Annotated in this window: 47 protein-coding genes (1 of these 47 running past the window's edge); 17 read left to right on the forward strand and 30 right to left on the reverse strand. The window is 67.3% G+C overall.

What is annotated here, in order from left to right:
* On the reverse strand, nucleotides 1–9176 hold a 9176-nt coding region (locus ACFWUR_RS22945), incomplete at its 3' end, for an SDR family NAD(P)-dependent oxidoreductase (protein ID WP_378909450.1).
* Between the two features lie 124 nt (nucleotides 9177–9300).
* On the opposite strand from ACFWUR_RS22945, the gene ACFWUR_RS22950 reads away from it, so the two are divergent.
* Entirely contained in the window at nucleotides 9301–9459 is a 159-nt protein-coding gene (locus ACFWUR_RS22950) for a hypothetical protein (RefSeq protein ID WP_378909451.1), read from the forward strand.
* Between the two features lie 205 nt (nucleotides 9460–9664).
* On the opposite strand, the gene ACFWUR_RS22955 is transcribed toward ACFWUR_RS22950, so the two are convergent.
* The 8 genes from ACFWUR_RS22955 to ACFWUR_RS22990 all read right to left on the reverse strand — a co-directional run bounded on the left by ACFWUR_RS22955 (nucleotide 9665) and on the right by ACFWUR_RS22990 (nucleotide 19658).
* A complete protein-coding gene (locus ACFWUR_RS22955) occupies nucleotides 9665–11065 on the reverse strand; it encodes an NAD(P)/FAD-dependent oxidoreductase (protein WP_378909452.1) in 1401 nt (466 codons plus the stop codon).
* A gap of 75 nt (nucleotides 11066–11140) precedes the next feature.
* Complete coding sequence (locus ACFWUR_RS22960) at nucleotides 11141–12331, reverse strand: DUF993 family protein (RefSeq protein WP_378909453.1); 1191 nt, start codon at nucleotides 12329–12331, stop codon at nucleotides 11141–11143.
* A 36-nt stretch (nucleotides 12332–12367) separates the two neighbouring features.
* A complete protein-coding gene (locus ACFWUR_RS22965) occupies nucleotides 12368–13594 on the reverse strand; it encodes a cytochrome P450 (RefSeq protein WP_378909454.1) in 1227 nt (408 codons plus the stop codon).
* A gap of 144 nt (nucleotides 13595–13738) precedes the next feature.
* Complete coding sequence (locus ACFWUR_RS22970) at nucleotides 13739–16279, reverse strand: ABC transporter permease (protein ID WP_378909455.1); 2541 nt, start codon at nucleotides 16277–16279, stop codon at nucleotides 13739–13741.
* Nucleotides 16279–17064: an ABC transporter ATP-binding protein gene (locus ACFWUR_RS22975; RefSeq protein WP_378909456.1), complete on the reverse strand. Its 786-nt coding sequence runs from the start codon at nucleotides 17062–17064 to the stop codon at nucleotides 16279–16281. The genes ACFWUR_RS22970 and ACFWUR_RS22975 overlap by 1 nt, the downstream gene beginning before the upstream one ends.
* A 114-nt stretch (nucleotides 17065–17178) precedes the next feature.
* Nucleotides 17179–18834 (reverse strand): MFS transporter, encoded by a 1656-nt coding sequence (locus tag ACFWUR_RS22980; protein WP_378909457.1) that lies wholly within the window; start codon nucleotides 18832–18834, stop codon nucleotides 17179–17181.
* Complete coding sequence (locus ACFWUR_RS22985) at nucleotides 18831–19118, reverse strand: thioesterase II family protein (RefSeq protein WP_378909458.1); 288 nt, start codon at nucleotides 19116–19118, stop codon at nucleotides 18831–18833. The genes ACFWUR_RS22980 and ACFWUR_RS22985 overlap by 4 nt, the downstream gene beginning before the upstream one ends.
* 342 nt (nucleotides 19119–19460) lie before the next feature.
* Entirely contained in the window at nucleotides 19461–19658 is a 198-nt protein-coding gene (locus ACFWUR_RS22990) for a Scr1 family TA system antitoxin-like transcriptional regulator (RefSeq protein ID WP_378909646.1), read from the reverse strand.
* Nucleotides 19659–19784: 126 nt separating this feature from the next.
* Here ACFWUR_RS22990 and ACFWUR_RS22995 point away from each other — a divergent pair, with 126 nt between their 5' ends.
* Entirely contained in the window at nucleotides 19785–20438 is a 654-nt protein-coding gene (locus ACFWUR_RS22995; protein ID WP_378909648.1) for a DUF5753 domain-containing protein, read from the forward strand.
* A gap of 205 nt (nucleotides 20439–20643) precedes the next feature.
* Here the strand turns inward: ACFWUR_RS22995 and ACFWUR_RS23000 are convergent, their stop codons facing one another.
* Nucleotides 20644–21690: an AraC family transcriptional regulator gene (locus ACFWUR_RS23000; RefSeq protein WP_378909459.1), complete on the reverse strand. Its 1047-nt coding sequence runs from the start codon at nucleotides 21688–21690 to the stop codon at nucleotides 20644–20646.
* 124 nt (nucleotides 21691–21814) lie between these two features.
* Here ACFWUR_RS23000 and ACFWUR_RS23005 point away from each other — a divergent pair, with 124 nt between their 5' ends.
* The 4 genes from ACFWUR_RS23005 to ACFWUR_RS23020 all read left to right on the forward strand — a co-directional run bounded on the left by ACFWUR_RS23005 (nucleotide 21815) and on the right by ACFWUR_RS23020 (nucleotide 26071).
* A complete protein-coding gene (locus ACFWUR_RS23005; RefSeq protein WP_378909460.1) occupies nucleotides 21815–23566 on the forward strand; it encodes an FAD-dependent oxidoreductase in 1752 nt (583 codons plus the stop codon).
* A complete protein-coding gene (locus ACFWUR_RS23010) occupies nucleotides 23566–24057 on the forward strand; it encodes a hypothetical protein (protein ID WP_378909461.1) in 492 nt (163 codons plus the stop codon). Before ACFWUR_RS23005 ends, ACFWUR_RS23010 begins: the two co-directional genes overlap by 1 nt.
* A 186-nt stretch (nucleotides 24058–24243) precedes the next feature.
* The gene (locus tag ACFWUR_RS23015; RefSeq protein ID WP_378909463.1) at nucleotides 24244–24702 is read left to right on the forward strand and encodes a MarR family winged helix-turn-helix transcriptional regulator; all 459 of its coding nucleotides are present in this window, start codon (nucleotides 24244–24246) and stop codon (nucleotides 24700–24702) included.
* A gap of 76 nt (nucleotides 24703–24778) precedes the next feature.
* Nucleotides 24779–26071 carry a PucR family transcriptional regulator gene (locus tag ACFWUR_RS23020; RefSeq protein WP_378909465.1) on the forward strand — a complete coding sequence of 431 codons (1293 nt, stop codon included), beginning with the start codon at nucleotides 24779–24781 and terminating at the stop codon, nucleotides 26069–26071.
* Nucleotides 26072–26263: 192 nt separating this feature from the next.
* On the opposite strand, the gene ACFWUR_RS23025 is transcribed toward ACFWUR_RS23020, so the two are convergent.
* Nucleotides 26264–28216: an N-acetylmuramoyl-L-alanine amidase gene (locus ACFWUR_RS23025; RefSeq protein WP_378909466.1), complete on the reverse strand. Its 1953-nt coding sequence runs from the start codon at nucleotides 28214–28216 to the stop codon at nucleotides 26264–26266.
* A 461-nt stretch (nucleotides 28217–28677) separates the two neighbouring features.
* Between ACFWUR_RS23025 and ACFWUR_RS23030 the strand changes: the two genes are divergently transcribed.
* Entirely contained in the window at nucleotides 28678–29928 is a 1251-nt protein-coding gene (locus tag ACFWUR_RS23030) for an MFS transporter (RefSeq protein WP_378909467.1), read from the forward strand.
* Nucleotides 29891–31099: an alpha/beta fold hydrolase gene (locus tag ACFWUR_RS23035; RefSeq protein ID WP_378909469.1), complete on the forward strand. Its 1209-nt coding sequence runs from the start codon at nucleotides 29891–29893 to the stop codon at nucleotides 31097–31099. The genes ACFWUR_RS23030 and ACFWUR_RS23035 overlap by 38 nt, the downstream gene beginning before the upstream one ends.
* Nucleotides 31100–31149: 50 nt before the next feature.
* Here the strand turns inward: ACFWUR_RS23035 and ACFWUR_RS23040 are convergent, their stop codons facing one another.
* Entirely contained in the window at nucleotides 31150–31815 is a 666-nt protein-coding gene (locus tag ACFWUR_RS23040) for a winged helix-turn-helix transcriptional regulator (protein ID WP_378909470.1), read from the reverse strand.
* A gap of 94 nt (nucleotides 31816–31909) precedes the next feature.
* On the opposite strand from ACFWUR_RS23040, the gene ACFWUR_RS23045 reads away from it, so the two are divergent.
* The gene (locus tag ACFWUR_RS23045; RefSeq protein ID WP_378909472.1) at nucleotides 31910–32674 is read left to right on the forward strand and encodes a class I SAM-dependent methyltransferase; all 765 of its coding nucleotides are present in this window, start codon (nucleotides 31910–31912) and stop codon (nucleotides 32672–32674) included.
* 110 nt (nucleotides 32675–32784) lie between these two features.
* On the forward strand, nucleotides 32785–33369 hold the full coding sequence (locus ACFWUR_RS23050; protein WP_378909473.1) for a hypothetical protein: 585 nt from the start codon (nucleotides 32785–32787) through the stop codon (nucleotides 33367–33369).
* A 108-nt stretch (nucleotides 33370–33477) separates the two neighbouring features.
* On the opposite strand, the gene ACFWUR_RS23055 is transcribed toward ACFWUR_RS23050, so the two are convergent.
* From ACFWUR_RS23055 to ACFWUR_RS23065, 3 genes are read right to left on the reverse strand one after another with little or no spacing between them, the layout of a single operon-like run.
* Nucleotides 33478–35280 (reverse strand): FAD-dependent monooxygenase, encoded by a 1803-nt coding sequence (locus ACFWUR_RS23055; protein WP_378909475.1) that lies wholly within the window; start codon nucleotides 35278–35280, stop codon nucleotides 33478–33480.
* A complete protein-coding gene (locus tag ACFWUR_RS23060) occupies nucleotides 35277–36203 on the reverse strand; it encodes a fumarylacetoacetate hydrolase family protein (protein WP_378909476.1) in 927 nt (308 codons plus the stop codon). Before ACFWUR_RS23060 ends, ACFWUR_RS23055 begins: the two co-directional genes overlap by 4 nt.
* 41 nt (nucleotides 36204–36244) lie before the next feature.
* Entirely contained in the window at nucleotides 36245–36871 is a 627-nt protein-coding gene (locus tag ACFWUR_RS23065) for a VOC family protein (RefSeq protein ID WP_378909478.1), read from the reverse strand.
* A gap of 202 nt (nucleotides 36872–37073) precedes the next feature.
* Between ACFWUR_RS23065 and ACFWUR_RS23070 the strand changes: the two genes are divergently transcribed.
* A complete protein-coding gene (locus ACFWUR_RS23070; RefSeq protein ID WP_378909480.1) occupies nucleotides 37074–37685 on the forward strand; it encodes a TetR/AcrR family transcriptional regulator in 612 nt (203 codons plus the stop codon).
* A gap of 108 nt (nucleotides 37686–37793) precedes the next feature.
* Here ACFWUR_RS23070 and ACFWUR_RS23075 read toward each other — a convergent pair whose 3' ends face one another.
* Entirely contained in the window at nucleotides 37794–39500 is a 1707-nt protein-coding gene (locus ACFWUR_RS23075) for an alkaline phosphatase D family protein (protein ID WP_378909482.1), read from the reverse strand.
* 103 nt (nucleotides 39501–39603) lie between these two features.
* Nucleotides 39604–40596, reverse strand: coding sequence for an alpha/beta hydrolase (locus ACFWUR_RS23080; RefSeq protein WP_378909483.1), 993 nt, complete (start codon nucleotides 40594–40596; stop codon nucleotides 39604–39606).
* 211 nt (nucleotides 40597–40807) lie between these two features.
* Here ACFWUR_RS23080 and ACFWUR_RS23085 point away from each other — a divergent pair, with 211 nt between their 5' ends.
* On the forward strand, nucleotides 40808–41626 hold the full coding sequence (locus tag ACFWUR_RS23085) for an HpcH/HpaI aldolase/citrate lyase family protein (RefSeq protein WP_378909485.1): 819 nt from the start codon (nucleotides 40808–40810) through the stop codon (nucleotides 41624–41626).
* A gap of 31 nt (nucleotides 41627–41657) precedes the next feature.
* Complete coding sequence (locus ACFWUR_RS23090) at nucleotides 41658–42350, forward strand: LPXTG cell wall anchor domain-containing protein (RefSeq protein WP_378909486.1); 693 nt, start codon at nucleotides 41658–41660, stop codon at nucleotides 42348–42350.
* Here the strand turns inward: ACFWUR_RS23090 and ACFWUR_RS23095 are convergent.
* From ACFWUR_RS23095 to ACFWUR_RS23135, 9 genes are read right to left on the reverse strand one after another with little or no spacing between them, the layout of a single operon-like run.
* Nucleotides 42304–43047: an arylmalonate decarboxylase gene (locus ACFWUR_RS23095; protein WP_378909488.1), complete on the reverse strand. Its 744-nt coding sequence runs from the start codon at nucleotides 43045–43047 to the stop codon at nucleotides 42304–42306. The genes ACFWUR_RS23090 and ACFWUR_RS23095 overlap by 47 nt on opposite strands.
* Entirely contained in the window at nucleotides 43047–43703 is a 657-nt protein-coding gene (locus ACFWUR_RS23100; protein ID WP_378909489.1) for a hypothetical protein, read from the reverse strand. Before ACFWUR_RS23100 ends, ACFWUR_RS23095 begins: the two co-directional genes overlap by 1 nt.
* Nucleotides 43700–44488 carry an SDR family oxidoreductase gene (locus ACFWUR_RS23105; protein ID WP_378909491.1) on the reverse strand — a complete coding sequence of 263 codons (789 nt, stop codon included), beginning with the start codon at nucleotides 44486–44488 and terminating at the stop codon, nucleotides 43700–43702. Before ACFWUR_RS23105 ends, ACFWUR_RS23100 begins: the two co-directional genes overlap by 4 nt.
* On the reverse strand, nucleotides 44485–45402 hold the full coding sequence (locus tag ACFWUR_RS23110; RefSeq protein ID WP_378909492.1) for a hypothetical protein: 918 nt from the start codon (nucleotides 45400–45402) through the stop codon (nucleotides 44485–44487). Before ACFWUR_RS23110 ends, ACFWUR_RS23105 begins: the two co-directional genes overlap by 4 nt.
* Nucleotides 45399–46088, reverse strand: coding sequence for a hypothetical protein (locus ACFWUR_RS23115; protein WP_378909494.1), 690 nt, complete (start codon nucleotides 46086–46088; stop codon nucleotides 45399–45401). The genes ACFWUR_RS23110 and ACFWUR_RS23115 overlap by 4 nt, the downstream gene beginning before the upstream one ends.
* On the reverse strand, nucleotides 46085–47206 hold the full coding sequence (locus ACFWUR_RS23120) for a Rieske 2Fe-2S domain-containing protein (protein WP_378909496.1): 1122 nt from the start codon (nucleotides 47204–47206) through the stop codon (nucleotides 46085–46087). The genes ACFWUR_RS23115 and ACFWUR_RS23120 overlap by 4 nt, the downstream gene beginning before the upstream one ends.
* The gene (locus tag ACFWUR_RS23125; RefSeq protein WP_378909498.1) at nucleotides 47200–48165 is read right to left on the reverse strand and encodes an alpha/beta hydrolase family protein; all 966 of its coding nucleotides are present in this window, start codon (nucleotides 48163–48165) and stop codon (nucleotides 47200–47202) included. Before ACFWUR_RS23125 ends, ACFWUR_RS23120 begins: the two co-directional genes overlap by 7 nt.
* Nucleotides 48166–48208: 43 nt before the next feature.
* On the reverse strand, nucleotides 48209–49018 hold the full coding sequence (locus ACFWUR_RS23130) for an oxidoreductase (protein ID WP_378909500.1): 810 nt from the start codon (nucleotides 49016–49018) through the stop codon (nucleotides 48209–48211).
* Nucleotides 49015–50643 (reverse strand): nitrilase-related carbon-nitrogen hydrolase, encoded by a 1629-nt coding sequence (locus ACFWUR_RS23135; RefSeq protein WP_378909501.1) that lies wholly within the window; start codon nucleotides 50641–50643, stop codon nucleotides 49015–49017. The genes ACFWUR_RS23130 and ACFWUR_RS23135 overlap by 4 nt, the downstream gene beginning before the upstream one ends.
* Nucleotides 50644–50879: 236 nt before the next feature.
* On the opposite strand from ACFWUR_RS23135, the gene ACFWUR_RS23140 reads away from it, so the two are divergent.
* The 4 genes from ACFWUR_RS23140 to ACFWUR_RS23155 all read left to right on the forward strand — a co-directional run bounded on the left by ACFWUR_RS23140 (nucleotide 50880) and on the right by ACFWUR_RS23155 (nucleotide 53551).
* The gene (locus ACFWUR_RS23140) at nucleotides 50880–51998 is read left to right on the forward strand and encodes a hypothetical protein (RefSeq protein WP_378909502.1); all 1119 of its coding nucleotides are present in this window, start codon (nucleotides 50880–50882) and stop codon (nucleotides 51996–51998) included.
* Nucleotides 51995–52585, forward strand: a complete 591-nt coding sequence (locus tag ACFWUR_RS23145; RefSeq protein WP_378909504.1) for a neocarzinostatin apoprotein domain-containing protein — start codon at nucleotides 51995–51997, stop codon at nucleotides 52583–52585. Before ACFWUR_RS23140 ends, ACFWUR_RS23145 begins: the two co-directional genes overlap by 4 nt.
* Nucleotides 52586–52604: 19 nt before the next feature.
* On the forward strand, nucleotides 52605–53183 hold the full coding sequence (locus ACFWUR_RS23150; protein WP_378909505.1) for a neocarzinostatin apoprotein domain-containing protein: 579 nt from the start codon (nucleotides 52605–52607) through the stop codon (nucleotides 53181–53183).
* A 68-nt stretch (nucleotides 53184–53251) separates the two neighbouring features.
* Nucleotides 53252–53551: a Dabb family protein gene (locus tag ACFWUR_RS23155; protein ID WP_378909506.1), complete on the forward strand. Its 300-nt coding sequence runs from the start codon at nucleotides 53252–53254 to the stop codon at nucleotides 53549–53551.
* 51 nt (nucleotides 53552–53602) lie between these two features.
* On the opposite strand, the gene ACFWUR_RS23160 is transcribed toward ACFWUR_RS23155, so the two are convergent.
* The 4 genes in view from ACFWUR_RS23160 to ACFWUR_RS23175 are tightly spaced (each overlapping or abutting the next) and all read right to left on the reverse strand, a layout consistent with a single transcriptional unit that may run on beyond the window.
* Nucleotides 53603–55024, reverse strand: a complete 1422-nt coding sequence (locus tag ACFWUR_RS23160) for an aldehyde dehydrogenase family protein (protein ID WP_378909508.1) — start codon at nucleotides 55022–55024, stop codon at nucleotides 53603–53605.
* The gene (locus ACFWUR_RS23165) at nucleotides 55021–56169 is read right to left on the reverse strand and encodes an FAD-dependent oxidoreductase (RefSeq protein ID WP_378909509.1); all 1149 of its coding nucleotides are present in this window, start codon (nucleotides 56167–56169) and stop codon (nucleotides 55021–55023) included. The genes ACFWUR_RS23160 and ACFWUR_RS23165 overlap by 4 nt, the downstream gene beginning before the upstream one ends.
* Nucleotides 56166–57554 (reverse strand): aldehyde dehydrogenase family protein, encoded by a 1389-nt coding sequence (locus ACFWUR_RS23170; RefSeq protein ID WP_378909511.1) that lies wholly within the window; start codon nucleotides 57552–57554, stop codon nucleotides 56166–56168. The genes ACFWUR_RS23165 and ACFWUR_RS23170 overlap by 4 nt, the downstream gene beginning before the upstream one ends.
* Nucleotides 57551–57671 carry the 3' portion of an acyl-CoA dehydrogenase family protein gene (locus tag ACFWUR_RS23175; protein WP_378909513.1) on the reverse strand. 1154 nt of this gene lie beyond the right edge of the window, so only the last 121 of its 1275 coding nucleotides appear in the window; its start codon lies beyond the right edge, outside the window — the gene reads right to left on this strand; its stop codon occupies nucleotides 57551–57553. The genes ACFWUR_RS23170 and ACFWUR_RS23175 overlap by 4 nt, the downstream gene beginning before the upstream one ends.

Raw genomic sequence — 57671 nt, forward strand, 5'->3', positions numbered from 1 at the left:
CTGGTCAGTAGGAGCTTGCGGACGTTGTGCCTGGTGATGAGGTGGCGGGCGAAGAGGCGGCCCAGGGTTCCGGTCGCACCAGTCACCAGGACCGTGCCCTCCCCGCTGAAAGCGGCGGATTCGGAAGGAGTTTCTTCGGCCGGTGTGCGGACCAGTCTGGCGCCGTAGGCCACACCTTGCCGTACCACCACCTGAGACTCGCCGGCGGCCAGGGCCAGGGAGAGATCGTCGGGGGTGTCGGTGTCGACCAGGACCACCCGGCCCGGTTCCTCGGACTCTGCCGAACGGGCCAGACCCCACACCGCCGCACCTGCCAGGTCGGTGATGTCCTCGTTGCCGATCGCTACCGCTCCTTGTGTAACGACGATCACCTTCGCTACACCGGACTGCAGTTCGGCCAGAGTCGCATGGACCGCAGCCCGTACCGAAACCGCATCCGCACCGGGTTTGCTGTGCAGCACCACCGCATCCCCGACCGGCATCCCGGCTGAGGCGGTGGGTAGCTTCGTCCACTCCAGTTGGAACAGCGAGTCGTGGAACGTGGCGCTGGCCGACGCGAGTTGTTCGGCGGACACGGTCCGTAGGACAAGCCCTTCCACTGTGGCGACCGGCCGGCCCTCGCTGTCGGCGACGGCGAGGGACACGCCGTCGGTTCCGGCGGCGGAGAGCCGTACACGTATCCGGGTGGAGCCCGTGGCGTGCAGGGTGACTCCGGTCCAGGCGAAGGGCAACCGTGCTGTCTCCGCACCGCCTTCGAGCAGGCCGGTGGCGTGCAGGCAGGCGTCGAGGAGGGCCGGGTGGAGGCCGTAGCCGTCGGTGTCCGTGCCCTCGGGCAGGGTGATCTCGGCGTGGATGTCGTCCCCGGACCGCCAGGCCGCTGTCAGGCCCTGGAACACCGGACCGTACTCGAGCCCTGTCTCGGCGAGCGTGTCGTACATGCCCGTGAGGTCGACGCTCTCGGCGCCGACCGGTGGCCACTGGGTGAGGTCGAAGGCCGCGTCGGGGGCTTCGGCACTGAGCACACCGGTGGCGTGCCGCGTCCACGTCCGTTCGTCGTCCTCGCCGCGCGCATACATGCCCACCGTGCGCGAGCCGCTGTCGTCGGCGGCGTCGACCACCACCTGAAGGGCGACTCCGCCGCGCTCCGGGAGGACCAGCGGTGCCTGGAGCGTCAACTCCTCCAAGGTGCCGCAGCCGACCTGATCGCCCGCGGCGATGGCGAGCTCCACCAGGCCGGTGCCGGGGAAGAGGACCACTCCGCCGACCGCGTGGTCGGCGAGCCAAGGCTGCGAGGCGATCGAGAGACGGCCGGTGAAGACGGCGCCGTCGGAGTCGGGGGAGGCCACGACGGCGCCGAGCAGGGGGTGTTCGGCCCGGTCGAGACCGGCGGATGCGACTGCGCCGGTGTCGGCTCCGGCCCAGGCGTCGGCCCAGTACTCCAGGGTGTCCAGCCAGTAGTGCCGACGCTGGAAGGCGTAGGTCGGCAGATCGGTGCGGCGGGCGCCGTGGCCCGCGTAGAAGGCCTGCCAGTCGACGCCCACACTGCGTACGGCGGCCCGCGCGAGGGCGGCGACGGTCTCGGGAACCTCGGCGCGGTCGCGGCGGAGTACGGGGATGAAGGCGCCGTCGGCGGAGGGCTGGCCCATGGCGCTCAGGACCGCGTCTGGGCCGATCTCGACGAAGGTGGTGACGCCTGCGGCGGCCAGGGTCCGGATGCCGTCGGCGAAGCGGACCGCGTCGCGGACGTGGCGTACCCAGTACTCGGGGTCGGTCAGCTCCGCTGCCAGCTCGCCGGTGACGTTGGAGACGACCGGGATGACCGGCTCCGCGTACGAAAGTGACTCGGCCACCCGTCGGAACTCGTCGAGCATCGGCTCCATCAACGGCGAGTGGAAGGCGTGGGAGACCTCGAGACGGCTGGTCTTGCGGCCCTTGTCCTCGAAGTGTTCCTTGACCGCAAGAACAGCGGCCTCAACACCCGAAACCACCACGGACTTCGGCCCGTTGATCGCCGCGATGGACACCCCGTCGCTCACGTACGGCAGGACCTCGTCCTCGGCGGCCTGGATCGCGACCATGGTGCCGCCGGCCGGTAGCGCCTGCATCAGTTGCCCGCGTGCCGCGACCAGCTCGGCCGCGTCGGTCAGGGACAGTACCCCGGACACGTGTGCGGCGGTGATCTCTCCGATGGAGTGCCCGGCGAGGTAGTCCGGCTTCACACCCCATGATTCGACCAGGCGGTAGAGCGCGACCTCGATGGCGAAGAGGGCGGGCTGGGTGTACTCGGTCCGGTTCAGAACCTCGGCGTGCTCGCCCCACATGATCTCCCGCAGCGGCATGTCCAGCTCTGTCAGGACCGCGTCGAAGGCTCGCGCGAACACGGGGAACGCGTTATACAGTTCTCGTCCCATGCCAAGGTGTTGGGCACCCTGTCCAGTGAACAGGAACGCCGTGCGGCCTTTGTCCCGCGCGCTTCCCCGCGCCACCGAGGCACCGGCCAGGCCCTGGGCCACGGCGGTCAGCCCGCGCAGCAGCTCCTCGCGGTCGGCGCCGGTGACGGCCGCCCGGTGGTCCATGACCGTGCGGTCGGTGGCCAGCGAGAAACCGACGTCCACGGGCCGCAGCCCGGCATCGGCTTCGACGTATGCCCGCAGCCGCTCGGCCTGGCCGCGCAGCGCGTCCTCGGTCTTGCCGGAGAGCAGCCACGGCACCACGGGGGCTCCGCAGTCGGCGGTCGGATCGGCGGCCGCCTCGGGGGTGGTGGCCGGGGCCTGTTCGATGATGACGTGGGCGTTGGTGCCGCTGATCCCGAAGGATGAGATACCGGCCCGGCGCGGTCGGCCGGTCTCGGGCCACGGTCGTGACTCGGTCAGCAGTTCGATGTTGCCCTCGGTCCAGTCGACTTGGTGGGTCGGCTCGTCTACGTGCAGGGTCTTGGGCAGGATGCCGTGGCGGATGGCCTCGACCATCTTGATGATTCCGGAGACACCGGCCGCGGCCTGAGTGTGACCCATGTTCGACTTGACGGAGCCCAGCCACAGCGGCTGGTCGGCGGGGCGGTCCTGACCGTAGGTCGCAAGCAATGCCTGCGCCTCGATCGGGTCACCCAGCGTCGTACCCGTACCATGCGCCTCGACCGCGTCCACATCGGCGGCGGTCAGACCTGCACCCGCGAGTGCCTGCCGGATGACCCGGCGCTGCGCGGGACCGTTCGGAGCCGTCAGACCGTTGCTCGCACCGTCCTGGTTCACCGCGGTGCCCCGGACGATCGCCAGCACCGGGTGGCCGTTGGCCTGCGCGTCGGAGAGTCGCTCGACGAGCAGCATGCCGACACCCTCGCCCCACGCCGTCCCGTCCGTCGAAGCGGCGAACGACTTGGCGCGGCCGTCGGGGGCCAGGCCGCGCTGGCGGCTGAACTCGACGAACGCCTCCGGCGTCGCCATGACCGCAACCCCACCGGCCAGCGCGAGGGAGCACTCTCCCGAGCGCAGCGCCTGCGCCGCCCAGTGCAGGGCGACCAGCGACGACGAGCAGGCGGTGTCGATGGTGACGGCGGGCCCTTCCAAGCCGAACACATAGGAGATCCGGCCCGATGCGATGGCGCCCGTGCCGCTGTTGGCGGCGTAGTCGTGGTACATCATTCCGGCGAAGACACCGGTCGCCGTACCCTTCAGCGACGTCGGGTCGATACCGGCCCGCTCGATCGCCTCCCAGGACGTCTCCAACAGCAACCGCTGCTGCGGATCCATGCCCAGCGCCTCATTGGGCGAGATGCCGAAGAAGGCCGGGTCGAACTCACCCGCGTTGTGCAGGAACCCGCCGTGCTTCACATAACTGGTGTTGGGGTGCTCGGAATCGGGGTCGTAGAGCTCGTCGACGTTCCAGCCCCGGTTCGCCGGGAATTCGGTGACCGCGTCCACTCCGCCCGCGACGAGACGCCACAGGTCGTCGGGGGTCTCGACGCCGCCCGGGTAGCGGCAGCTCATGCCGACTATCGCGATCGGGTCATCGTCCAGCGGGACGGCGCCCGGCACGATCACGGGGCCGCCGGCGTCGTGTCCCGAGAGCTCTTCCAGGAGGTACTGGGCGAGCTCGACCGGACTCGGGCGGTCGAAGACGAGCGTTGCGGGCAGTCGCAGACCGGTGTCGTCGTTGAGTCCGTTCCGCATCTCGACCGCGGCGAGAGAGTCGACACCCAGATCGCGGAAGGCGCGCTCGGGCTCGATGGCCTGGGCGTCGCCGAAGCCGAGGACCCGGGCGGCCCTGCTGAGCACCAAGTCGAGCAGGGTGGCCTGCCACTCCTCCGGCGGGAGCAGCGCCAACTGTCGTTGCAGCGCGCTCGTTTCGGTCTTCGCCGAGTCGGTGCTGCGGCGCCGCCGCGCGGCGTTCGGGACCAGGCCCCGGAAGAGCACCGGCATGCTGTCGCCCTGGGCGCGCAGCGCGGACAGGTCGAACTTCGCCGGCACGACGGTGGGTTCGGCGCAGGTCTGCGCTGCGTCGAAGAGGGCGAGCCCCTCCTCGGGGTCGAGCGCGACGATGCCGCCCTGCGAGATCCGGGTGCGTTCCGCCTCGTTCAGGGTGCCTGCCATACCTCCGGCCCACAGGCCCCAGGCCAGAGACTGGGCGGGCAAGCCCTGCGCCCTGCGGTGGGCGGCGAGGCCGTCGAGGAAGGCGTTGGCGGCGGCGTAGTTGCCCTGCCCCGGCGCACCGATGGTGCCGGATCCGGAGGAGAAGAGTAGGAAGGTGGAGAGGTTCATGTGTGCGGTGAGTTGGTGGAGGTTGAGGGCTGCGTCGACTTTGGGTCGCATGACGGTGTCGATGCGTTCCGGGGTGAGCGAACCGATGATTCCGTCGTCGAGGGTGCCGGCGATGTGGACGACTCCGGAGAGTTCGACATCTGTTAGTAGTGCGGTGAGTGCGTCGCGGTCGGCGACGTCGCAGGCGGCGATGGTGACTTCGGCACCCAGCTCGGTCAGTTCTGTGACCAGTTCGTTCGTGCCGGGGGCGTGTGTGCCTCGGCGGCTGGTCAGTAGGAGCTTGCGGACGCCGTGGCGGGTGATCAGGTGGCGGGCGAACAGGCGGCCCAGGGTTCCGGTCGCGCCAGTGAGGAGGACCGTTCCTCTGTCGCTGAAGCGGGATTCGGTGGTGTGCTCTTCGGTCGCGATACGGGCGAGTCTGGCGCCGTAGGCTAGCCCGTCGCGTACCACCACTTGGGGCTCGCCCGAGGCGAGTGCCAGGTCAACGGCAGCTTGGATGGTCGTGCTGTTGCCGGTGTCGCTGTCGGTGTCCACGAGGACGAAGCGGCCCGGGTTCTCGGACTGGGCGGAGCGCACCAGGCCCCATACGGCGGCGCCCGCCAGGTCGGTGACGTCTTCGCCGGGCAGCACCACCGCGCCCCGGGTGACGACGACGAGCGGCCCGACGGCGGACTGGAGTGCGGCCAGTGCCACCCCGGTCGCAGCCCGTACCGCCTCGGCCTCCGTGCCGGGGGCGCTGGTGAGCACCACGGTACCGGCGGGCCGGTCCGCGGCGTCGGCTGCCGGTGCTCGGACCGGTGTCCACTCCACGCGGAAGAGCGCGTCGTGGTATCGAGATCGGGCTGCCGCCAGTTGCTCGTCGGAGATGGGGCGCAGCACCAGCGAATCGACCGTCGCCACCGGGCGGCCGTTGCCGTCCGCCAGGTCGAGCGCGACGCCGGAGCCGGTGGGCGTCAGCCGCACCCTTACGGCGGCGGCTCCTGCGGCATGGAAGGTCACCCGCGACCAGGCGAAGGGCAGCGCGGCCTGCTCGCCGGTGACTCCGGTGAAGCTCACCGCATGCAGGGCGGCGTCCAGGACGGCGGGGTGCAGGCCGAGGCGTCCGGCGTCCTTGTGGGCCTGCTCGGGGAGTGCGATCTCGGCGTACACGGTGTCGCCGGTCCGCCAGGCGGCCTCTAGGCCTCGGAACACGGGCCCGTACTGCAGACCGACGCCGGCGAGGCCCTCGTACAGTCCGGCCACGTCGATGGTCTCGGCCCCGGCCGGCGGCCACTGGGCAAGGTCGAAGTCCCCGGCCACCGCCCCTTGGGCGAGCACACCGGCGGCATGCCTGGTCCACGGTTCGTCCTGCGAGGAGCGGGAGTGCACGGTCAGGGTGCGGGCGCCGGAGCCGTCGTCCGCGCCCACGGCGACCTGGACCTGGACGGCCCCGCGCGCGGGCAAGACGAGGGGCGCTTCGAGCGTGAGCTCCTCGAGTACGTCGCAACCCACCTGGTCACCTGCGCGGATCGCCAGTTCGACGAAGCCGGTGCCGGGGAAGAGGACGGTGCCGCCGACCACATGGTCGGCGAGCCAGGGGTGGGTGGAGGTGGAGAGCCGTCCGGTGAGGACTGCGCCCTCGGAGTCGGCGAGCATGACGGCGGCGCCGAGCAGCGGGTGGTCGGCGGCGTCGAGACCCGCGGACGTGACGTCGCCCGCACCGTTCTCGGGGGTGATCCAATACTGCTTGCGCTGGAAGGCATACGTCGGCAGATCGACGCGGCGTGCGCCGTGTCCTGCGAAGACGCTCTCCCAGTCGACCGGAACACCCCGGACGTAGAGCCGTCCGACCGCCTCGAGCAGCGAGGCAGGCTCGGGCCGGTCGCGGCGCTGCGCCGGGACGACGACCGCGGAATCCGATGTCAGGGACTGCTGGGCCATCGCGGCCAGTACGCCGTCGGGGCCGAGTTCCAGGAATCGGGTGACGCCCTCGGCTTCGAGGGCGCGCACCCCTTCGGCGAAGCGGACCGCGTCACGGACGTGCCGGACCCAGTACTCGGGGTCGGTGAGTCCGGTGGCCAGGGTGCCGGTGACGTTGGAGACGACCGGGATGACCGGCTGTGCGTACGAGAGGGAGCGGGCCACCTGTCGGAAGCGGTCGAGCATCGGCTCCATGAGCGGCGAGTGGAAGGCGTGCGAGACCTCGAGGCGGCTGGTCTTGCGGCCCGCGGCCTCGAAGTGCGCCTGAATCTCCAGGACAGCGCTCTCGACGCCCGAAACCACCACGGAGCCGGGCCCGTTGATCGCGGCGATCGACACGCCGTCGCTCACGTACGGGAGGATCTCGTCCTCGGTGGCCTGGACGGCGAGCATCGCGCCACCGGTCGGCAGCGCCTGCATCAGGCGCCCGCGTGCGGTGACGAGACCGGCCGCGTCGGACAGCGACAGCACCCCCGCGATATGTGCGGCGGCTATTTCGCCGATCGAGTGCCCGGCGACGAAGTCGGGCCGGATGCCCCAGGACTCGATCAGCCGGAACAGCGCCACCTCCATGGCGAACAGTGCGGGCTGGGCGAACTCGGTGCGGTTCAGCGCATCCGCGTCCGAATCCCACATCACGGTGCGCAGCGACGTGTCCAGCTCGGCAAGCGCCGCGTCGAACGCGGCCGCGAACACCGGAAAGGCGGCGTGCAGTTCGCGTCCCATTCCGGTCCGCTGCGCGCCCTGCCCGGTGAACAGGAAGGCCGTCTGACCGTCCTGGACGACACCGCGCAGCACCTCGGCGCGGGTCTCACCGGCCGAGAGGGCGGCGAGTCCCGCGACGGCGGCGTCCCGGTCGTCGGCCAGGATCACCGCACGGTGCTCCAGCGCAGCGCGGGATGTGGCGAGCGAGTAGCCGAGGTCGAGGGCGGTCAGGTCGGAGTGGGCTCCGGCGTGGGAGCCGATGCGTGCGGCCTGGGCCCGCAGGGCGTCGGCGCTACGGGCGGAGACGAGCCAGGGCAGCGGGGTTCCGGTGGGCCAGGCCGCCGGAACGGGAACGGGCACCGGCTCGGCTGGGGAGGCGTCGGTGGGCTCGGGCTCCGGTGCCTGCTCCAGGATCAGATGGGCGTTGGTGCCGCTGACGCCGAAGGCGGACACGGCGGCCCGGCGCGGGTGGCCGCCCGCCGTCCAGGGGCGGGCCTCGGTGAGGAGGCTGACCTTTCCGGCCGTCCAGTCGACATGGCTGGTCGGCCGGTCCACATGGAGGGTCTTCGGCATCCTCCGGTGCCGTATCGCCATGACCATCTTGATGATGCCGCCGACTCCGGCCGCCGCCTGGGCGTGGCCGATGTTCGACTTGAGGGAGCCCAGCCACAGCGGCCGGTCGTCCGGTCGTCCCTGGCCGTACGTGGCGAGGAGTGCTTGTGCCTCGATCGGGTCGCCGAGCGTGGTGCCCGTGCCGTGGCCCTCGACCAGATCGACCTGAGAGGCGGGGATCCGGGCGTTGCTCAGCGCTTCGCGAATGACGCGCTGCTGGGAAGGGCCGTTGGGGGCGGTGAGTCCGTTGCTCGCACCGTCCTGGTTGATGGCCGAGCCCTTGATGACCGCGAGGACCGGATGGCCCTTGGCGCGGGCGTCCGAGAGCCGTTCCAGTACGAGCATTCCGGCGCCCTCGGCCCAGCCGGTGCCGTCCGCGGCGTCGGCGTAGGCCTTGATGCGGCCGTTGCTCGCGAGGCCGCCCTGGCGGGCCATGCCGATGAAGGGGCCCGGGGTCGACATCACCATGACGCCGCCGGCCAGTGCCATCGAGCACTCCCGTTCGCGCAGCGCCTGGGTGGCCAGGTGCACCGCGACCAGGGAGGACGAGCAGGCGGTGTCGACCGTCACCGAAGGACCTTCGAGGCCGAGTGCGTACGACACCCGGCCCGCGATCACTGCCGCGACCGCGGCCGTGCCCATGAAGGGGCCCGCGGCCTCGGGTGCGGAGTTGAGCAGATCGCCGTAGTCCTGGAAGCCGGATCCCGCGAAGACGGCGACCTGTCCGCCGCGTACCTTCTCGGCGGGGATTCCGGCCCGCTCCAGCGCCTCCCAGGACACTTCGAGCATCAGCCGCTGCTGCGGGTCCATGGCCGTCGCCTCGCGCGGGCCGATCCCGAAGAAGGCGGGGTCGAACGCCCCCGCGCCTTCCATGAATCCGCCCACCCGTGCGAAGTCACCGGATTCGCCCTCGACGTCCCAGCCGCGGTCGGCGGGAAAGCCGGAGACGGCGTCGACCTCGTCGTCGACGAGCCGCCACAGGTCCTCGGGCGAGCTGACGCCGCCGGGGTAGCGGCAGCTCATGGCGACGATCGCGATCGGGTCCTGGTCCTTGGCCTCGTACTCCTGCAGCCGCTGACGCGTCTGAGCCAAATCCGCAGTGACCCGCTTGAGATAGTCAAGGAGCTTCTGATCGTCAGCCATTCCCCGCCTCGCAACGTCTTCTGGAATACGCGTGGTTCCGCGTGGTTTCTGCATGGAGTGGTGTGGGCCTGTTCAGGCCAGGCCGAGCTCTCGGTCGAGCCGGTCGAGTTCGGTCAGGACGGACATGGCCCGGCCGCCGCCCGTACCCGCTGTCGTCGGGGCAGAGTTCGTCGCGCAGATACGCGGCAAGCGCGACCGGGTTCGCATGGTCGACGACCATCCCGAGATCAGCCACGGCATCGCCGTAGGCATTTCCTCACCGCTCACCCAGGACACCCCTTGAATTGGTAAACGAACATCTCGCAGTTCGGACAGCTGGATTCGCATACAAATCCTGAGCGTGGCGGATCAGTACGCCAACCCCTTACTTGACCTGGCAACCCCTACGGCAAGGGCTGGTATTACGGGCTTTCGTCGGGCCGCCCGCTTTCTTGGAATTACCCCTGCCACCGGTGGCCGGAGGAGGGGCAGCTCCGAGGTGGGGCCGGCTATACGGCGTCGGCGGCGGAGCCGTGCCGGAGAATCGCGCCGATTTCCGGGAACTGGGCCATGGCCCGTTCCCGGTCGAGGGGGGTCTCGCGCAGTCCGCGGGCCACGGTCACCAGGGCAGGCAGCGTCATCATGCTGCTGGGCGGCGCATGGAGGGCGGCCACGTTGAACGACGCGTTGGAGAGTGCGGCATTCTCGGTGGTGACCCGGGCGAACCGCGCGGTGAAGCGGCGCAGCGCCTCGGGGGTCCGCTTGATGTTCAGCTCGACATCGGGGAACCACTGGTCGGTGCCGACGGCCATCTGCCACGGCCCCTCGGCGGACTTGGCGATGGCGGTCTGTGCCGCGCGGCCCAGACCGGGTGCGAAGCCGAGCCTGTTCACCTCGGTACGGAGCGCGAGGGCGCCCAGCGAGGCGAGCGACATCCCGGTGGCGTAGTTCGGGTTGAGGGTGGTGGCGGCGTCCCCGACCACGAGGAGGCCCTCGGGCAGCGCCAGCTTCTCGTAGCGGCGGCGCCAGTTGGGCAGGCCGCGGTAGGCACGGATGGGACCCGCGGGGGTGGCGGCCGCCATCAGGTCGGCGACGATCGGGTCCCGCAACGACCGGGCGAAATCCGTGAACCCGGCCTCGTCGGTCGGCGGGTGCCCGCCGCGGGTGCCGATGAGAGCGACGATCCAGCGGTTGCCCTCATTGGGCAGCAGGGCGGCGCCGCTGCCCGGGCGGCCGGTGCCCGACTGCGCCTGGATGAGAACGCCGGGGAAGTCGTCCGTCGCGAGCGCGGGCGCCTCGAAGAGCCGACTCGCGTAGGCGAACCCGGCGTCGACCTTCAGCTCCTCGGGGGCGGGCAGCCCCAGTTCCGTGAGCCACTCCGGGGTCTTCGACCGGCGCCCCAAGGCGTCCACGACGAGTTCCGCCGAGATGATCTCGGGCTCAACGGCCCCGGCCCGCTCGATGCGGGCTCCGGTGATTCGGTCGCGGCCGCCGACCAGGCCGGTCACCTTGGCCGACTCGATGACGGTGATGTTCTCGTGGGCAAGGGCCTGCCGCCGTACGACATGGTCGATCAGTTTCCTGCTGCACGCGATGACATAGGCGTCGCCCTGGTGCCTGCGGTACCAGCCCTCGGCGGACAGCGTCAGCAGGTCGGACGGCATGCCGCGGCGCTTGGCTCCGGCGGCGAACAGTTGGTCGGACGTGCCAGGCAGCAGGGCGTCCATGGCCTGCGCCCCACCACTCATGAGCATGTGGTTGTGGTGGCCTTGGGGCAGGCCCCGGCGCAACGAGGGCTCATCGGGGAACCGGTCCTCCTCGATGACGGTGACGTGATCGGCTCGGCCGGCGAGGGCCGCCGCCGTGAGTATCCCGGCCATGCCACCGCCGAGCACCACTGCACTGGTCATTGTCTGAATTCCTCCTGGAATCGCGGACTCACGGTCCGGTGGCTCGCTGGATGACTGGGATACCGGACGGGGGGACTACTGCTCGATGCCGGAGAGGCTGAGGTACTGGCCGATGCGGTGTGCGGCGAGCTCGGGGTCGGCGAAGAGCCCCAGCTCGTCGGCGAGCCGGTAGCCCTGGGCGAGATGCGGCACGGACCGGGCACCCTGCTCGGCCCAGACCATCCGGAAGTGGTCGGCGTGGCCGCCCAGCCAGGCCAGGAAGGCCAGGCCCGTCTTGAAGAAGAGTGTGCTGCGCCCCGGGCCCTCGAAAATGTGCCGGGCCAGGTCCAGAGTGGGGTCGAGATGGCTACGGAAGCCCTCGACGTCCCCTGCGTCCAGGGCGCGGAACGCATCGGCCGCGACGGGGGCGATCAGGTCGAAGACCGGCGAGAGGGCGTCGCTGTGGCCCTGCCCGTCACCGGCGATCAGCTCGGAGTATGTGTCGTAGTCACCCGTGTAGAACCGCATGCCTTCGGGGAGCCTGCGGCGCAGGGCGACCTCGTCCTCGGCGCTGAGCGGCGCCACCTTCACCCCGTCGATCTTGTCCCGGTGGGTGGCGAGGAGATCGATGAAGGCCTGGGTGGCCTCCTCCCGTCCCGTGTGGCCCCAATAGCCGGTGTGCCCGGGGACCCACTCCGGCAGCAGCCAGTGCAGGACGACCGGACGGCTGACCTGCTCCAGCAGCCCCGCGTACACCGCGGCGTACTCCTCGGGGCTGCCCGCGGCCTGCGCGAGCGCGGTGCTGGCCTGGATGATCGCGGTGGCACCCGCCTCCTCGGCCACCTCCAGTTGCTGCTCGTACGCCTTGACGACGTCGTCGACGCCGTGCGGGGAGAACGGGTCCAGCTGGTCGGTCCACACCCCGACGGCGAGCCTGCCGCCCACGGATCGGGCCTCGGCGCCGGAGCGGCGGACCAGCTCGGCGGCCGTAGGCCAGTCCAGGCCCGCACCGCGGTGCGCGGTGTCGAGGGCCTCTGCGACGGTGAAGCCGTGCGCCCACAGGTGACGGCGGAACGCCAGTGTCGCGTCCCAGTCGAGTGCCTGCGGCGGGGGCGGGCCGAGCGGTGGGCCGAAGGGCTCGTTGGCGGCGAGCGGATCGCCGACGACATGGGCGGCGGCCAGCACGGAACGGCTGGTGAACGGTGTGCTGTCAGCGGTGGACGCGCGGCCTGTACCAGAGGGCTGGTACGACGTCAGCGAGCCGTCTGGTGCTGGTATTCGAATCACTTGGGCGCTCCTACGGTCTGGTCGGGAAGAGGCGAGTCACCAGGTGATGGGCAGCGCGTGCATGCCGTAGATCATGGTGTGGCTCTTGAAGGGCAGCTCGTCCTGCGGGACGGCGAGGCGCAGCTCGGGAATCCGGCGGAACAGCGTGTCGAAGACGATCTCCAGCTCGACCCGGACCAGGCTCGCGCCCGGGCACTGGTGGCTGCCGTGGCCGAAGGCGGAGTGCACCTTGATCTCGCGGTGGATGTCGAACGTGTCGGGGTCGTCGAAGACGTTCCCGTCGCGGTTGGCGGAGCCGTTGAGCGCGATGATCCCCTCGCCCGCTCGGATGGTGACGCCGCTCAGCTCCATGTCCGCCAGGGCGACCCGGCCGGTCGCGGAGTCGGCGATGCTGAGGTAGCGCAGCAGCTCCTCGATGGCGTTCGGGGTGAGCGACGGGTCCGCCTTGATCTCAGCGAGCTGCTCCGGGTGCGCGAGCAGGGTCGTCACGCCCAGCGCGATCATGTTGGTGATGGTGTCGAAGCCGCCGAAGAGCAGCATCCGGCCGAGGGCCACGATGTCGCCCTGCTTCAGGGTGCCGCTCTTGCTGTTGCGCGCGATGATGCGACCGAGTAGGTCGTCGGTGTTGTTCTCGGCCTTCTCGGTCACCAGCTTGTCGAGGTAGACGTCCATCTGCTGGGTGGCGGCGCCGACTTCCTCGGGCGTGACGTCGCTCTTGACGGTCGTCTCGGCGAAGGCCCGGAAGGTGTCGGTCTCCTCCAGCGGAACACCCATCAGCTCGCAGAAGAGCAGCGAGGGAACGGGAATCGCCAGCGCCTCGACCAGGTCGAGGGGGCCGCCCTTGGCAAGCATCGCGTCGATGTGCTCGTCCACGACCTCCTGGATGCGGGGGCGCAGCGCTTGCATCCGCTTGAAGGACAGCTCGGGGATCAGCGCACGACGGCGTACGGCGTGCTCCTCACCATCCATGGCCACGAGCGGCAGCTCCATGGTCTGGAGAACCTCGTCGGGGACGGGGAACTGCAGGGGATACCCCGGGAGCTTGACGCTGGAGCTGGTCGAGGGCGACGAGAGGACCTCACGCACGTCCTCGTGCGTGGTGGCCACCCACACCTCACGCCCGGAAAGCGCCATCTTCACCTTGGAAACAGGCTCGTTGGCGCGCAGTTCCGCATAGGCGGGCGGCGGGCTGAAAGGACACGTCCGCTCCATCGGAAAGGACGGAAGTTCGGGGGTTGTTTCCGCTTCGGCTGTGTCACTCATGAATTCAGGCTAGGCGTCCATTTGCCGCCCGCCGCCCCCTATCCGACCCCTAAATCCAGTCCGGGAACCCGAACGGTTCAGCGCCCGTCCAGGGGAGGGACGGGCGCTGAACCGCTGTGCGCTCCTCAGGGTGCGCTGGCCCCCCTAGGCGGCCTGCGCCGCCTCGATGGGACGCACCTTGAGCGCCTGCCAGGTGGGGAGGAGAGTTGCCCCCAGGGTCAGCAGGCCGGCAAAGCCGATCGTGGCGACGTACATCCAGATCGGGCCGCTCGGGGTCAGTGAGTCGGCTCGGGCGAGGCTGAACGGGATCAGCGTCATCGGAGCGACCAAGGTGCCGAGGAGGATGCCGATCGTGGCGGTCATGCCGCCCTCATACGCCATCATCCGCATCACCTGACCGCGGGTGGCACCGATGAGCCGCTGGAGGGCGAACTCCTGGGTGCGGCCGCGCACCGCGAGCCAGAGGCTGTTCATCACCGAGATGGTGATGTAGCCGAGGAGGGTGCCGATCATCAGATAGCTGACCAGCGCCTGTGCGCCGAGGTGGTGGGCGAAGGCGTCGGTGAGCCGGTCGCGGTTGACGACCTCGGTACCCGGGAGGTCCTTGGTGACCGTGCCGAGTGCCGTGGCCACCGCGCTGTCGCTGGTGCCCGCAGTGGGGGCGACGACGATGTGGTCAGGCTTGCCGCTACGGGTGTGCTCGGCGAGCGTATCGACCGACATCATGATCGTCTCGAAGCTGCTCTTGGCGTCGACCAGGGCAACGATCGTCAGCTTCTCCGTGGCCCCGTCGCCGAAGCGCACGGTGATCGAGTCACCGATACCCGCCTTCAGCTCCTCGGCGTACTTCGCGGCGAGCGCGACCGAGTTGCCCTCGAGGTCCGCGAGTTTCCCCTCGACCTCCTTGGCGCCGCCGACCGCGGCGGCGGCATCCGGTGTGTAGCCGAGCAGCTGCCATCCCGCGAGGTCCTTGTTCCCCCACGGGTCCTCGGGCGCCTCGATGAAGCCGGTGCTGGCCACGAACTCCGATGCGGCGCCCACCTGGGGCAGCGCGCGCACCTTCTCCAGCACGTCCGGGGCGAGTCCGTCGGGGCCGCCACGGAGCACCGCGTCGCTGGCGAGGTCCTGGGTGTAGACGGACTTGACGCTGCTCTCGGTGGAGACCAGGTAGAGGTTCGCGGTGGCGATGCCGGTGAGCAGCATGATCGGGGTGATCACGGCCGCCATCCGGACCGCCCTGGCTCGGGTGTTCAGCGCGGCCAGATAGCCGGAGAGACCGGACACCGACCGCAGCAGCGGCGAGAGCACCGTGGTCAGGCCCTTGGCGATGCTCGGGCCGAGCAGCGCCAGGCCCACCGCGAAGAAGATCGACGCGAACGTGGCGGGGCTGGCGATCAGCGGCCCGGTGACCAGGTTCAGCGCGACGAACCACAGGTTGGCGCTGATCAGGAAGCAGATGATGGCGAACGTCGGACGGAGCTTGCCCAGCCGGTACTTCTCGTTGCTCTCGTCGGCCAGTGCCGCGGCCGGCTTGGTCAGCGTGGAGCGGCGGCCCGCGACGATCGCGGCGGTCGCCGAGGCGATCAGCGCCACGACCACCGCGATGGCGGTCGGCAGCCAGCCGCGGTAGAAGACGAACCCGTCGGGGACGATGCCCGTCGCGGTCAGCTGGTCGAACAACCATTTGCCCGCGAAGAGTCCGGGAAAAGCGGCCAGTGCGGTGGCGATGATGGAGAGGGTCACCGTCTCACCGACGATCATGCGGCGCAGCTGCTCGGGCGTGCCGCCGATGGCGCGGAGCAGTGCCATCTCCTTGTGCCGCTGCTGGAACGAGAGCGACAGCGTCGAGGCGACTCCGAGTATGCCGACCATGAGCGCCAGGGCGCCCAGCAGACCGGCGATGACGATGAGGTCGGTCATGTCGACGTCGCCGTACTCAGCCTTGCCCCGCTCGTCGCCGGTCAGGGTGACGGCGCCGCTGCCAGCGATCGCCCGGTCGACCTGCTCGACCAATGCGTCCACATCGGTGCCCGGCTCGGTGAGCAGGGCGATGGCGTCGGCCTTGTCGGGCGAGGTGGCGAACTGCTGCACATCGGCCGGGGAGAAGAAGAGGCTCGACTCGACGGCCTCAGCGGTCGGCTCGGCGACACCGGTGACGGTGAATTCCTGGGTACGTCCGTCCAGGGCGACCCGAACCGTGGAGCCGACCTCGGCTCCGGACTCCTTCGCCACGTCCGAGTCGAGGACGACGTCGCCCGCGGCGGTTGGGGCCTTGCCGGAGGACAGTATGTACGGCATCAGCTGGGCGGAGTCCCAGCCGTGGCCGTAGGACTTCTCGTACTTGCCCACCGGGTCGTCGCCGTCGAGCGCGGCGGCCGCGAACGAGTGGTCGACGACGACGTCCTTGACACCGGGCAGCGAGCGGACCTTGTCCGCCAGTGAGGCGTCAACCCGGACGCGTTCGCTGAGATGGGCGACGGGACTGCCCGCCTGCTCGTACTCGCCGTTGCCGGCCACCAGGATCGGAGCGGCATCCAGGCGCTGGGCCGGGAGCACGGCCCGCAGGCCGGTCTCCATCATGGCCCCGGCAGCGGTCATGATGGCCCCGGCGAGGAACATCGCGAGGAACGTCGCGGCGAAGCTTCTCCACCGGTAACGCACCGTACGCATCGAGAGTTTGAACATCACATTCTCCCGGCAACCGTGGCGCGCACGGCGTCGCCGTCGCCCAGGTGGGTCAACCTCTCGGCGACGGTGGAGGCCGTCGGGTTGTACAGCTCCGATGCGATCCGGCCGTCGGCGAGGAAGACCACGCGGTCCGCATAGGAGGCGGCCACCGGGTCGTGGGTGACCATCACGATGGTCTGGCCGCCCTGGTGCACGGAGTTGACGAGGAGCGTGAGCACCTCACGGGCGGTGCGGGTGTCCAGGGAACCGGTCGGCTCATCCGCGAAGATCACCGCGGGCCGGCTGATGATGGCGCGGGCGATGGCGACGCGCTGCTGCTGGCCGCCGGACAGTTCGGTGGGCCGGTGGTTGGCCCGGTCGCTGAGGCCGACGCTGTGGATGACCTGCTGCACCACGGTCTTGTCGACTCTCTTGCCCGCGAGCTGAAGCGGCAAGATGACGTTCTGGGCCACCGTCAGCGCGGGCAGCAGGTTGAACGCCTGGAAGATGAACCCGATCCGCTCACGGCGGAGCAGGGTCAGTTCCGTCTCGCTCTTGCCCTGAAGGTTGATCCCGTCGATGGTGACCGACCCCGAGGTCGGCTCGTCGAGCCCTGCCGCGCAGTGCAGCAGAGTGCTCTTGCCGGAGCCGGACGGCCCCATCACCGCGGTGAACGTTCCCTTGTGAAATCCGATGGACACACCAGCCAGGGCGGCGACAGACGTGCTCCCTCGCTTGTACACCTTCTCTACGGCATTCAGGCTGACAGTCTCGATGACTCGGCCCACTCCAGTTGTTCCCATTTCCCTCTCCTCAGTCTGTACGTGCTCATGCGACTGTCTTCCTGATCCCGGGATCGAGGCTACGAACCTTTCCGCGGTCCTGACATGGCCCTAGACCGCGTGGGAATGGTGTTGCTAGGCCCCCTGTTCGGCAGATGCCGTCGCCCCCAGCGTCGGTACCTCAGAGGAGGGCGCCCCCACGGTCTCTTCGGGCCCGGCGGGCCCGTCTGACGGGTCTGACTGCTCAGGTGTGTTGCGGACGTGGCGCAGTCGCCACACGGTGAACAGGGCGGTGGCGGCAGCGACCACGCAGCCGAAGACGGCAGCTGCGTTCATCGCGTCGGCGAATGCCCGGTCCGCTGCGGACATCAGGGCAATGGCCGGCTCCCCGGTCAGCCGTCCGGCCGCCTCGACGGCGCCGCCGAGGGTCTGCCGGGCGCTCTCCAGCACATCGGACGGAACACCGGCGGGGTGGCTGTCCTGCATGCTGCTGCGGTAGACGGCCGCGCCGATGCTGCCGAAGACGGCGATACCCAGCGCACCGCCCAGGTCCTGGAAGGTCTGGGTCAGCGCCGAGACGGATCCGGCGCGCTCGGGCGGCGCCGCGGCTACGACCAGGTCGGTGACGAGCGTGAGCACGATGGCCGCGCCGACGCCGATCGCGGTGGCACCGCCGATCACCAGTGGGAGGTTGCGTTCGACACCCACCTGTGTCATCAGTACGAAGCCCACGGAGACCAGGCCGAAGGCCGCGCCGATGACATAGGCGGGCGGCACCCGGTTGGACAGGACCACGGCGAACGGAGCGATGATCATCGTCAGCGCGGGCGGCGGCATCGTCCACAGCGCGGCCTCCAACGGGCGCATGTCGAGCACGTCCATGAGGTACTGCGTGGTGAAGACGCTGAAGCCGATCAGGCAGGCGAAGGAGAGCAGGCTCAGACTGATCGCCGGGCTGAAACCGCGGCGCTTGAACAGCTTGATGTCGATCATCGGGTGGCTCAGAACGGCCTGGCGGCGGAGGAACACTCCGAGCACACCGACCCCGAGGACCATGGCGGTCACCCGGTCCCACTTGAACCCGCTGACGGCAACCTCCTTCAGGCCCCAGATGAGCAGGAGCACGCCGGCCAGCGACAGCAGGGCGCTCAGGAAGTCGAAACGGCCGACCTCGGAGCGGGGCCTGCGGAACTCCGGCACCAGCTGCGGCACCAGGATCAGCATGACCGCCAGCACCGGAATGTTGATGAGGAAGATCGAGCCCCACCAGAAGTTGTTGAGCAGCGATCCGCTGATGACCGGTCCGATCGCGGCGCCCGCGGAGTTACCGATCGCCCAGATGGATATCGCGGTACGGCGCTGCTGCCGATTGCGGAACATGTTGCTGACCAACGACAACGTGGACGGCATCAAGGTGGCTCCGCCGAGCCCCTGGAGGGCGCGGGCCAGAATGAGCGTCTCGGCGCTGTTCGAGTATGCGGCCAGCACGGATGCGGCGCCGAAAACCACAGCACCGATCATCAGCAGGCGCCTGCGCCCCACGAGGTCGCCGATATTACCCATCGTGATGAGCAGGCCGGAGAGCACGAAGGCGTAGATGTCGATCATCCACAGCTGCTGGGTGCTGCTGGGCCCGAGTTCCGCGGCGATGGACGGAACCGCGAAGTACAGCACTGTCATGTCCATGGAGACGAGCAGCAGCGGCAGTACGAGGACCCCGAGCCCCAGCCACTCCTTGCGCCCGGCCTTCGGCCCGTCGACCTGGGTTTCGATAGGTTTTGTGTCGCTCATACCGTGGCCTTCCTGGTGCTCAACCGGTTTGCGTTCAGGGGGACATGGCCACGGGTGGTCTGTAGCACCTGCTCCGCCTGGGAATTGAGATAGACATGGCCGCCGGGAAAGACACCCAGTTCGAAGGCACCCTCGGTGTGCTCGCCCCGGGCGCCCGCTTCATCGAGGGTGATCTGGGGGCCGACGTCACCGGTCAGGGTGACGACGGGGCAGGAGAGCTTCGGCCCGCCCTGGAACCGGTAGGTCTCCGGGGCCCTGTAGTCGCTGCGTACCGCTGGATACACTCCTGCCATATCCCTCGACATCTCTTCGGTAGGGAACCGGCCGCGGACTGCGGGCGATTCGTCGATTCATTTTCTGGTGACCGGAACACACGGGGATCAATTCCGCATCGCGCGGACCAGCTGCGGTTGCCCGTTCCATTCAAGGGGGATCGGCTCAGCATTTCCACTGCGCTGACCCCTAATATGGACGGACAGCCCCCTACTCTGTCCCGGCCGGGATGCTTCACCACCCCTCAGGAGGTTGTGGGGTCGGAAGTCCTTTGCGGAATCCCCAGTTGCAGACGGTGCCTCGCTGGACTCGCATGTGGATGCGATGCTCGCATGGTTCGGTCCGCTGAGAAGTCACTGATACGTGAGCGAATACGTCACCTGCACGGTGATATTGGGACGCTGTGCCAACTCGGCGAGATGGTCCATCTGTCCCTGCCAGATCTCGGCCCCGCCGAGCGGGCGGCGCAGCGCGGCTTCCTCGATGACAAACCAGGCCCGGGGCGGATCCGCGCGGGTGAGCAGTCGCTGCCGTCGTGCCGGCAGTTCGATTCCGGCGGTGCACTGCGGGCCGCGACTGCCGAGACGAGTAGCGCGCGCCCGCTCCCGGCGATGACGTTAATGGTCGGGGGGCGAGCTGAGCAGGCACGGATACCCAAGCGGCTGCCAACGTTGCGAATGCAGGAGTATGCAAGCACATCTGCAAGCACATCTGCAAGCAAATTCTGTTGTCGGAGTGCAAGACTCGTCGCGTGGATACACGAGCTTCTCAACCTGGAATCGGCAGCCCACCTGATTCGCTGCTATGAACCTGCCGTGGTTCCCGAACTGTTGCAGACACCTGAATACGCCAGGGCCGCACTTCAGTTGGCCTATCCAGGCCATCTCGAAGCGGAGATTGACCGTCTGTTGACCGTACGGCTGCGAAGGCAGCAGATCCTCGGCCACGTTGACTCGCCGTATCTATGGACCCTGGTCGAAGAGAGCGCTCTTCGACGGCGGATAGGAGACGACCAGATCTGGCGGAATCAACTCGAACACCTCGCGAGGATGAGTCGTGAGCCGCGGATCAGCGTGCAGATTGTGGCAGACGCGGCGTGCGGGCCAGCGCGGGCAGGAGGTGCGTTCGTCTACCTGCGCTTCGTTGACAGGCAGTTGCCCGACATCGTCTGTGTCACACAACCGACGAGCACGCTGTACTTGGAGGGCAAGAACGACATCAATCAATACCTGCAAGTAGCGAATCTGCTCGCCGTCGAAGCGACGAGGCCACGCGATGCCTCCGGCTCCATCGAAAAACTGCTGGCCAGCACGCGAGAAGGTGGGGACTAGATGGACTTGGGTGGTGTCGTTGCGATCTCTACTTTTCCGCGGACACGATCAGGGAGGGGGTAGGGGAGCGCCGACTCGACTTGCCACGGGAGCTGACTCCGGTCAGCGCAGACCGGCCAGGCCGCTCGGATAGTTGATCTCGGACGGGACTCGAGCAGCCCAACCGCTCCCGCCCGAGGATGAGTTCGCTACAGGGCGATCGATTTTATTGCCGCCCAAGGGGAACCGACGTCGACCGAAACGATCGCGGTGTCATACCTCGCCATCGCTTGAACGCCCGGATGAAGTTCGCCGAATCCGTGTAACCGAGACGATTCGCGATCTGGGCTGTGGTCAGCGGTGAGTTCCGCAGCATTTGCTCGGCCATCGCCTGGCGCAGCTCATCGACCAGTGCGCGATACGACGCACCTTCGTCGGCGAGGCGCCGTGCCAGTGTGCGTGGACTCACGTTCAGTACCTCGGCCACCTCGGCGAGCGGTGGGATCCGTCCGGGTTCGCGCGTCAGGGCATCGCGCACCGTGCCGGCGAAACCGGTTCGGGCACGGCGCTTGCCGAGCAGATCGCGACACGCGGTTTCATAGCCGCGCCGGACCAGGTCATTGGCCTGCGGCAGGGGAGTGTCGAGCCAGGCCGAGTCGCCGACCATTTCGTTGCGATCGGCATCGAAAGAGGGTTCTGTTCCGAACGCGTCGACGTAGCGGCTGGTGTTCGATGGCGCGGAGTGCCGGAAGTGCACCGAGGATGCCGGCACGTCGGTGTTGGTCAGGTCGCGCAGGATCGAAGTGATCGCCGCCGAAATCCGTTCCACCAGAATCGAAGCGACGTCCGGTGGTAGGTCGCTGCTGTCGATGGCGATGCCGACCTCGTCGGTGTCCACATATTCGGTGATGGTGATCGTGGTGAACACCCAGGCGAGTTCGACGAACTCCGCGGTCAGCGCGATGACATCTCGCAGCGTCCGGCTGGTGAGCAGTGCCATGCCCCACGAGCCGTGCATCCCGGCGTGATAGTTCGTCCCCACCTCGACCCAGAATCCGGGCTCGCCGCAGCGTAACTGGTCGAGATTGCGTATCACTTCGAATTCTTGACGGGCGGTGATCTCAGCGAACGGATCATCGAGCACCCGGGGGTCGATGCCGGAGCCGGCGAGGCACTCGTCCGTGGACCACCCACGACGTGCGGCGAGTTGGACCATGAGCTGGACACTCGCCGCACTGATCGGCAGGTGCTGATCGAACTCGAAACTCGCCACGCGGCGAACCTACCCACGGGTGGCAGAAAATGACAACCACATGGCGACGACAGCGCTGTTGCCGACGCCACCGCCTTCGTAACGTGGTGAGCTCGCGTATATCACGGCAGGAGCCTTCCAGCACATGAGTTCCGACTACGACGTCGTTGTCATCGGTAGTGGTTTCGGTGGCAGTGTCTCGGCGCTGAGGTTGACCGAGAAGGGCTACCGGGTGGCGGTAGTCGAGGCAGGACGCCGATTCGCCGACGAGGATTTTCCGCGGACGTCGTGGGATATCCGCAAGTTTCTGTGGGCGCCCAAGCTCGGGTGCACAGGGATCCAACGTGTCCACGTGCTCCCCGATGTCGTCGTCCTGGCGGGAGCCGGTGTCGGCGGTGGTTCGCTCGTCTACGCGAACACCCTCTACGAGCCCAAGTCGAACAACTTCTACGACGACCGCCAGTGGGCGCACATCACCGACTGGCGTGCGGAGCTCGCGCCCTATTACGACCAGGCCAAGCGCATGCTCGGCGTCCGGCCGAATCCCACGCTCACACCCGCCGACGATCTGATGCGAGAGGTCGCCGACGACATGGGGGTCGGCGAGACTTTCTCCATGGCGCCGCTCGGCGTGTTCTTCGGTCGCGGTGAGGCGAAAGAACCATCGGTGACGGTCGCGGATCCGTATTTCGGCGGCGCAGGGCCCGCTCGAACGGGCTGTATCGAGTGCGGAGGCTGCCTCACCGGGTGCCGCCACGGCGCCAAGAACACCCTCGTCAAGAACTATCTCTACCTCGCAGAGCAGGCCGGGACCGCGGTGTACGCGGAACGGACGGTGACCCGGGTGAAGCCCTTGCCTCAGGGCGGCTACGAAGTGACCGCCGTGCACACCGGTGCGTGGTGGTCCGATCGCACTGCCGTCACCTTCACCGCGGATCAGGTGATCTTCGCCGCGGGTACCTGGGGCACACAACAATTGCTGCACCGCCTCAAGGCCGATGGAACGCTGCCGGGCATCTCGGATCGTCTGGGGATTCTGACCCGTACCAATTCCGAGGCACTCGTCGGTGTGACGACCAAAATGCGCAATCGGAAGAAGTACGACTTCACCCGAGGCGTCACGATCACCTCGTCCATCCATCCGGACGAGCACACCCACATCGAACCCAATCGCTACGCCAAAGGCTCCAACGCCGTGGGATTGATGGCGACAGTGATGACCGACGGAGGGGGCCGATTCCCTCGCTGGGTGACCTGGATCGGACAGGTCCTGCGTCACCCAGGCCACCTGGCCTCGCTCTATCTCGGGATCCGCCACATGTCGGAACGTTCGATCATCGCGCTGGTCATGCAGACCCACGACAACTCTCTGACGCTCTATACCAAGAAGTGTTTAGGCCGGACCCGGGTAACGTCGCGCCAGGGCCACGGCGAGCCGAACCCGACGTGGATTCCGGTCGCCAACGAAGTGATGCGGCGCGCGGCCGAAAAGATCGACGGGTTTCCGATGGGCTCGGTCGGCGAGATCTTCGATGTTCCGGTCACGGCCCATTTTCTCGGCGGTTGCGTTATCGGCGAGTCTTCCGAAACCGGCGTCATCGACCCTTATCACCGCGTCTACGGACACCCCGGTCTGCATGTGGTGGACGGTGCGGCGGTGTCGGCGAACATCGGCGTCAATCCTTCATTGACCATTACCGCACAGGCCGAACGCGCGATGTCGTTGTGGCCCAACAAAGGCCAACCCGACAGCCGCCCGCACCTCGGCTCGCCCTACCAGCGGGTCGCAGCGGTGGCCCCCACCGCTGCGACCGTGCCGGCGCATTCGCCCGCCGCGCTGCGCCTGCCCATCACCGCAGTCGGCGTCAAATCCCGTTGTCACCAGGAGCACAACTGATGTCTACGTCACCCGATGTGAACCCCCACGCCAAACTGCGCACTGTGTATGCCGCGTTCCGCGCCGCCCCCGCGCCAAGGCTGTCCGACCTTGTCGGTGATCACGAAGGACAATTCGCCGGACCGCTCTGGTTGCGCGGTTGCGGACCGTTGACCGTCGCGGTGACCGGAATGCGAGGCTGGTGCGGTAAGTCCTTCACCGAACCGGACGATTCCGACGCCTATCTGCGCGGCGTGAATTTGGTACGCCGTCGCGGAACCATCGAGCCATCGATCCCGATCACCGCGCAGATCGGCGCCTCCCGCGTCGACGGCGAGCCGGCGTTGATCGTCAGCTACCCCGCGACCGCACGGTTTCCCTGGAACCGCGTCACCGACGAACTCCGCCCTTTCAGCTCCCGAGGTCTACTGGGTCTGACATTCGGCATCCCGGGCGGCCCGGCCAGCGGCGCGCCGTTCGTCCTCCACCGTCGCCAATCCGCTGATTCATGACAGTTTCCGTGCAGTGGTGCCAGTTCTCGTGATTCTCGTCGAACCTGCGGGGAATCGGCGTCGGGCATCCACTCGGCCTGCCCGGCGTCACCTCGATGGGTGTCGCGGATCCCGGCAGCCTCGCAATTCTACTGGAGCGAAAGACATGTTGGACAGGGTTACCGTTCACTTCGAGACCGCGCTGCGATGAGCCGGCACCTGACAGACGACGAAGTCGACGCCTGGAATTCCTTGGCCAGCGTCGTGGCATTGATGACACCTGAGCTCGAAACGCGGCTGCGACGAAAGTGCGGGCTCAACTACATCCAATACCGTGTTCTGGAACTGCTGCACGCCCGACCTGGGCGACGCCAGCGCATGATCCTGTTAGCAGAAGCAACCGATGCGTCGATCTCGCGAATGTCGCACATCGTCGCCAAACTCGAACGGGCTGGACTGGTAACCCGCAGCAACGATACCGGCAGGCACGTCGAACTTACCGACGCCGGGCTCGACGCATTTACCGACGCGGTACCGCACTACATCATCACTGTGCGTCAGCTGCTCCTCGACGCCTGGTCGACACCTCAACTCACGCGCCAGTTCGCGACCATGACCGCTGACCTCGCACGCCACCTCAAATCACGCAACCCGAGTCCACGTTGACGGCATCGAAGTCCTGCCACTGACCGACACCGGCCACCTGGTCAGACCTGGATATCCATGAAATGAGTCGTCCTACATGGTGAACACCGAAGACATACGCAATGGTCCGCTGTCGAACCTCGACCTGGCCGCATCGACGCCGACGGGACCTGTCGGAACGAAGTCGGACCCGGGGGAAAATGTGCTCAGTATTGCTGAGCAACGCCTCAAACGCTCAGTTCGGACCAGTGCTCCATTCGGATCTGTTCCCGCTCATCCACCCAGCGACCCGGTTGCGATAGCCCACATCTGCCGCGAGCTCGTCACAGGCATGATCGATGGCGGAGATGCTGCGGAAATGACGCAGCGAATTCGCAGGGCGGCTTTGGAGTGGGCGCGAGAAGGCGTACCGATCGACAATGTCCTGGCCGCTGTGCGCGAAGGACTTGAATCCGGGGCCGGCGTCATCATCAGCGGCTCGAGGAGCGGCGACAGCTCGAACCTGACGAGCGGGGTCGAATGGATGCTCGAGGCGCTTACGAAGATCACTTCGGCTGTCGCCGTAGCATATCTCGATCAAGGGACTGCAGAAGGTGTCGAAAACCATTCTGCTGAAAATGCTTTGGCGTCGGCGATGCTGAGCGGGCGCGCGGACTTCAGAATGGCCCGCGAAGGTGGAATCGATGTCGCCGACGCATACCTGGTGCTCGCTGTCGCGCTACCCATCCACCGCGAGGAAAGCGGGCGAGGGATCGAGGCGGCATGTCGGCTGAGTCTGGTTCAAGCTGAACTCGCACGTCAATGCGACGGCACTGCGATGTCGGTACTGAATGTTGGCGGTGGAACGATTCTTCTCCCGCAATCGGTGTGCGATGATGACCGGCTCGCGAAGGTTGTCGCCGCGCTCTCTGCCGCAGCGAACGTTCCGTTGATCGCGGCCGCGGTGCGATCTGTGAGAGATGAGATCCCTCTCGCGGTGACTCGAGCCCACGAGCTGTTGGAGATGGTCGAGAGGCTCGGGGTCGAGTCCGGTTTACATTTTTTCGAATCCCTGGCGCTGGAGTATCAGATCACCCGCCCTGGTCCCGGCCGTGTGGCGTTGGCGTCGTTGCTCGAACCACTCGCCGTGCATCCTGAGCTATGGGAAACGCTGTGTTGCTATATCGGTAACGACCTCAATCGTAGGGCGGCAGCCAGCGCCCTGGGAGTCCATGCGAATACGATCGATTATCGGATCAAGCGAGTCGGGCAGCTGACCGGACTGGATCTAACCCTCCACGCCGGACTATGGTATGTGCGATCTGCGCTCATCGCTTATGCCTTCGTTTCGGAGAACATACGGCTGCCGCCAGGGACCGTTGTTCGGTCCAAGATCCTACCCGTCGGATAGGGACGCACGCGAACATCACTGCGAGATCTACTGAGGCCTTGCGGATCTCGGTTTCGGTCGCGCTGTCGTAGGCTGCGGACAAACCTTCTGAGGTCCAGCGGCGGCGGGTGGGCGAGGCCGTCGCGATCGACGTTCATGGCGACCATGTCCGACTGAACCGATCGGTGTCGTGTGGTGCGGCGACCGATTGCCTCACTGCCCCTCAGGCTGCTCACTGCCCGTCGCCGGTGCAGCATCTCGCGGTGTAGGAGTGGGAGCAGCCGGTGTCGGGTGATCGGAGCCCGGTTGGGGCAGGCCGAGCGTGGTGACGATCCCGGTCTGCTGGTCGAACATCAGCGACCCGTGACCGAAGTCGACACGTGCACCACCTGGGACCGGATACTCGTTGCTGCGAGGCGCACCCAGCGGACCGCTGTACCCGCCGAGCTGGGCGAACCGCTGCCCTATCCGCCCGGCCACTTCATAGACCTGACCTCCCGGGGCTTGGAACAGGTAACCGTTGACGAATTCGACGTACTGTCCACCCTCGGCAGTGGGAACCGGGTCCGAGGCCGCCGACCCCAGCCGACCCTGCGGACCGCCGGCATCGACCCAATGCCGGGCCAATACGTTGTGGTCGACCAGATTCAACAGTTTGCCCGTCAGCGCTAACACATCGGTATCGGGATCAGGCTGCGCGGGCACCGGCGTCGTCGAATCCTGTCCGTCCGATGTCTGTCTCCGCGGCGCACCCGTGTTCACATCCGCCGCGAGACCGCGAATACGGTCCATGAGGGCATAAGCGGCGTCCCCGGCGCAGGCGGTATTTCCGACATCGCGGTGGGAGAACACCACCGGCAACTGCACTTGTTCGCCGGTGCTGAAGGGGGTGAATTCGGTGCCTTCGGAGATCATTGTGGTGGTGCCCAGAGGATCCAATCCCGCGATGCGAGTGCGCCATCCGATGAACTCGCTCATCGCGGTGACCGCGGTCTGCGTCGGTTCTTCGGATTCGTGATTTCCTAGGAACGTCACCCCGGCGGTGTTCTCGTTGAACCCACCGGTGTGCGCGCCTTGCACGGGCCGGTCCAAACCACCGAAGTGACCCTCGAAGATCTGACCATATTTGTCTACGAGCGCGTTGTATCCGATGTCGCACCACCCCAACGTTTCGGCGTGGTAGGCGTAGATACCGCGCACGATCGCGGCGGACTCGGCCGGGCTGTAGTCGTTGCGGCCCGCGGTGTGATGCACGACCACACCACCGAGGCCGTCGTCGTATGTCGGATCCTCGCACCGCATCGACTCGTCGGCGCCCCATTGGGCACGGCTGATCACTGCGGGCCCACCGCCGGCCAGCGCTGCCGCGTCGGCCGACAGATTCTGCTCGCCGTGCCCGGGATCGAGCAATACCGCAGTCAGGTCCGGGATCGCGGGGCCGAGATGGTCCGCGTCGGCGACCGGGCTCGGTCCCTGTAGTTCGTGCTGGTCCGTGGCGCCAGTTTCGTGGGTGCTCAGGATTTGCACCGTGTCGGTGTCGCCGACATAGACCGGTTCGCTACCGTGCATCCGCCCTCGGCCCGGCGGACGAGCCGCGACGCTGTCGTCGGTCCCGGCCTCGAACCACGCACTCCAGGAGCCGTCGAGTTGGCGGGCCCGCACCATCGTGGTGGTGCCCTCCAGATCCGGCGCGGTCAACCCGATCATGCTGAAACGGCTCTGGTGGGTGAGCTCTTTGACTTGCGCGCCGACTCGATCAGCCAACTGCTCGGGCACCACGCCAGGGTCCAACGCCGGAGTCCGGCCTGAGACCGGCACAGCCGCCTCGGCGGCGATGAACCCGATCGGATCGACCCCGGAGCCTACGGGTAGCGGCGGCGCGCCGGGCACCGGTCGCAGATCAGCGAGCCGCAAGTCCGGCATGTGCAGGCCTGTGAGTTCGCGTAGCGGCAACACCACTGTCGGAACCCCCGACAACCCGACCTGGGCGGTCGCAATCTGCGAAAGACCGTCGATATCACTGTCGTTGGAGACCCGGTACTGTCCCGCACCGCCGAGAAAGGCGGCCGCGACCGGCGCCGCGACCACAGCCACCGCGACCAGGGGGAGCGCGTAGGACCGTTTGCGCGCATAGTTCGGCACCAGTACTCCTGCTTCGATAGACACAGCGTCGATGGCAGGCTCGAACCATCGCCGAACCTGTACCACCGATCACACCAACCACAATCACCCCAAGTCTGAAGTGCCGCTTGAGACTATAGCTAGGTAGTAACTGGCTGCGACACTGGGTCTTCCGGCAAACGAAGAGCCCGCTATCGGACAGCTGGTCCTGAGTGCCACCGCATCGCGACCGGTCCCGGCGTCCATGCATTCGTCGGCTTCGGGTGGCTTCGTGGTCAGCGACCTCCCGCGGATCCACTGCTGAGTGAGACCCAGATCGCAGCACCAGCCGGTGATTCGCGATCGGTGACGCTGCCATGTTGCCTGTCGCGATCTGCTGAGCGTCGGTCCCGAGCCTGCTCGGTATTTCTGTTGCGCGGCTACGGCAGTTTCGGCACGATAAGTCGCCTGCGCACTGGACAGACCGGTCCAGCGCGATCCTGTGTCGGCCGAGGTGGAATCTGACCATGCCGACTTCCGCGGCGAACGACGAGTACACCGCGGGGGCGGTGCGTCTGCTGCGGTTCAACCGTCCGCTCAGCGCGCTGTTCACCGCGAGGATCGTGTCCTACGCCGGCGACTCGCTGAGCCTGGTCGCGCTCATGCTGCACGTCGCGAACACCACCGGCCAGGCCCTCGCCGTCGCGCTGTTGCTGCTGGTCGGTGACTTCGTGCCGTCACTGCTGAGCCCGATCGCCGGCGCCGTCAGCGACCGTTTCGACCGGCGCCGGGTGATGATCGCCTGCGAACTGGTTCAGGGAGCGCTCGTCGCGCTCATCGCCCTGTCGCTGCCACCATTGCCACTGCTGCTCGTACTGGTTGCCGCGCGAGCCATCGCGGCGAACATCTTCATGCCCGCCTCGCGCTCCGTGGTCCCAGCGCTGGTCGCCGACAAAGAACTGCCGGTAGCCAATTCGGTGATCGGCTTCGGCGCAAACGCCGCTGAAGCCTTCGGCCCGCTGCTCGCGGCCGCCATGCTGGGGTTCCTCGGCGTCCGCGGTGTGCTCTTCGTCGATGCCGCATCGTTTCTGCTGTCGGCGGCAGTATTGCTCGCGATCGGCCCGATGCCACCGGAGCGCACCGAAGGTGTCCAGGAATCGCTGCTCACCCAGGCGAAGACAGGGCTCGAATATATTGGGCGCACCCCCGCACTCCGAATCATCTGCCTCGGCTTCTGCGCGGTCGTCGCTTGTAACGGTGTCGACGACGTCGCCCTGGTCCTCCTGGCGAAAGAGACACTGCACTCCGATGATTCAGCGGTCGGTCTGTTGCTCGGCGCGGTGGGCATCGGCCTGCTGATCGGTTACGCGCTGGTCGGGCGCGTCGGCACCCGGCTGTCACTGACCGTACTGCTGATCGGCGGCTTCTTCGTCAGCAGCGCGGGCAATCTGCTCACCGGTCTCGCCTGGTCGGTGGCCGCGGCTTTCTCCGTGCAAGCCGTGCGCGGCATCGGTATCGCGGCAATGGATATCGCGTCGAGCACGCTGCTGCAACGCATCGTGGCGCCGGGAATGCTCGGTCGCGTCTTCGGAAACCTCTACGGCGCCATCGGTATCGCCGCCGCAGCATCCTACGTCGGAGGCGGCCTGCTCCTGGACACCACCGATGCGCCCACCACACTCATCGCGGCGGGCAGCAGCGGTATCGCGGTGACAGTGGCAGTCGCACTCACCCTGCCCCGTGCGCTACGCCGAAGCCGGGCAGGCACTCAGAAGTGACCGGCGAAACTTTCCGAGCTCGGGCGCGAACCGACTGCGATCGGACGGTACGCCCGCTGTGTGTGGAGAGACGAGGCCGCGATCGGCGAATAGAGTGCGTCGCATGCGGTGGATTGCGGGACTCGGAGTGGTTGGCGCGGCGGCGGTCGTGTTCATCAAGCGGCGTAATTCCAAGTCTGACTTGGGGTATTACCGAAAAGCCATGACGCTGGTCCGCGAAGCCGGCTTCACGGAGAAGCAAGCCGATGTAGGCGGGTACCGGACGAACTACGCTGAGGGGCCCGCTCGCGGTACTCCGCTGCTGCTGATCCATGGGCAAGGATCCCGATGGCAGGACTATCAGCGTGTGCTGCCGGAACTCGCTGAGCAGCACCATGTTTACGCCATCGATGTGTACGGCCATGGCGGTTCGGCCCGGTTGCCCGGTGACGAGTACACGAACGTCCGAATCGGTGAGCTGGTGGCGCGGTTCGTGGACGAGGTGATCGGTGCGCCCGTACTGCTCGCCGGGCATTCGTCGGGCGGGTTGATCGCCACCTGGCTCGCAGCAGCACGCCCCGACCTCGTGCGCGGGGCGGTGCTCGAAGACCCGCCTTACTACTCCTCGATCATGCCCAGGGCCGCGCAGACCACCGGCGGCGACATGGCTCGAGTGACACACGACTTTCTGGGACAAGCCCACGAGCGGAACTTTTCGCGCTACTACATCGAAAACAGCGGCATCTTCTCGTTTTTCGGACCGCTCGCACGCCCGATCACCGCCTACTCCCGCCGCTACCTTCGCACCCATCCCGGCCGACCGCTGGAGGTCTTTTTCCTGCCTCCGGTGCTGAACATCTTCTTCCGCGGAATCGCAGACTACGACCCGTTGTTCGGCGCGTCCTGGTTCGACAACGACTGGTACCGTGGATTCGATACCGAGGCCAGCCTGTCCGCCATCACCGCACCCGCCGTGCTGATCCACACCAATTACTGGTTCCAGCACCGCAAGTCGTACTACGACAAAAACGGAATCCTCATGGCGGCCATGGACGACAAGGACGTGGGCAAGGTGCTGGCACACCTACCCACCGCGACACTGGTCGAAGTCGACTCCGGTCACAATGTCCACTTCGAACGCCCGGACGTCTTCGTCCGCGCAGTTCGTGAACTGGCGGCGAAGGTCGAGTAGAGCGGCTGCCGGCGACAATCGGCGCTGTACGGATCAGCGATCGCGCCTGCTTACTGCGAGTTCATCGGGTTACGCCAGGAGAACCATCGGGGAAACCCTGTGACCAGTTCGGGGTCTCCGGCGAGTCGGAGCCGATCGGAGCGAGTAGCGATCTCGACGGTCGATGTTCCGGCGACCAGTCGGTGCAGCTCCGGCAGCTCACCGGTGACCCACAGATCGGTGTCGTATCCAGGATGTTGCCGGCATGCGCTGACTTCCTCCGAGGTGAGCACGAGCCACCCGCGTTCCTCGGTCGTCCCGTGCACAATGAACTCGATCGTCACCCGGCGAGTGGGCAGGTGGTCGCGGCGGACGAACTGACGTAGGCGCCACAGGGCTGAGGCGGCATCGAGTTGCTCGTCCTCGGGGTCACCGAACGACCACCGGCGGGCCCAATCGCCGAGTTGCCAGACCAGATCCTCCAGCGCGGCACCGGCGGGGGTCAGCCGATACTCGGGCCGGTCCTGATCATCGAGTACTCGGATCACCACACCGTGGAGTTGCAGCCGACGTAGCCGTGCCGACAGTAAGGTCCGGCTGATTCCCGGCAGGCCGCGATGGATGTCGTTGAACCGGTACGAGCCGAGCAAGAGCTCGCGCACCAGTAGCAGCGTCCACCGATCACCGACCACCTCGACTCCCGCCGCCACGGGGCAGTATTCGATTCCGCGTCCCATGCGCACCCCAGTCCAGAATTTGTACCGGCCTTCGAGGCTACTCGTCCGGCAGGCTGCCGCCATATCACTGGCTTTGTGAGAAAGGCGGCTGTCCATGAGCACAGCGACCGAACACTACGATCGGTTCCTGGCCGAGCACTACGTCTGGATGCTCGGTGGTGACATCGGCACCGTAGTGGCGGATCAGCTGGAACTCTTTCGCCGGCTCGGACTGGACACGCGCCGCCAGGACAAAGGTGCCGCGTTCGACCTCGGCTGTGGTCCGGGCACTCAAGCGCTGGCCCTCGCACAGCTCGGGTTCACGCGGGTCACCGCGGTCGACACCAGCGCGGTGCTGCTCGACGAGCTCACCCGGTCCGCCGCGGGGTACGGGGTCGAGCCGATCGTGCGTCCGGTTCATCGGGATATCCGTGGCGCCCTGCCGGATCTCGCTGACCCGGGTTCGGTCGAAGCAGTCGTCTGTATGGGCGACACCCTGCCGCATCTGCCCGGACGTTCGGATGTGCGGCAGCTGATCGGGGAGGTCGCTGTGGCGCTGCGGTCGGGCGGGAGCTTCGTCGTCACCTACCGCGACCTGACACCGGTGCTGCACGGCAGTGATCGTGCCATCCTCGTCCGCCAGGCAGATGACCGAATTCTCACCTGCTTGCTCGAGTACACCGACGACAACACGGTCGCCGTGCACGACCTGCTGCACGTCCGACGCGACGGCGGGTGGACGCTGACCACCGACAGCTACTCCAAGCTGCGTCTGCCGCACCAATGGTTGAGCGCTCACTGCCGCGCGGCGGGGCTCGATATCGCTCACGACGACACCGGCCCGGGTGGCTTGCGGGTCTTGCATGCCGTCAAGCCCTGATTCCGGCCGACAGCAAACTCGCTGGGCCGCACTGTAGTTGGGTTCGGGGCCGCTGATCCGCTGCGTAGCGAGGTCGCCACCTCCACCGTCGCCCCGAGGAGAAAGAAGCCATGAACCTGAAGATCATCCACCGACCACCGTCCGTCAGTGACACCGAGCGGCCCGTTCCTCGTTGGGCGATGCGCTTGGCCTATGCGCTTCCGCTACTCCTGCTGCCGTCGTGCCTGTGGCGACTGCCCTTCGCTCTGCACTTCGACATGGGGCAGGTTCAAGAGGGCGGCATGCCTGCCGCTTGGGCGGCTTGGGTGGGCATCCTGTACATCCTCGGGCTCAGTGCGTTGTCGGAAGCGATCGCGTTCTCGACCATCGGGCTGGTCCGGGGCTGGGGCGAGGTGGCGCCCGACTGGGTCCCGATCCTCGGGGGAAGACGCGTTCGGCCGCTGGCGGTATTCGGCCCCGCTGCCCTCGGCGGCCTGATGCTCACGTTTCTGTTCACCACTGTTCCGATCGGCGGGGGTCGGGAGCTGACCTTGTACGGCGTCATCGACACTGTCGAATACAGCAACGCCGCCTGGGCGACGGTGGCGACCGTGTGTGTTACCCCTCTCGCCGCCTGGGGACCGATCACCCTCGCTCTCGCGATCGCCTACTATCGCCGTCGAACCGTCGCCATCACGACCCTCGCTCGAAGTTGACCGACAAGGGGCCAGGGTTATCGCCCACGCCGGTGCGATCACCCGACAACGTCGTGGCCTCGGGTCCGCACCCTGCTCCACTCGGTCTTCGACCAAGCCGACCCCGAATCAGTAGAAGTTGCCCCAACTCTGTCCAAGGGCGTCGACAAGGGCTGCTGTTGCTTCTCGAGCCGGTAACGATGTCCGCCAGAAGACGTGACCATCCGGCCTGACGACGACCGCGCCGACAGTACCGACCTGGAACAGATCGATCAGAGCGCCGGAGTCTTGCTCGATCGCTGCGATGGACACGACGGTGATCCCGGGGGAGGGCACCCGGCTGTGCGCGAGGGCGCGGCGCCAGTGATCGCCGGCAAAGGAGAACAGGGTCAGCTCGGTGACGTCCACTGCATCGTGTATCGGGATCGATTTGCCGTCGACCACGACGAGCGCATGCGGCAATCTCGCACCGGGGTAGGTAGTGGGTCGATAGTCGACGACATCCTCCGTCGGCTTCTCGGTCTCGTCGGCGGCAACCAGCGGGCTGTCGTAGAGATAGCCGAATTGCAGACCTGTCGATACGAAGTGCTCGACTTGGTCGGGAATCGCGTCGGCAATGAGCTGCCGGAATTGCGCTGACCGGGGAGCGTCCGGGCGTAGTAACCGAGCGCGGCGCATCGCCTGCCCGGTCGCGGCGACAGCCAGCGGCGCGACCAGCCGCCCCGGAATCAAGGCGAGCGGGCGACGACGCACTGCCTCTGTCGCCTTCTGTAGCGTCCTATTGGTGATACCGACCCGCCCGCCGATGGCGTCGAGGCGAAAGTGATTTGCCACGCTCTGCTCGGCGAATTGCTCCACCACTGGACGGCGCTCGGTTTCGTAGGTATCCAGCAGGTCTGGCGAGGCGGCCCCGCAAAGTACGGCGTCGAGCTTCCACGCCAGGTTGTGCGCGTCCTGCACGCCGGAATTGAGACCGAATCCGCCGGTATGGGGGAACCGGTGTGCGGCGTCGCCCATCAAGAGAACGCGTCCGCGTCTGAAGCTGTCGGCGGTCTGGGACGTCATCACCCACGTGCCCGTCGACTCCAGTTCGAAGTCGTTGCCGCCCAACACCGTAGGCAGCATGTTCTGCCAGAACCGCCGGCTTTCGCGTGCGATGTCCTGGTGGGGGTGCAGATACGCGGTCATCAGAATGTAGCGGTGGTCGGCGTGCGAGATCAGCACTCCGCACAGTTGCGGGGTGTAGATCCAACTCAGCAGCGGCCTCGCGTCGTCCGGGAAGAGCGTCGTGCACGTGAAGAACGCGCTGCCCATGTTCGCCAGGACAGGGCCGGTGAGCGAGATACCAGCCGCGTCCCGTGTCGTACTGTTCGCTCCATCGCAGGCCAGAATGTATTGCCCGTGGACAACCGAGGCCTCGGCGCCGTCCGCCGCCCTGGTCGAGACGCGGACGTCGCCCGTAGTGGAATCGACCGTAGTCACAGTGACTCCGCGCCGGAAGTCGACGAGCGGTTCGCGGTCGAGCGCTTCCCACAGCACAGGCATCAAGATGTGTTGGCCGATATGGGAAACCAGGTAGGGGCTCTGGCTCTCGACCTCGGCTTTCCGCTCGGGGTCCGACAACAGATCGATCGAGCCGATGGCAGGGTCGGCGAGTGATCCGTACCAGCTGATCAGATTGACGGTCTCGTGCGGCGGTGACATGGCCGCGATCGTTGCGGCCAGGTCGGGACTGTACTGGTGCCAGATCTCGAGGGTTCGTGCATTGATGACGTGTGCGGCGGGATGAAACAACGGCGTGGTCCGACGTTCGAGGACCACGCTCCGGATGCCGCGGGCGGCGAGCAGCAGAGCCGCGGTCACGCCCGCCGGGCCGGCGCCCACGATCACAACCGGTGCCCCGACAGCGGTGTCTCCGCTCGGGTTCGTCATCGCACGACTGTGTTCTGTGTTCCCAGGTCGATCGACCCGTCATCGGTCCTGATGCTGGCGGTGACGACATCGTCGACCGAGAGATACTTGGGGTTGTTCTGCTGGCGTGCGAAGAAGATCTTCCATTTCAGTGCGGGTGGGAGGAGCTCACCGACCATCTGCACGATCCTGGGTGGCGCCGAGATGGCGGTACCGATCGGCGTGCCGGTCAAGAGGATGTCACCCGGCGCCATGTGCTGGAAACGGGCCAGCCTGGTGAGTGCCGCCGCGGGCGGGGTGATCAGATCATCACCGATGAGCTGGTCCTGACGCGTATCTCCGTTGACGGCCAACGTCATTCGAAGCTCGGGAATACGGCTGAACTCGTCCTGATCGAGGAGTACCAGTCGCGGGCCGACCGGGGTAAAGGTGGGATAGGACTTGCTTTCGTACACCTGCGTTCTGGTCAGCTGGATCTCGCGAGCGGAGACGTCGTTCGTCACAACCAATCCTGCGACATACTGTGCGATGTTGTCCTCGGTGACCGTCGTCCCGAGGGGAATCTCGGCCCCGATGACGACACCCAGTTCGATCTCGTAGTCCAGCAGTCCCACCTCGGCCGGAGTGCGAATGGGATCGTTCGGCCCGCTGACAGATGCCGATGATTTGCGGAAGAATGTGGGATGCAAGGCATTCGGGTCAGCACCGGTGTCGAGGGCGTGGGATCGGTAGTTGAGCAACTGCGCCACGACCCGGCACGGAGCGGTAACGGGGGACAGCAGCTCCAGTTCGTCGACGGTGCGGGTCTTGCCCGTCGCGGCGACGATGGCACCGCGATCGGCGAGTAGGTCCCCGGTGGTTCTGGCGTCGGTGTCGATGTGGACTGCACGGTCACTGTCGACGCGCCACCACCCGGCAGTGCTTCGAACAACGCTGATGCTCATCGAATTCGCTTTCTACTTCGAAGATTCCGGCGTTTCGGCGATCAGAGGGTCCGGAAATTGAGGGTCTTCTTGTTGGCGACCACCCGGCGCCCCGGCCTGACTCCGGCTTCCCGGCGTCGAAGTTCTTCCTCGGGTACCCCGTTCCGGAGCTGGCCGAGCAGGAAGTCGGGGTCGATGTTGACGCCGATCGGGTTGGCGGCGAACTCGTCGGTGTAGAAGAAGGTCGAAGTGTGTCCGGGACCGAAGTTCTCGACCTGGAACTCCAGGCGCACCCCATCGGGGTCCTCGTAGTACAGCGAGATCGTCGGGCCGTGATTGATGCTCCACACCGGTCGGATCCCCAGGCGTTTCAACCGCACGTAGTTCTCGAGCAACCGCTCGAGCGAGTGGAAGGTCAGTGCGATGTGGTCGATTCCATACACCTTTCGCCGAAACCTGGCCAACGGAAACAGGAACTTCAGAGGTTTCGGCACCGGAATGATCGCGAGACGATGCGACTCGTCGTCCCAGGTCAGGAACGTGACAGTGTCGTCTTGGTAGGTGATCTCAGCGCCGAACACCGTGCCATACCACTGGACCAGCTGATCGCGGCGGGCGGATTTCACCACCCAGTGCGCAATGAGGTCCGGAGCCGATCGCCTGCGGGCTGCCGACTGCGATCCGGTCACGGGTGACGGTGTGTTGTGGGTCGATGAGTCCATCCTCGTCCTTTCTGAGGTGGGGGCTCGATGGCCGTCTCGGGCTGCTTCGACGCGTCGCCGAGTCGCGGCTCATGTGATCGACGCTACTCGAAATTTTGACTATCAGTCAAGAAATTGATTTTCAGTCAGAATCGGTGCCGGGAGGGCAGCTTCCGTTAGTCTGTGTGCGATGGCGAGAGATACGTCCAAAGGTGCCGACCAGGCTCGTCGTGTAAGCCGCCCGCGTCGAGATCGGCGACAGGCGCTCATCGACGCCGCGATCGAACTGATCGGCGAGGGCGGCGATGCCGACATCAGTGCGGCTGCGATCTCGCGGCGGGCGGGCGTGGCGCACGGATTGCTGTTCTACTACTTCACCGACAAGCAGGGACTGGTCGCCGCGGCGTTGACCGATGTCCTGGCGAAACTGGCCACCTTCCAAAGCCCCAGAGTCGACGAACGTACGACGCGCGCGCGTCTGGAGGGTTTCGTGCGGCGACACATCGAGTTCCTCGAGAACTACCGCACCGTGTACGTGAAGATGGTCCGCGAGGGAATGTTGGCCGACCCGGACATCGAGAGGGTAATCCAAGACGCCCGCGCTGAAGGAGCGCGACAGGTTGCCAGGCTCGCCGGTCTGGGGGAACCCCTTCAGCCGTTGACGCGCGCCGCCATCAGGGGATGGGTCGGATTTCTCGATCAAGCAGCCGACGAGTACTTCGAGGCGCCGGAGTTGGATCTCGATCCGTTGGTCGAGTTGACGGTCGATACCTTGCTCGGCGTCATCGAAGCTCTCGACTAGTCGGTCGCACCGACGTGAGCCTGTGCTCGGGGCGGGCGATCCTGACGATGCCGCGGAGTTCGAAGCCCGCCGAGGAGATCAGGTTTCGGCTCGCCGCGACCTGGTCTTTCACAGATCTCGGCGTATGCCGCTGTGGGGCGAGCCGTCCGTCTCGGTCGACAGCACCACATCCGCGACGGTAGTCAAATGTGGACGGCCGCCGTCGGTGCTCACCTGTTCCAGCACGAGGCGGCTGGTCCGACCGCGCAGACGCAGCGTCGCTATCTGGTTGCCGAAGAAGGGGCCGGTGACCCGACTCCACTCGACCGACACCGGGGGAACGGTGGACACCCGGTCCAGGAGGAAACGCGTCACCCGTCCGGCGGCCCGACTCCACGAGACCCGGAAAATCACCTTCATGGCGGTCGGAACGTAGTTGTGCATCGGCGAACAGGTCAGCTGGTAGACCCGGGACCGCACGGCATCGGGGAACTGCGCTTGCGCGGCATAGGCGTGGTGAACGTCGCCGGACAGCACGCAGATCGTGGCGGGCGCTCGTCCTCCCGGGCCGCTGCACTGTCCGCGCCCGACGCGGGCGATGAGCCGGGCGAGCCGATCGAATGAATCTCGGAAGGCGGCCCAATGCTCCAGATCCGCTGAGCGCCGCAATTTTTCGGCCCATCCGGTCACACGTCGGCCCCGCACCCCTGAGGCCAGGCGCTCATTCCACGACTCCAGGTCGTGGACGGCGCGCGGCAGCAGCCACGGCAGCGAGCTCCCCAACAGCAGGTGGTCGTAGTCGCCCTCGGTCTGTTGTTCGATCCACGAGAACTCGGGCTCGGAGACCATCGACCGCGTGCTGTCGTCGAGTATGCGTCCGCACCGTGAATCGATGACGAGCAGCCGGGTGGTGCCGAGATCGCGGCGATACGACCATTGCGCTCCCTTGGCGCCGTCGGCTTCTTCGTCCGCCGCGGATGCGAAATCGCGGAGCAACTCCGCGCAGTCGCCGCCCTCGGATCGGATCCGCTGGTAGAGCTCGTCGTCGGCCAGGGCTGCGGGTGAGAGGTTGCCCAGGTGCTGGTAGATCCAGTACGACGACAACGCGCCTACGATGCGTTCCTCCCACCAGTCGGTGGCCTCGATCTCGTCACGCCACGATCTGGAGGTGTTCCAGTCGTCGATGACGTCGTGGTCGTCGAAGATCATCGACGACGGAACCGTGGACAGCAGCCAGCGCACCTGCGGGTCGGACCATGACTCGGAATAGAGCCAGGTGTACTCCTCGAAGTTGCGGATCTGGGCGCCCGGCGGTTGGTCGAGGTCGTGCAACTCGTCGATGCGACGGAAGATCTCCGGGGACAGCAGCTCATCGGCGTAAACCTGGTCGCCGAGCAGTAACAACGCGTCGGGCAGATCCTCGGGTGGGCGTTCCATGACTCGCCGCGCATAGGCGTCGAGCGCGTCGGCGTCGAAGTGGTCGTTGTCCCGCGTCGCCGCCGGTGTGGCGAATCGGCACGAGCCGAACGCGAGGGTCAGATCGGCGTCGCCTCTGAGTGTGCGAATGACGGACGGGTTCGGGGCGTCGGGCAGCGGCCAGACGCGTGTCCCGTCGAGATCGACCTCGTACCGCGTGACCGAACCGGCCGCCAGGCCCGTAATCAGGACGAGAGCGTAATGGTGTCCGGCGATGGTCCAGGTGTGTTCGTGGTGGCCGAGGACCTCGACAGTGCACGGTGCGGACGTCTCGACCCAGACGGTGGCGTCGCATTCGCCGACGTGACGCAGCAACGGACCCAGAACCAGCTCGGTGCTACTTTCCGGCTGCCGTGCCATCAGTCCAGACTATGTCGTGGACCGGCTGTCGAGGGGCATTCTGCCCCTTACGGAACTGAATCCGGTTCGTGATCGAGACACAGTCATCTCATACCAGGCCCGATCACTGTCCTGGCAGGATCGTCGCGGTCGGTGCTGCTGCGACGGTGGGGGTGACTGCCGTTTCGCTGGTAGCGGGGTAATAGTCGGCGGTCTTGGTGCCCGCGAGGAAGTCGCCGGTCCAGCCGAGTGCGAGTGTGCGGAGCACCGTCGTGTTCGCGATGCTCGGAGTGCCGCACAGAACCGTACCCAGTGAATCCGAACTGGTGCCCTCGGCGTCGGTGTGCGTCCCGTTGCTCACACGGATGCCGAGGAACGGTCGATGAAGCTGTTGCTGGACTGCGGTGGTGCCGCTGCCGAGGTTGTTGCACAGCGACGGTGCCGCGGCGATCGTCAGGATGGGTAGGTCGGTGGGGTCGAGGTCGGCGAGTGCGCGGTCGCTGTTGTCGCCGAGGAAGGATTTCACCGGATCCAGCAACACCAGACCACGCAGGCGCGAGAACACCTCCTGGTGCGCGACATGAAGGCGATGTGCGACGAACGCGACCGCCTCGGCGCCGGCGGAGTGGCCGACGAAAACAAGGTCGCTGGGCAGTGGTGGGGCGACCATGCCCGCGCGTGCGGCCGCGGCCGTGAGGCTGCGGGCGAGTACGCCGTCGGGGTCGGTGGCGGTACCGAACAGGGTCGCGACGTTGTCGAGGAATCCGGTGTTGTCGCCGAGATTCTGCAACGTGCATCCGCCGAGATGCAGGAACGGCAGTGCGGGCGCGAAGACCAGATAGCCGCTGTCGGCGAAGGTGGTCGCCAGCTGTGCGAGGTTGCTGTTGGTGCGGGCGAAGCCGTGCTGGATCCAGACCGTGCCTTTGGGGTTTCCGGTCGGCAGGTACCAGTCCGCGCTCTGCTGCAGAGTGGTTGCGGTGCAAGGGATATCGATCGAGCCAGGCAGTCGCGACGCGTCCCCTCCGGCGGTCGGTGCGGTAATGGCGGTGATGGCAATGGTGCAGGCGGCGATGATGGCGGCGCTCGCGGCGGCCGGTACCGAACCTCGAAAACTCATGGTGACTCCAACAAAGGCGCAACGCATGTTTCGCTCTGCGGAACGGCGTTGCATAATTGTGATGGTTCATTAGCGCCCATATGCGCGTGGATGTCAAGTGGTGGCCTGGCGACGTGTGGCCGTGAATCGGCACTGGACGGCGCCGGTGTGAGCGCGATAAGTTTCCATGGGTGAAACGCTGTTCCAGAAATAGAGAAGTACGGTGAGCCCGGTGAGATCGGCGCTGTATGTCCCCGGCAATCGACCGGAACTGTTCGACAAGGCACTGGCCGGTCCTGCCGACATCGTGCTGCTCGATCTGGAAGACGCCGTCCCGGCGCGACAGAAGGAGACGGCGCGAGCCGAGGTCTCCGCGTGGCTGCGCACGGTCGCCGATGCCGGACAACGGATCTGGGTGCGGGTGAACTCTGGTTCACTGTGCCCCGACGACTTACGGGCGGTGGCACTGCCCGCGGTGTCTGCGGTATGCCTGGCCAAAACTGAATCAGCGGAACAGGTTCGGGCGGCGGACGAGGTGTTGCGGGAGTACGAACCGCGCGTCGGCGCGATTCGGGTGTGCCCGCTGTTGGAGAGCGCGGCCGCCGTGCTCGACGCCGCGTCGATCGCCGCCGCCCCTCGGGTATGGCGGCTGCAACTCGGGGAGGCGGATCTGCGCGCCGATCTGGGAATCGAAACCAGTTCCGACGAACGCGAACTGTTGGCCATCCGCACCCACGTGGTCCTCGCCGGCGCGGCGGCGGGAATCGCGCCGCCGCTGGGGCCCGTCGACACCGATTTCCGCGATCTGGACCGGTTGCGTGAGCGGACGACAGCGTTGGCGCGGATGGGATTCCGCGGGCGTGCCTGCATCCATCCCGCGCAGCTACCCGTGGTCAACGAGGTGTTCACCCCCGCCGCGGCCGACCTGGAGCGGGCCCGCGTGCTCGTGGGCCGATTCGAATCCGCCGCCGGTGGCGTCCTGCTCGATGAGGGCGGCAAAATGGTGGACGCGGCCGTGATCCGCCAAGCGCGCCGCCTACTGGAGGATTGACACACATGCCGAATAATCGGGGAGTTCTCGCGTGATCGTTTCGGCACTGTTCGGCCTGCTCGCCATCGGCCACCTTGCCCTCGCGTGGCTCGGTCTGTCCGGGATTCGGGCCGGTGGCGGCCGGATGTTGGTGCTTCCCACGGTGTTGTGCGTGGCGCTGTGCTACGACAACGCCATCATCGCCATGGGAAGCACACTGGGGATCGGGCGACTGCTCGAAACGTTGAGCTTGCCGCGCTTCGCCTTGCACGCGGTGCTGACACCGCTGCTGGTGCTGTGGGCCCGCGCCGCGGTCGACCATGCGGGTGTGCCCGCGGCACGGCGGACTGATGTCCGGGTGGGCGCGATGGTACTGACCGCGGCGCTGATCGTGATCGGGAGCTGGCACGGCGTCCTCGGGCTCGTGCTGGAGCCGAAGTGGTGGGCCGGGACACTGCGTTACGGGTACACCGGCGGCTCGGCCCTCGGCGCGTTGCCCGCGATCATCGCGGCGCTGGTCGTGCTCGCGGCGGGGCTCGTGCTGTGGCGTCGGCGCCGCTACCCGGTGCTGGCGGTCGCGGCGGCGACGATGACCCTGGTCGCGGGCGCGACGCCGGTGGTGCCGGTGCTCGGCAATGCGGGCGAGCTGGTACTCGCCGCGGGATTGGTGAGCACCGGTCTGTGGCTGCGGCGAGAATTCAGTGCTCACGCAGCAGCGAACCAGCACCCTCGATCCGGTCGTTGATGCCGTTGTCGCGCAGTGCCATCCACCAGGTCGCGGCATTGATGGCGATCACCGGTTTACCCAGCCAGCGCTCGGCCTCATCGGCCAGGCTCACCATGGACAGGTTCGTGCCGCACTGGACGAGCGCGTCGATGTCGTCGCCGTCCACCTCCCGCAGGGCGCCGCGCAGTGTGTCCTCGGTGACATGGGCGATCGATACCGCGGTGGGGCAGCGCAGCCCGGTGATCGCGGCGACGTCGAAGCCGAGCTCGCCGAAGAACCGGACCACGTTCTCGTCGCCGATCGGCTGATAGGGCGTGACCACGCCGATTCGCTTCGCGCCGTAGAGCGTCAGTGCCCGGCGGCATGCCTCGGCGCCGGTGGCGACCTCCAGTCCGGTCGCCGCATGGATCTGCTGGATGAATTTACGGTTGCCTTCGACGCCGCCCCAGAAGGTTTCGGCCGACATGCCCATCACCATGTAGTCCGGTTCGCAGGTCATGATCCGTGCACAGGTCCCGTCCATTTCGGCGCGGATCTGTGCGAGCAGATTTGCCATGCCCGCGTCGTCGCCCATGTTCTGGTCGCGGATGTGGATGCGGCCGAAATGCGCGGTGACCCCCGGCACGCTCATGCGGCCGAAATCTGGTTCGACCACGGTATTCGTCGAGGGGGCGAGTACGCCGAACTTGCGTCGCCAGCCCAGTACGTCAGGCATTACTCATCTCCCGGTTGCAAGGCTTTCTCGGAGACCGCCGTGGCGGCGGCCAGCCGCCACGCGGCGGCCAGGAATGCGGCTTGGGCCGCGGTGTTGCACAACTGCTCGATCCACTGCAACGCCACTGTCTGGTCCGGGCGGGAGGCGAGCGGACCGAGTACGTAGAAGCTCAGTAGCTGCACGCCGAACAAGCCCGCGGCCACGGTGTCGCCGCGGTCGCGGGCGATGCCGATCAAGTAGATCCCCGTGATGGTCGCGAACACCGTGGTGCTGACCAGCATCGGGATCGAATCGCGTGCCAGCAGGGCACCGAGACCACAGGCCGAGGTGAGTCCGACAACCAGATACCGGAGCCAGCGCGGCGAGGTACCCGTCCTGGTGCGGGCCGCGGCCGTGCACAGCAAGCCGAATCCCAGCGTCAGCAACGGGAACAGCATCTCGCTCAGCCACGGCGGGGCAGGCCCGCCTGCCGCGGCGATCAGTTTCGCACCGGCCTTGGTGAGACCGCCCGCGCCGATGAATACCGCGGCCGCTACCGGTACCGGTCCGCCGCCGAGTACCCGGCGCAGCAGCAGTACGCCCGCGGTGGTGAACAGCACCGGCGCGAAATCCTCGATCGCCAGCGAGATCGGGTAATCCACTGCATCCGTGCTCATTCGGCGAACAGATCGCGTCGTCGCAAGCCCGCGGTGGCGAAGCGGCCGATCACCTTCGGTGTGGTGAGCCAGCGGACGTGGGCGCCGTTGCGTCGGTGGGTGAGGGCGCGCTCGGCCAGCCAGGGCGTGACGGTCTCGACGCGGTCGGCGAGGATGTTGAATATCTTGCGCGCCTTGGCCAGTTCCTCGGGGTCGGCGTAGCCGTGGGTCAGCAGGTCGGTGACTACCATGCCCGGGCTGAGCAAGCCGACGGACACCCCGGCGGGGACCTCCTTCGCCAAGGCCTTGGTCAGGTAGGTCAGCGCCCGTTTGCTGGCGCCGTAGACCGACAGTCCTGGCACCGTGCGACCGTCGCTGCCGAGGCCTTCCATATTCCAGACGTGTCCGCCGCCCGTGCCCGCCATCCCCGCGATCGCGACGGCGGATCCGTTGATCGCGCCGAGCAGGTTGGTTGATACGACCTTCGCGGCATCGGTGGCGGGCAGCTCCCACACGGGTGTACGGGTGTGCGAGATGCCGGCATTGTTGATCCAGACGTCGATGCCCCCGAAGCGGGCCACCGTCGCGTCCCAGAGTGCCTGAAGCTGCTCCCGGTCGGTGACATCGGCGGGTACCACCAGCAGTTCGGTGTCGGGCAGTTCCGCGCGCAGCGTGTCGATCCGCTCGGTATCGGTGCCGCACACCGCGACTCGATGCCCGTGTTGCAGCAGGGCGCGGGCGATGCCGAGCCCGATGCCGCGGGTGCCGCCGGTCACCACGACGGTGCTGGTCGTCGGCCCGCTCATGCGCGCACCAGTACCCCGTGCAAAACAGCGCTGAGGCTGTTGTGCTCGAACAGTTCGTAGACCACCGCGAGCTCGACACCCGCGCCCATGCCGGGTTCGGCGTCCATCATGAACTCCCGTCCGTTGAGTTTGCCGCCGTCGGGGAAGTGCAACACCGGGTAGTTGGCCCGGCCGTACGACGTCGCGTTCCCCCAGGCGCCGGGACCCTCGTGGAACGAGCGCACGCCGTCACGGCGCACCGTCGCCTGGTATTCGCGTTCGAGTGCGCCGCTCCAGGTGACGTGGTGCTCGGCGGTCAACAGGCTCAACGGCGTCACCTCGATGGTGATGCGTACGGTGCCGTGGCGTCGCTGGTCGGCGCCCCACAGCTCGCAGTCACCGACATAGCGGCAGGCGTCTTTGGTCGGCAGCACGAAAGGAGTAGCTCCGCAGCGTGTTTCGTGCTCGACGAGTTCGTCGGCGAGCGCCGGATCGCGGGTGTAGACGCCGTTGAACACCCCGACCATGGCCGGTCCCTGGTACAGCACCGAGGAGTACACCTGGGTGTCACCGAGTGTCAGGTTCCAGGTGTTCAAACCTACCTGCCAACCGGGGCCGTAGTAGTGCGCGTCGACGAAGCCGCCATACGGTCGCCCGGCGCCGTAGAAGTCGGGGCCGGTGTAGAGGCGATCACTGTCGGAGTCGACGACGCCGAAGGCGAACGGCGCACCGAGCGCGAACCGGCCGGCGAGTTCGCCGCCGCCGGTGAGACCGCCGTCCATGAAGTAGGTCGTCGTTCCGTCGGCGAAGACCGATGAGCGGCGAATGTCTTCGAAACCGCGCCAGACGCCGTCGGCGGCGAACAGCGACGGCCTGCCGACCCATTCACCCGCGATGCGTTGCTGCCACCGGCTCGGCGCTTCGGCGGCGGTCATGCGAGCAGCTCCGCCCGCACGCACGCGGTCTGATCGTCACCGAGCAGTCGGGCCACCTGCGCCCAGACCGGATCCACTTCCGGGCTGAACAGATTCGCCCGGTTCACGCGGTCGCGGACGGCCGTATCGGCGTCGACCGCGGGAACTCCTTTGTCCACCAGGGTGAGCCAGTGCCGCAGATAGTCGTCGACGGTGGTGTCGAGCGCGCGGAAAGCGGTTTCGGTGGCTCGGCAGACAACCATCCACGGCGACATCATCGCCCGCTGCCGCGGACCGATCGCCGCCGCCGACACACCGTCGAGCTGCCAGGCCGCCTCCAGTAGCGGGGTCAGCGGCAGGAATGCGGCATCGAGGTAGGGGAGGTTCACCGCCAGATCGGCACGCGGAACGAGATCGAGGTGCATGGCGTAGTACTCGCCGCCGTGCACCGAATCCAGCGTGAAATGCGGGACCGCCGAGTCGGGAGGGGTGAAGGCGAAGAGCATATGACTGTCGAGGTGGATCGCGGGGACCACCAGATCGACGGCGACGAGCTTGTCGATCCGGTCGCCGTGCAATACCCGCAGCCTGCCGACCGGCTCCGGTGACATCGCGCTGATCAGCGGAATATCTTCGGCGACAGTGAGTTCGAGTGCGGTGCTCAGTGACTGCAAGGTGCGGTCGCTGAGTGCGGTGGGCAGGCTCATCGCGGTGTTCCTCCGTTGCGGGCTTTGTGCACCCAGGCTTGGGCGAGTTCGGGGTTGTCGCGGCGGGCCGGTGAGGCGATCACGGTGGCGGTTCGACGCGGTCCGTCGCCGGTGATGGTGTCGTCCTCGCCCAGCCACCACCCGTCCTTGATCAGCTGAGTGCGCCTGCGCCGGTACGCGATTTGCAGCGCGTCGCTGCGGACATGCAATTCGTCGGCGAGGTCGAACGGCAGCAGCTCCGGGCGCTGCCCCTCGACGATCGGTTTGTCCTGCAGCAGGATCGCTTTGATTCTTCTGCGGGTGTCGGCGTCGGCCCATTTGCCGGTGAAGAAGTTGCGGTAGCCGAGGATCTTGATCAGGGTGCGGTCCTGCGACAGCGGGATATTGAAGTCGTAGAGCAGCAGATCACCGATGGGTAGCCTGATGTGCAGTTTCACCACGTTGGGCAGGTACCAGCCGTTGGTGACCGTCACGAACTCGGGGCGGGGCTTGTTCCGGAACAGCAGCCCCCACAGCCCGCCTGGCGGCGGCGGGCTGAGCTGGATATCGGCCTCCGCCGACCAATCATCTTGGCGAATGGAAAAGCTCGGAATCTCGGGTTTGTCCGGATTGCCGAACCTGGTGCCGTGCACGAAGGGCGTGTGCGAGGCATCCACTACGTTCTCGAAGGTCCGCTCGTAGTTCGCCTCGACCTCCATTTCGAACTGCACGACCCGGAAACTCGGATCATCGTGGACGGGGATTTCCGGGATCGGCGGGCGTTGATCCTCGGGCAGATCGCCGAGAAAGGCCCACACCATGCCGTAGCGCTCCTGGGTGGGGTAGGCGTCGACGCGGGCCTTCTTCGGGATGATCCGATCCTCGGCATTGGCCGGGATCCGCACGCAGGCGCCTTCGGCGTTGTACTGCCAGCCGTGGTACGGACAGGCGATGCAGTCGTCGGTGACCGTCCCCATCGACAGGGCGCCACCGCGGTGTACGCACAGATCCGACAGGCACACCACCGACCCTGCCTTCGTGCGGTACAGGACGAAGTCTTGGCCGAGGCAGGTCACCTTCTTCGGCGTGCGGCCGACCTTGTCGGCGAATTCCAGTGCGTACCAGAAGTTCTTCAGCATTGTTCTCGCTCCGATCGGTGGGGCCGCAGGATGTCCGCGGCGACGAATTCGGCGAGTTCGGTTCGTGCTGCTGCCGAGTCGCACAGGTGGGTGCGCAGGAATGCGGAGGTCAGGCGCGCGAACGGGGTCAGCGCATCCGCGTCGTCGCCGCCGTCGAGGAAGGCGCGGGCGGCGGTCGGATCGGCATCGGCGATACCGAAGTGATTGGCCCCTTCGATGACGGCCAGCAGGTGCTCGCCTGGTGGCAGCGCCTCGTGGAAGGTGCGAGCCACCGGATCGGGGCGGGTCTCGCCCTCCTCGCCGTAGCGGTCGGCACTGCCCGCGATCACACCGTCATTGGTGCCGACGCCGAGCAGGACCGGGCAATCGACCTGCGCGGGCAGCACGGTGCCCGCGGGCCAGCCGAGCATGCTCGCCACCAAAGTGTGCGCGCCCCAGGCGAACACCGCCGCGACGGAATCGAAGAAGCGTGCCGACTGCAAGACCACGGTGCCGCCTGCCGAGTGTCCGCCCAGCGCGATCCGGTTCAGGTCCAGTGCCCCGCGCAGCGGGCCCTGCGCGTTCAACTCGGCGAGGGCGTCGATGACCGCGCCGATGGTCGGGCAGGTCGGGCGGGTGCCGTAGGTATCCGGGCGGGCGGCGGCCAGGTCGACGCCGCACGTCAGACCGCGCTGACCGCCGAACAATTCGGCCACCCGGTCGAAAGTCACGACGACGAAACCGCTGTCGGCGATCGTGGTGGCGAATCGGCGGTAGGAGTCCTGGCCGACATTGACCCCGGACACGAACACGACCACCGGATACGGCACCGTCGCGGGATCGGGTGCGAAGACGCCGGTCAGGCGTTCGGCATCGTCGCCGGTGGCGACGGCGGGGTAGTAGACCTTCAGATGGGCGGTATCGAACGGTGCGGTTCCCGCGGTGCGGGCCGACCACCAGAGTGAACGAACAAGTCTCACGCAGGCACCTCATCGACGTGGTGTGGGCGGATCGGGTGCGCACTCATCCGACGGGCCTCGGCAGAACTCGGTCGCCGCCCCACAGGCCACGCACCAGACGCTGGGTCAGATCCGCCCCGAACATCCGCTCGCCCATAACATTCGCGGGATCGCGTTCGGCGATATTGCGACGGATTGCCAGGTCTCGCTCCGCCAACCGGGCCCGCTCATCGACGGGCACCGGCGTCGCCGCGTCCACCCACCCCAGCCACTGCTCGACCCGAGCCGTCAGAATCTCGGCGACCGTCTCGCGATTGGCCTGATTCGGTGGGAAGGAGTAGCAATACGCGGTGGGGGACAGGCTGGACCGGATGAAGCCGGTGCGGCTGGTGAACCAGGTGAAATCGGGATGTTCTTCCTTGAAGGCCAACCACGGCGCGTCATTGTCGGCGTAGTAGCTGTCGAAATAATCGCCGTCGCCGACAAGATCGCCGCGTGGTACCGCATCGACATAGAACCAGCCCTGCGGCCACAGCAGCAGCGCGACGCCCAGATGCGGGACCTGGATCTGCGGTCCGAGCCACGCGGTGAGATGCAGATTGACGAAACCGGTGTGGGGGTCGCCGATCCAGGAATGCACCAGCCAGTCGATCTCCGGGCCGGTATAGGCGGCCAGACTCCCCGATGGTCCGGTCGCCGCGTCGCCGTAGTCCTCCAGGGCCTCGGTCGAGGGATCTCTGGTCAGCTCGAAGCGTTCGGCGATACGGGATTTCAGCCCGCTCAACAGATCTCGCCATTCCTGGAACGTCTCGGTGACGTCGATTCTGGCGGTGGCGTCGACCACCTGCTCGACGTGGCGCACGGTTTCACTCATCGTTGCTCCGGTTCTGTCGTCACTGCGCTTGCCTCGTCCAGCGGCCACCGAGGGCGTCCGTCCACCAGGTCTGTGCCTTTGGATACGTTCCGGTTCACGGCTTGCGCCGGCCGCACGGTCGCCCGGACATCGGCTGCGCCGGGCGGTGCGGCGGTCACGATCGGGTGGCTGATCACACCGGTGAACGGGCCGCTCCACGCCGTCCACAGCGTGAAATCGGGGCTGAGCGCGTACACCGCGCCGCGCAGCCCGCCGTGTTCATCGACAGCGGCGGCCACCACATTGAGCCGGTTCTCCGCCGAGCGTTCGGACAGACCGAGTGCCAATTCCCACGGTTCGGTCGGCGCGCAGGGCACGGCCACGACGTCGGCGTCCTGGAGCGCGGCCAGCCGAAAGGTCTCGGGGAAGAGCGCGTCGTCGCCGACCACGATGGCCAGTCGGCCCCATGGCACGTCGAAGACGGTCACTGCGGTGCCCGGGTCCGTCAGCCACGGAAGGTGTTCGGTCGGATGCAGTTGAGCTTGACGGCCGAGCACCCCGTCGGCGGTGACCAGCACACCGTGGTGCGCACCGCCGGCGCGCACACTCAGCACCACGTGTGCCGTTGTGCCGTGTAGCGCGTCGACGACGTCCGGTATCGCAATCGTCGCGAGCTCGGGGAGCACGATCAACTCGACTCCGTCGGCGGCGAGTCGGGCCAGTAGTCCCGGGTCGGCGACCGCGAGCGCGGTGCTCAGCGAATCGGCCCCGGCCGCCGCGCGTCGCCCGCGCGGTGTGGTGGTGAGTGGGGCGTAGAGCTCGGGCCTGCGCGCGGCGAGGATGTCGGTGCCGTCCGGTCGGCTCTTGTCATCGGCCAGTGACACGTCGATATCGGCGACGACGATCGCCTCACCGGTGGCGGGCGCAACCGCGACCGGGACGCCGTCGGGGCCGACGATCTGGCTTTCGCCCGCACCGTGCAGCCGATCCTGCGGCACCCCGAGGCGGTCCGCGATCGAGGGCAGTTGGTCGGCGGGGAGCAGTGGGCCGACCTTGTTGGCGGCCACCACCCAGACCTTGTTCTCCGCGGCTCGTACCGGAATGTGCAGGCTCGCTTCGTCGATGGCGAAGGAGTTGAGGCTGTTGAGCAACAGTTGGGCCCCGCGCAGTGCCAGCGACCGGGTGACCTCGTTGATGACGCCCTCCATGCAGGCGTACATACCGATCCGGCCGAGGGGAGTCTCGAGCACCGGCGATTCGGTCGGGCCCGGATCGAGATAGTCGTTCTCGGCGCCCATCAGGATCTGCTTGTCGGATTCGCCGAGCAGTTCGCCGTCGGGGCCGAACAGCAGGCTGGTGCCGGTGGTGCGGCCGTCGGCACGGGCCAGGGTGACGCCGATCTTCACGAACACCCGATGTCGGCGCGCCCGCTGCGCGATCGAATCGCAGAATGCGTCGCCGAGTGTGCAGGCCATTCGGCGCGCGTGCGCACGGTCCTCGTACCAAGATAGGTGGTTACAGAATTCGGGAAGAACCACCAGTTCGGCGGCCGCGGCGGCCGCGGCGTCGATCATGCGGAGGCAGGCGTCGAGGTTGACCGCGACGTCGGTTCCCGCGGCGAGCTGTGCGGCCGCGACTCGGGTCATGAACTCGGACCCTCTCACTCGTCCAGCGTTTCGTAGAACGAAACACTGTTTCCAACAGTGCCCTGATTCTGTACCCCTGTGAAGGATCTGTCCAGGGGTGGTTCGACATTTCACGCGCCCGTAATTCGTGAAAACGTCGCTTTTTCAGCCTGTCTTGACAGTGGTTGGCGCCGCGGGTTCAATATGTCAATCGTGAAACTGTGTTTCTCTCAGTGGAACACGAGTGGAGGTTGAGGATGACGAGACATCGCGCATCCGTGTCGGCCGCACTCTGCGCAGTCATCGCCGGACCGGTCGCCGGTGGGCAGTTGGTGCTGCTTGCCAAACCCCTGGGCGGTGTGGTCGGACTGCCCGGCGCGGTGGTCGGCTACCTCGTGCTCACCGGCGCGGTGCTGGGTCTGTTCGCCGCGTTGCTGTGTCTGTGGCAGTTGCGCACTTCGGTCGAAATGGCCAGTGCGTGTGGTGTTCTCGCGGGCATCGCCGTTCTGGTGGCGGGCGCCGCGGATACCGTCGCGGTGTTCGCCGTCGCGGTGCTGGTGGCCGGCACTGTCACCGGGCCGCTACTGGTCGCCGGTCGCACCCTCGCAGCCGATCTCGGCCGCCAGAGCTTTCTCGTCATGCACGCGGCGGCGACAGCGGGACTGGTCGCCGCCGCGTGGCTGGGCGGCCGGTATTACGAGAATCCCGGAGCCGGTGTGATCGCCGCAGGGGCGTTGACCGCCATCCTCGGTGTGAGCACCGGACTGTTGCGAGCACGCCTCGCCGAAGCACCGATGTCGCGCCGCGCGGCCACAATCGGCGCGGTGCCCCGTGCTGCGCTGGCGGGATATGTCGCCGTAGGACTCGCGGTCGGGGGCACCGTACTGCCCGCGCTGCATCTGCTGTTGTTCCGCTGGAACGAATTCGGAGCCGAGCAGCTCACCTGGCTGTTGTTCGCTGCCACACCCGCGGTATTCGTGGTCGCGCTGCCAGGGCGTCGGCCGGTCGCCGTGCCCGTGCTGTTGATCCTGGCGGCAGGCGGACCGGTGCTCGTGGCGACCGCATCGGGGCCGGTGTTGCTGACGATCGGGCTGGCCGTGACCCTGGCGGCGGCGGCCCGTGCGATGACGGCCCTCGACGAGCAGGTGTGCCTGCGCGCCGATCGGGCCGCCGCTACCGCGGTTGTCACGGCGATCGCGGGTTCGACCGGTCTGGGACTCGTTGATCTGCTCGGTCGGGTCGTCGGTACGGGATCGGCGCTGACCGTGCTGGCCGCCTGCGTACTCGTCGCGGCCCGGCTCTGTGGCAGGCACGACCCTGCAGCCTCACCTCCGCAGCGCGTGCTCAGCTCACACAACGAAGGAGGCGCGCCGTGAACGGTTTCGCCACGACGACCCGAGCGGCCGCGGCCGCACTGCTCGGCGGATGTCTGATCGGCTTTCCGGCAGCGGCATTCGCGCAGGAGCCCGCCGCGATACAGGTCAGTGCGAGCGCCGATCTGACCGAAGGACAGCGAATCACTGTCAGCGGCAGCGGCTTTCGAGCCGGTCTGGCGGCGGTCGCGGTGGGCATGTGCAAACAGGGCTTCACCAACGGGCTGAAGGACTGTGATCTCGACGGTGGTGCGACCTTCGTCAATATCGGCGGGGACGGCACCTTCGGCCCGCTGACATTGACCGCGCACCCCACGTTTCACGCCATCGACTGCACCCAGCAGCAGTGCGTGATCGCGGCCGCACCGCTGCCGGGCACCGAACCGCCCGCGGTCATCGCCGCCAATTCGGCTGCGGTGTCGGTGGCTTTCGCGGGTTCCGGCCCGCCGGCGCCACCGGCTCCTGCCCCGGCTGCCGCGCTGCGGTCCGACTCCGATACCGAAGGCCCATCCACCGTGCTGTGGGCGGTGACCGCGGGCTTGCTGGTGATCGTCGCCGGTAGTGCCCTCGCCGATCGGCGGCGATTGTGAAATCCATCAGGAGGAATATATGAAACGCATCGGTACCCCGCTCGGGATTCTCGGGGCCGTCGCGGTCGCCGCGATCTGGAGTGCGACCCCGGCGACGGCCGCACCGGCTTTGCAGGTGAGTAAGTCCACCGGACTCGCGGCCGGGCAGACCGTCACCGTGACGCTGGACGGCCTGCCCCCGAATATGCCCGCGGTGGCGGTCGGGCAGTGCACACCGCAGATCACCGGTCCCGCGGACTGTCATCTCGCCGGTTCGATGCTCGGCGCCGCCGACGGGCAGGGGCGGTGGCAACCCAACCCGGGTAAAGAGGCGATCACCCTGGTAGCCGCCGTCGGTACCACCGATTGCGCCGCAGCGCCCGGCGCCTGCACGCTCAGCGTCACCAGCCTGACGAACGCGACCGAGATCCTCGCCTCGGTGCCGTTGACCTTCGGCCCCGCCGCCGAAACGCCGGCGACCGCGACCGATACGGCCGAGGCCGAGTCCGAGGACGCCGACAGCAATACCGCCATGACGGTCGGCATCGCCGCGGGCGTGGTGGTGATCGCCGCGGTCGCCGTAGCCGTCGTAGTACGCAGGCGCGGCCGAAACAACTGAAATCCCCGGACGGCACGGAGGCTTGTCGCCGCCGTGCCGTCCGGCCGATCCGCGAACGGAGTACCCCGATGCCGACCAGCGACCAGGGTCTGACCCATATCGTGCTGATGAAGTTCCAGCATCGAGCCGATGCGCACCAGGCAAGTGCTCTGCTGTCGGCCCTCGACGGCGCTGTTCCACACATCCGTTCGCTCACCGTCTTCCTCGACGAACTCGACACACCGGTCTCCTATGACCTGTGCCTGACCACCACGCACGCCTCCGAAGCGGAATTGGCTGCCTATCAACAGCATCCGGCGCATCAGGAGGTCGCCCGATGGCTGGCGCCCCGGCTGGCCGGTCGAGCCGTCGTGGACTATCGCGGGTAGTCCGCGCACTTCCCGCGGGTCCGCGATCCGGCTGTCCTACGTGATGTATCGCTACGGTCGCGCCGTGGTCGGATAGGCACTCGCGGGCAGTCCGGTGCCGCCCGGACGGAAGGCCCCCGGGGCGTGTGTGACGGTCGTTTGGACGAACTCGCGCAGGCCCTCTTCGGCGTATTCGCGGCCGAAGCCGCTGTTCTTGATACCGCCGAACGGGGCCCGCAGGGACATGCCGGTGCGGTTGTGGGTGTTGATGAAGGTGAAGCCCGCCTCGATGCGAGCGGCGAACGCGCAGGCGCGGTCTTCGTCGGCCGACCATACCGAGGCGGCCAGGCCGAGGTCGGAATCGTTTGCCCTGGCCAAGACTTCGGCTTCCTCACGATAGGTGAGCAGCGGTACGGCCGGGCCGAACTGCTCGAGGCGGACGAGGTCGGCATCGTCGGGGACCCCGAGCGCGAGGATCGGGTCGAGGAAATAGCCCTCCGAGGTCGGTGCGGTGGCGAGCGTGACAATGTCGGCGCCGCGATTCCTGGCGTCGGTGACGAGTCCGCGCACGCGTTCGGCGGCGGCCGTGGTGGCTACCGGGCCCATGGTGACATCGTCGTCCAGCGGATCACCGACACTCAGGATGCGTTGTGCGGCAGCGATATAGGAGTCGACGAACTCGGCCAGCCGAGTCTGCGGCACATACAGCCGTTTGGCGGCCATGCACACCTGGCCTGCCGTGGCGAAGGAGGCGAGGACCAGGCGTTCGAAATCTGCTGAGGACAGGGCGAAGTCGTCGAGGAACACCGCGGGGTCGTTACCGCCGAGCTCCAGCGTCACGGGCTTGATCGCGCGCCCGGCGGCGGCGGCGATCGCGCGCCCGGCTTCCTCGCCACCGGTGAAGGCGACCTTGCGGACCAGCGGGTGCGCGATCAGCGCGTGCACGGTATCCGCGCCGCCGTGGATCACTGTCGTGGCGGGCAGTAGTTCGGCCGCGGCGGTGACGGTCAGTGGTGCCAGCGGTGACGGTTTGAGCACGACCGCATTGCCCGCGGCGAGTGCGGGCCCCAGCTTGAGCATCGAGAGAATGATCGGGGCGTTCCAGGGGGTGATGGCGGCGACCACTCCGAACGGTCGCGCGGACCAGGTGATCCGGCCGTGCGTGTCGTCGGTTGTCCGCGTGCGGAAGACATCGGCCGCATGGTCGCGCACCCAGCGCAGATAGTGTGCGGCGAAGCCGATTTCGCCCCGGCAATCGGTGACGGGTTTGCCGGTCTCGCGCGCCAGCAGCATCGCCAGGTCGGCACTGCGGTCATCGAGTGCGTCCGCGGCGGTGCCGAGCGCGGCGAACCGGTTCTCGGGCGGACATCGTGACCATTCGCGAAACGTGGAATGTGCCGCGCGTACCACGGCCTCGACCGCATCCGGTGCGGTCGAGGTCACGGTGCCGACGATCTCGCGCGGGTGGGCCGGATTCTCGCGATCGATTCTCACGGCCGGATCTCCAGCGAGTCGAGTAGGCAGGCCCGCCGGAGATAGGCGCGCACGGCGACCGGATCGGCGGCCAGTTCGCGCAGGTGATCGAGGTAGCCGGCGTCGCGTCCGCGCATCCGGGTCCAGTTGTTGTGACTGATGCGCTGAACATGGTCGACGGCAACGTTGCGACGGTGCGCCGCCACCTCGTCGAGCCGGGCATCCGGGCCGCCCTCGATGACATCGGCCAGCGCGGACGCCAACTGGACCGCATCGTGGATTCCGCTGTTCATGCCCAGCCCGCCGAGCGGGTTGTTGACATGGGCCGCGTCACCCATCAGCAGGACCTTGCCGTACCGGAATCGGTCGGTGACCCGCTGGTGCACCCGGTAGAGCGAGGCATGCGTCAGCTGCCACGGCCTGCCGAGGTCGACGACCGCCGCCAAACGCTCTGGCAGCCGCCGCAATTCGTCCTCGTCATCGGTGTCGACCGGGGTCGGCAACAGCACCCGCCAGTGCTGCGGGGTGCGCAGCAGCACCAGCCACTCGTCCGGGTCGAAGACATAGTTGATCGGCGCGATCCCTGGCAGTGCGGCGGTCAGGTCCTCATCGACCGAGGCGACCAGGAAGCGTTCCGGGTAGGTGCTGCCACCGAATTCGACGCCGAGGCCGCGCCGGACAGCGGAATGCGCGCCGTCGGCGCCGATGACCCACTCCGCGTGCACCGGCCCCTTCGCGGTACGCAGCACCACCGAATCGGCGGTGCTGAGCAGCCCGTCCACCCGGTAGCCGAACCGGACATCGGCGTCGGTGCCGAGGGCATCGAGCAGGATGGGCGTGAGTTGGCTCTGTTCGCACTGCACACGGAACGGGAAGGGGGTGTCCTCGGCCAGGACCTCGAGATCCAGGGTGGCGATCTCGCCGCCGCCGCGTTCGCGGTACTGGAAGGTCGAGGCGAGGATGCCCTTGCGTAACAACGCATCGAGGACTCCGAGGTCTCGCAGCATCTCCAGGGTCGGTGGATGGAAGGTGGAGGCCCGCGACTCGGTAGCCAGTTCCTCGCCCTGCTCGAGTACGGTGACCGGGAAACCCCGACGGGCGAGCGTCAGCGCGGCGGTGAGCCCGACCGGCCCGGCGCCCACGACGACAACGGTGGGCTTGCTCATGAGGTGTGCAGGGCGAAGCGGCCTTCGACGCCGACGACGCGAGCACCGGTGAAGAAGCGCAGCGTTTCCGCCGTTCCCTCCTCGCCGAGTCCGGACAGACCCCACGCGGGACGCGGCGTCATCAGGTGCAGGCTCAGGATGGACGAGCCGTTCACCTTCACCTCACCGGCGCGGATCTGTCGAGCGATCCCGAGCGCGTGTTGTTCATCGGCACCGCAGACGTAGCCTTCCAAGCCGTAGGGCACGGCATTGGCCAGCGCCACGGCCTCCTCGACCCGGTGATAGGTGAGGACACCGGCCACCGGTCCGAAGACCTCATCGGGCAGATCACCGTCGAGCAGTGCGGGGGCGAGGAAGTTTCCGGCCTGCGGCACCGCGCCGAAGGTGCGGACTTCGCGGTCGACGAACGATTGACGCACGGTCTGCACATGTTTCGAATGCAGGAGCGGGCCGAACTCGGTCAACGGATCCAGGGGGTCACCGACCCGAAGTCCGGCGAGGCGTCGACCGATCGCGTCGACCAATTCCTCGGCCCGGTCGGCGGGCAGGATCAATCTGCCGAGCGCCCGGCACCATTGGCCGTTCAAGGTGGTCAGCAGTTCGGCGGCCATCCGCGCGGCGGTATCGAGATCGGCGTCGGGCAGTACCACGAGCGGATTGTTTCCGCCGAGCTCGAGCTGGCAGGGCCGAAACATCCCGGCGGACGCGGTGGCGACCGAGCGCCCGCCGCCGAGACCGCCGGTGAACGAGACCGCTTTGATCTCGGGCGCGGCGACGAGTTGTGCGCCCACCTGCGCACCGCCATGCACCAGCTGGAACATGCCGGCGGGCACGTGTTCGGCGATCACCTCCGCCAGTGCCATCGAGCTGTAGGGCGCCAGTTCGCTGACCTTGAGGATCACCGGGCAACCGGCGGCGAGCGCGTTGGCGACTTTATGGGCGGCCATGGGCGCCGGCGCGTTCCACGGCACCAGGCACAGGGCAGGGCCGACCGGCAGCCGATGCACCTCGACCCCGTCTCGGTCCTGGCGCAGTGCTCCGGTGCGCAATTGCTCGGCCGCGAGCCGAAACGACCCCGACACGATCGCACCGAGCAGCGAGGTCTGGGCGATCGGGACGCCGGTCGCGCGCGTATCCAGTTCCGCGATCCAGGGCAGCTGCTCGTCCAGGGCGGCGGCGATCGCGTCGAGAATGTCAGGGGTGATCCGTCCCGCCGCTGTGTCGGCGACCGCGATGGCCCGTTCGACGCGCTCGGTCGCCGTCGCGACCGCCCTGGCGGCGGGTTTCCCGGTGGCCGGATCTTCCAGCACTACACCGAGATCCACGGCCGGGGTGCCCCATTGCCCATCGATCAGGTCGGCGATGTCGGGGAGTTCGGCTGTCATCGGTCCGCCTTCGTCGGTGCGGTGGCGAACAATTCGTTCGCCTTGGCGTCGGTCACGATGCGGGCGACCTCGAGCATGCCGCGCTCGGCCGGGAAGGTCATCACCAATCCCATGGCC

It is taken from the genome of Nocardia sp. NPDC058633 (assembly GCF_042717045.1).
Classification (GTDB): domain Bacteria; phylum Actinomycetota; class Actinomycetes; order Mycobacteriales; family Mycobacteriaceae; genus Nocardia.

Coding starts and splice junctions, on each gene's coding strand:
- ACFWUR_RS23170 (WP_378909511.1), bottom strand. CDS start 57,554: ATGACAGCCGAACTCCCCGACATCGCCGACCTGATCGATGGGCAATGG.
- ACFWUR_RS22970 (WP_378909455.1), bottom strand. CDS start 16,279: ATGTTCAAACTCTCGATGCGTACGGTGCGTTACCGGTGGAGAAGCTTC.
- ACFWUR_RS22975 (WP_378909456.1), bottom strand. CDS start 17,064: ATGGGAACAACTGGAGTGGGCCGAGTCATCGAGACTGTCAGCCTGAAT.
- ACFWUR_RS23005 (WP_378909460.1), top strand. CDS start 21,815: ATGAGTTCCGACTACGACGTCGTTGTCATCGGTAGTGGTTTCGGTGGC.
- ACFWUR_RS22995 (WP_378909648.1), top strand. CDS start 19,785: ATGCAGGAGTATGCAAGCACATCTGCAAGCACATCTGCAAGCAAATTC.
- ACFWUR_RS22955 (WP_378909452.1), bottom strand. CDS start 11,065: ATGACCAGTGCAGTGGTGCTCGGCGGTGGCATGGCCGGGATACTCACG.
- ACFWUR_RS23165 (WP_378909509.1), bottom strand. CDS start 56,169: ATGAGCAAGCCCACCGTTGTCGTCGTGGGCGCCGGGCCGGTCGGGCTC.
- ACFWUR_RS23015 (WP_378909463.1), top strand. CDS start 24,244: ATGAGCCGGCACCTGACAGACGACGAAGTCGACGCCTGGAATTCCTTG.
- ACFWUR_RS23110 (WP_378909492.1), bottom strand. CDS start 45,402: ATGACCGCCGCCGAAGCGCCGAGCCGGTGGCAGCAACGCATCGCGGGT.
- ACFWUR_RS22950 (WP_378909451.1), top strand. CDS start 9,301: ATGGCCCGGCCGCCGCCCGTACCCGCTGTCGTCGGGGCAGAGTTCGTC.
- ACFWUR_RS23060 (WP_378909476.1), bottom strand. CDS start 36,203: ATGAGCATCAGCGTTGTTCGAAGCACTGCCGGGTGGTGGCGCGTCGAC.
- ACFWUR_RS23070 (WP_378909480.1), top strand. CDS start 37,074: ATGGCGAGAGATACGTCCAAAGGTGCCGACCAGGCTCGTCGTGTAAGC.
- ACFWUR_RS23105 (WP_378909491.1), bottom strand. CDS start 44,488: ATGAGCGGGCCGACGACCAGCACCGTCGTGGTGACCGGCGGCACCCGC.
- ACFWUR_RS23020 (WP_378909465.1), top strand. CDS start 24,779: ATGGTGAACACCGAAGACATACGCAATGGTCCGCTGTCGAACCTCGAC.
- ACFWUR_RS23100 (WP_378909489.1), bottom strand. CDS start 43,703: ATGAGCACGGATGCAGTGGATTACCCGATCTCGCTGGCGATCGAGGAT.
- ACFWUR_RS23030 (WP_378909467.1), top strand. CDS start 28,678: ATGCCGACTTCCGCGGCGAACGACGAGTACACCGCGGGGGCGGTGCGT.
- ACFWUR_RS23120 (WP_378909496.1), bottom strand. CDS start 47,206: ATGCTGAAGAACTTCTGGTACGCACTGGAATTCGCCGACAAGGTCGGC.
- ACFWUR_RS22980 (WP_378909457.1), bottom strand. CDS start 18,834: ATGAGCGACACAAAACCTATCGAAACCCAGGTCGACGGGCCGAAGGCC.
- ACFWUR_RS23055 (WP_378909475.1), bottom strand. CDS start 35,280: ATGACGAACCCGAGCGGAGACACCGCTGTCGGGGCACCGGTTGTGATC.
- ACFWUR_RS23050 (WP_378909473.1), top strand. CDS start 32,785: ATGAACCTGAAGATCATCCACCGACCACCGTCCGTCAGTGACACCGAG.
- ACFWUR_RS23095 (WP_378909488.1), bottom strand. CDS start 43,047: ATGCCTGACGTACTGGGCTGGCGACGCAAGTTCGGCGTACTCGCCCCC.
- ACFWUR_RS23080 (WP_378909483.1), bottom strand. CDS start 40,596: ATGAGTTTTCGAGGTTCGGTACCGGCCGCCGCGAGCGCCGCCATCATC.
- ACFWUR_RS23075 (WP_378909482.1), bottom strand. CDS start 39,500: ATGGCACGGCAGCCGGAAAGTAGCACCGAGCTGGTTCTGGGTCCGTTG.
- ACFWUR_RS23155 (WP_378909506.1), top strand. CDS start 53,252: ATGCCGACCAGCGACCAGGGTCTGACCCATATCGTGCTGATGAAGTTC.
- ACFWUR_RS23115 (WP_378909494.1), bottom strand. CDS start 46,088: ATGAGCCTGCCCACCGCACTCAGCGACCGCACCTTGCAGTCACTGAGC.
- ACFWUR_RS23045 (WP_378909472.1), top strand. CDS start 31,910: ATGAGCACAGCGACCGAACACTACGATCGGTTCCTGGCCGAGCACTAC.
- ACFWUR_RS23130 (WP_378909500.1), bottom strand. CDS start 49,018: ATGAGTGAAACCGTGCGCCACGTCGAGCAGGTGGTCGACGCCACCGCC.
- ACFWUR_RS23150 (WP_378909505.1), top strand. CDS start 52,605: ATGAAACGCATCGGTACCCCGCTCGGGATTCTCGGGGCCGTCGCGGTC.
- ACFWUR_RS23140 (WP_378909502.1), top strand. CDS start 50,880: ATGACGAGACATCGCGCATCCGTGTCGGCCGCACTCTGCGCAGTCATC.
- ACFWUR_RS23135 (WP_378909501.1), bottom strand. CDS start 50,643: ATGACCCGAGTCGCGGCCGCACAGCTCGCCGCGGGAACCGACGTCGCG.
- ACFWUR_RS23040 (WP_378909470.1), bottom strand. CDS start 31,815: ATGGGACGCGGAATCGAATACTGCCCCGTGGCGGCGGGAGTCGAGGTG.
- ACFWUR_RS23010 (WP_378909461.1), top strand. CDS start 23,566: ATGTCTACGTCACCCGATGTGAACCCCCACGCCAAACTGCGCACTGTG.
- ACFWUR_RS22965 (WP_378909454.1), bottom strand. CDS start 13,594: ATGAGTGACACAGCCGAAGCGGAAACAACCCCCGAACTTCCGTCCTTT.